Genomic DNA, 57,311 nt, shown 5'->3' with positions numbered 1-57,311 from the left:
GCCCCAGCCCGGTGCCGTGATTGCCCGACAGCTCGCTGCTCTTCTGGCGACGGTAACGGCTGAACAGGTGGGGCATCTCGTCTTCAGCAATTCCTTCGCCTTCGTCGCTCACGGTCAGGCAGGCCTCATGGCCGGCATTGAACACCTGAACCGTGACGGTGGAACCGCGAGGGCTATACTGGACCGCATTGGTTATCAGGTTGATAACTGCCCGTTCCAGCAACTCCGCATTACCTTTCAGCCAGAGATCTTCCTGCCCGTTGAGAACCAGTTGGATCCCTTTCTCAGCAGCCTGTTCGCTGACGCTGTCCCGGGCATTTTCAGCGATGGCCAGAAACTCGCATTCGTAAAACCGCGTCTCGGTAAGTTGCTCCGCCCGGGCCAGCTGCACAAACTCTTCTGCAAGATTATAGCTTCGCCGGGCAAGCATACCGAGCTGGTCGAGTTGGCTTGTTTCAACCTGACCTTGGTTGCGTTTGAGCTGTTCTATCAATGCAAGCTGCGAGACCAGTGGCGAGCGCACATCATGGGAAATGAAGTCGATGGCCTCACGATGCTGACGCTGTTGTTCCCGCAGTTCCGAGATGTCGGACACATTGGCAATGATGCCGCTCTGGTCGCCGCCCGGCAGGGCGAAGGGTGCAAAGTGAATCAGGAAGGCCTTGTTGGCCAGTTGCAGGTCTACCGTCCGGGCCTGGGCTAAGGTCAGGGTCTCTGAAACGGTTTCATGCCAGGGGGTGCTTTCCCTGGGATCGTGGCCGTCAAGCAGGCGCGCCAGTGGCAAGCCGTTGAGGCTGGGCATGGGCTCACCGAACCATTCCTCGATATGTCGGTTGGCAAAGCGGATAACCCCCAGTTCGTCCGTCACGATGATGCCGTCAGGCATGCTTTCAAAGCTGCGGTGAATGAACTGCTGCATCTGGCTCATCTGGGCGGTGGCCTTGCGAACCCTCTCAATGCGGGCGGAGATGTTTTCCCGCGGCGATATGTCTGGTGCTCCTGGACTATTTTCTGCCAGCGGCAGTCGTTGCAGATACCGTTGAATGGCTTCCCGGCTGAGATCGTTGGGTAGTTTCAGGCCTAAGGTGTAGCGAACCGGATGGCGGGTCAGGCGGATCCAACTTTGGTTATTCCGATGAACCCACCTTCCTTCTGTTTCCAATGCCGGTGCGTCTGCAAGACGGAAGCCCTGAGCCTCGATGGTTTCTTCGTCCTGCGCCACCAGCCAGCCTTCCGGCTGAAGGAGTGCACGAAGGTGAGACATAAGCTGGAGAGGGTGTCTGCCAGAGGCGCTGGGCAGCGCCATGGAAGGCCCATGGGCGAGTTCATCGAGTTGGCGGTTCAGGAACCGGTTGGTCATGGCCAGACGTAACCCGCTGGAAACCGGAATGGCGAGCAGGGCAATGATCAGCGCGTGAGCGACTGACAGCCACAGTTCCGCGATGAACAACAGTAGCCCATAGGCTATCACCAGCCCCAGGCCGGCGGATAAACAGAGCCCTAGAGCCCTCGCTGGCCGCATTCGTGGCAGGGCTATCGCCAGCAAAAGCAGAATCGCCCCTGCAAGTGCAAAGGACGCGGCCATCGGTACGCGGCTGATCAACTCGCCTTTACTGAGGGCGGAGTAGGCATTGGCATGAAATTCCACGCCGGACAGTGGCTGACGAAGCCCGGAAAACGGTGTGGGCAGGATGTCGCCAAAACCGGCCGCAGTTGCGCCGACAAAAACGGTCTTGCCTTCAAAGCGGTCAGGGGAAGGCGGCCCGGAAAGTACGTCGGCATAGGAATAGGACGTGATGGTGCCGGAAGCTCCAGCCAGGGGAACCGCCCGAAACAACTGACGGATATTGGTGTAGGGAGCGGCCCGCGCCTGTGATGGTGCGGGCGCTTCCATTTGATGGGTCGCAAGTGCAAGGCTGGGCCAGAGACGGTCGCCAAGGCCGTTGCGAAGGTAAAGTCCGCGTGCGATGCCGTCCTCGTCCAGCTCAACGTGAGCATGCCCGACCGACGCCGCGGCCTGAGCCAGAAGCGGGGCAGGGGGATGGGTGGCCAACAACTGGTTGGTGGACGGTGGCGACAGGTGCAGGGGCAGAACAACCCTGCCGTGGGCCTCCATGGTATTGGCCAGGGAGCGATCCCCCGGGGCAGGTTCGGAAAACAGAATGTCGAAAACAATGGTATCGGCGCCCGCCGCATCAAGCTGCTCGATCAGACGCCCGTGGGTTTCTCTGGGCCAGGGCCACTGGCCCAGCTGGTCCAGGCTCTTCTCGTCAATGGCAACAAGGGCAATGTCTGGCGCAATACTGGAGGGATAAGCGGTGATCAGCGAATCGTACAGCCAGAAATTCAACCGCTGGGGTATGTCGAAGGCGTGGGCGAGCCACAGCATCAGCAGAAGTGGCAGACCCAGCGTCCATGGCGTGGTCCTGATTGGCATCATTCCAGGAAAAGTTCGCGCCCGGGCCCCCATCGGCTTTCCAGCGGGCCGTCAGACAGGGCTTTCACGCGCACAAAGTAGCGCCGTCCGGGAATCAGCCGCAAGGCGGCTGTGGTACCCGGAAGTTCCGCTTCCTTGATGATGTTCCTGAAGCCGGGCTCTTCGGACAGCTGTAGCCGGTACTGTGAGGCGGTATCGACTTTCTCCCAGAAAACACGCACCTGCTCATCCACATAGTTGATGCTGATGATGTTCGCTGGGGGAAGGGTGCCATTGACGACCAGTGAGCGGGTTTCGCTGGTGGCAACGGAATTCCCGCCAGCTTCGGTGACTACCCGCCAGTAATACTGGCCTGGGGACAGAGGGCGTGACGGCAAGGCCTGCTGGTCTGGGGCCCACTCACTGGTTGCAATTACGTTGCTGAAACTCTGGTCTTCGGCAATTTCGATACGCGCCACTTCGTTTTGTCCGCGCAGCTGCCAGCGGAATTCCGGCATGTCATCGTTAACGCCTTCGCCGGGCGCCGGACTGGACAGCTCTGCCGCGCGCGCCTGAAGGTCTACTTCAAAATCCACCATCGCAGGCATGCCGGCAATGCCACGATTGCCCAGTGCCGCCAGCCTTGCCTGGTATCGGCCATTGTCCAACAGCTTGAGATCGTATTCTGTGCCGTCCGTGGTCGAACTCTGCAGCCAGCGGCCGGATTCTGCGTCGAATACGTTCACACGGTATCGGGGTGCGCCGTTTGATTTCCAGCCCAGGGTTTGCGGCAGTGCGGTCAGGCGGGCGGGCAGCGGTTTCAGCTCCGGGGCCGGCGGCAAACGGCGGATACTCAGATCTCTGACATTGGCCATTGAAGTGCTGGCGCTGTAGCCCGCCGGTATCACCCGGGTTTTACCCCGCGGGCCAAAGGCGACTCTGCCTTCGGTGACGCGCAGATCCGAACCGCTGGCATCGGTTTTAAGGCTGAACATGGTTCCGCGAACGGCCGCGACGGCCGAGGGGGTTTCGATCTCAAAACGCGATCCATCCTCTTCAAACGGCTCTACCCGGGTTTCCACCTCTCCGTCATTCAGGCGCAAGCGCGTATCCACCATCCCCGACTTACCGTAGCGGGTCAGTCGGTTAAACGTCAGACGGGAATTCGGGGACAGCCGGAGGCTGGAGCCATCCGCCAGTTCCACAGTGGCACTGCCGGAATGGGAAACGAGTTCGTCGCCGACACGAATCAGCGTACCCGGCGTTAGTGGCCTTTTATTGCCGTCGCGTCCGGACAACACCATGACCTGGCCGGCCACCGAAGCAGCCCTGGCCGGCTCCGGTTGCTGCTGAAGCCAGGATAGAGGAATCCTGAGGGTGTCGCCGTTCTTTAATTGGGACAGGTCCATCAGATTGTTGTGCTGAAGCAGTCTCGAGGAGGGAATGCTCTTCATCAGGAAACGGTTGGCAATGTCCTTAACAGATTCGTCCGCCTGCACCGTATAGGTCCACTCGGGCACACTGGACCCGCCAAAGCCTGATGAACCTGCTTCTGAACCACGACCGATCGACAGCTCCGCCTGGGCCGTAGCGCAGAAAACCAGGCTGGCAGAGATCAGGCAGCGGGCGATCAGAATCCGGATGGTGCTGTTACTCATTTCATCCCTGTCCTGTCGCTGTATTCTCGGTATCAGTATTCGGGGCATTGACGGTTGCCCCCATTGCTTCAAGACGGTAACCGCGCTGATAGATGGTCTTTATGCGGAAGCCGTTCTCGGGGTTCAGGCCAAGGCGGCGGCGCAGGCGGCTCATATGGGTGTCCACCGTCCGGGTATTGATATCATTGGCCATGCCCCAGACGCGTTCGAGTAGCATTTCGCGGGTCAGCAGGCGTCCCTGGTTCTGAAACAGGAACAGGGTAAGGTCGAAATCCTTGTCTGTCAGGGTGAGGGCCTGGCCGTGCAGCTGAATGACGCGTTGCTGGGTGTTGATCTGAAACGGGCCGTAATTCAACACTTCTTTTTCGGTGTCCGGGTTGGTGCGCCTGGCCAGTGCGTTGATGCGGGCCAACAGCTCTGCCTCGCGGGCAGGCTTTGACAGGTAATCGTCAGCCCCGGCGTCCAGCGCCTGCACGATATCGGTCTCGCTATCGCGCTGGGTCAGAAACACCACCGGTATCTGCCAGTTGAGGTGCGCCCGGACCTGTTCCAGCACCTCAATACCGCTGGTGTCGGGAATCTGCCAGTCCAGAATTAACAGGTCGAAGCTGCGGTGCAGCACCGCGCTCAAAAAGGACTGCCCTGACGGAAAATGATCACACTGATGCCCACGCTCAGCCAGCATGGCCTGAATGTGTTGCGCTTGTTCATGCTCATCTTCAAGAAGTGCAATGCGCATTTGGCGTCCTCAACGAAGTTTTCCCAGGAAAACCGCAGTATTACAAAAAATGAAAGTGGCTTCAGTATCGTTATGTAGTATTCGGTAAACGAACCGCCGGACGGCCGTCCACATCATTGACTGTTTGTCGGCAGGCAGGGAAATTACTGCAGCCCCAGAACCAGCCTTTTGCACTTTTTCGCCGGACCAGTGGCGAAAAACAGTGGGGACAGGGTACAGGTCTCTCGCCGCTGCCGTCGCCGGGGCTGGTGTCGTCGATGGGTCGGGTGCCGTTGCAGTCCGGGAAGCGGGTGCAGGCCTGGAAGGCACCGAATTTTCCTTCCCGCTCCCGCATGGGCGCCCGGCATTTGGGGCAGTGCACCCCCGAGCCGGGGCGTTGATCCGTATTGGCCTGGTCGGCTCCTGGTTCGGACACGAGCTGGCGAATCTGGTTCTGAAGCTGCGCCAGAAACTCCCTGGGATCGCCTTCGCCGCTGCGTATCTGCTCCAGCGTGGCCTCCCAGACCGCCGTCATGTCCGGCGTGCTGACAGACTCGGGGAGGGCTTCAATCAGGTCCCGACCCTTCGGGGTAGAGCGGATGTACCGTTTTTCCCGCACCAGGTACTCGCGTCGGAAGAGAGTATCGATGATGGCCGCCCGTGTGGCTTCCGTACCCAGACCATCGGTTTCCCGCAGGGTTTTGCGCAGCTCCGTATCGCTGACAAATCGGGCAATATTCGTCATCGCCGACAGCAGTGTGGCGTCGGTAAAGGGCTGCGGTGGCTGGGTCTTGCGTTCCCGGATGTCGGCGGATTCACACAGTATCGGATCTCTGACGGAAAGCCTCGGCAGGGGGGCCTTTGTTACTTCCTGGCGCTCCTCGCGCTGGCGTATCTCCAACTGCTTCCAGCCGGGCTCGGCAATGGCGGTTTCGGTAGCGCGGAATTCATGCTCGCCGATAGTCAGCTTCAGGCGACCCTCCCGGTGGATGGCGTCGGCGTTGAACTGCATCAGGTAATAGCGGCTGATCAGATCATAGATTTTCTGCTCCGCTTCACTGAGGCGGCCGGACCCGCTCTGGCGGGCGGTGGGGATGATGGCGTGGTGGGCGTCCACTTTTTTATCGTTCCAGGCCGCCGAGCGAAGGGCCAGATCGGCTGAATCGCAGGCCTGATCGAGATCCGATGCGATTTTGCGGATCGCCTGAACCACGGTATGGCGTTGCTCATAGTGGCCCTCCGGGAGATACCGGCAATCCGAGCGCGGATAGGTGATCAGCTGGTGGCGCTCGTAGAGATTCTGCGCGACGTCCAGAACATCCTTGGCACCCATGCGAAACAGCCGGCCGGCTTCGATCTGAAGCGCGGACAGGGATAGCGGCAAGGGAGGAGGCTCGTTTCGGTCGCGAAACCTTGCCTCGGTAATCCTGCCTGGCCGCCCTTTGACCGCCTCGGCTATCTGCTCTGCAACCTCGCGGTCGAGCAGCCGCCCTTCTTCATCGATATGGTCCTGATCTTTTTCAGAAGGTAACCAGCGGGCGACAAAACGGTCCGTGGGTGATTGTTCATCCGTTGCATGACAGGTGGCTTCAATGCGGAAAAAGGGCTTCGGCTCAAAGTTTTCAATGGTGTTGTCACGGGTGACGACCAGTCCCAGTACCGGTGTCTGCACCCGCCCCACGGAAAATACGCCCTCTTGCCCTTGCTGCTGGTAGAACAGGGTGTAAAAACGGGTCAGATTGATTCCGTAGAGCCAGTCGGCGCGCTGGCGGGCCAGGGCCGAGTGGGAAAGACGCCGGAACCGACGGTTGTCCTGGGGCGCGGCTATGGCTCTGGCGACGGCGCTGGGGGTCAGATCGTTAATCAGGATGCGCTCGACCGGGCACTGTACCCCAGCGTAGCGGATCAATTCGTCAACCAACAGCTGGCCTTCTCGGTCCGGGTCGCCGGCGTGAATAATCAGATCGGCCTTGTTCATCAGCGACTGCAATATCTGCAACTGCTGACTGACACTGGGTTTGGGCGCCACCTGCCACTGGCCAGGGAAAAGGGGAAGATCCTCGCGCCGCCATTTTTTCCATCTGGGGTCATACTGGGCCGGCTCGGCGGGTTCCAGCAGGTGGCCGATACACCAGCTTACTGTACAGGCGTCTTCGCCCTGACCACAGCGGATCCAGCCCTGCCCCTTCTGGTGGGGAGTGGGAAGCGCCGCGGCAATGGCACGGCCCAGGCTGGGTTTCTCGGCAATGTACAGACGCATAGGCTTCAGCGGGTTAAAAAGGGCATAGGAAGATGGCGCTTTGCCCCAATCCTGTCAAGCAGACCGGGCCCTTGCTGTAGTAGACTGGGCGCAAACGCACTGGAACAGGAGTGACTCCGGTCATGACGATTCAACACTCGATTGAACAGAAGCTGGAGCCAGCTTTCAACTGCGATATTCTTGCGGTCGAGAATGAAAGCCACAAACACAATGTGCCGCCGAATTCCGAAACCCATTTCAAGGTAACGCTGGTATCTGCCGATTTTGAGGGGCAGGGCAAGGTGAAGCGTCACCAGGCCATCTACGGGATACTCGCGGAGGAGCTGTCCGGTGGTGTTCACGCACTGGCACTTCATCTTTATACGCCGCAGGAATGGGCCGAATCGGGCCAGGCGGCGCCTGACTCGCCCAACTGCCTGGGTGGTTCGAAACACGATCCGGCTTTCACCGCAGGAGGCAAACAGTGAGTCAGTTTTTCCAGATTCATCCGGTAACGCCCCAGAAGCGACTGATCAACCAGGCAGCAGATATTCTGCGCAAAGGTGGGGTGATTGTGTTTCCAACGGATTCCGCCTATGCCATCGGCTGCCAGCTGGACGACAAGCAGGCGGTGGACCGCATCAAACGCATTCGCCGCCTGGACGACAAGCACAACTTCACCCTGATGTGCCGGGATCTTTCCGACGTCGGCGTCTTCGCAAAGGTGGGCAATACCCAATACCGATTGCTAAAGCAGTTCACGCCGGGCGCCTACACCTTCATTCTGGAGGCTACCAGTGAAGTACCGCGTCGATTGCTGCACCCAAAGCGCAAAACCATCGGTATGCGTGTGCCGGACAACCCCATCGTTCAGGAATTGCTGGCGGAACTGGGTGAGCCGATCATGAGCAGTACGCTTATTCTGCCGGGTGAGGAAGACCCGATGACCGATCCGGAGGAAATCCGCGACCGGCTGGAACACGAGCTCGATCTTATTATCGACGGTGGTTTCTGCGGCCTTGAGGCGACGACCGTGGTCAACATGACCGGAGACGTTCCGGAAGTGACCCGTGAGGGTAAGGGCGACCCGAAGCCGTTCCAGCTTTAGAGCCAGGGTACGCGTTCAGGCCAGGGTGTTTAGGCTGAACGCGTAATCTTTGCTGGAGCGGTAAGCCTCGCTGTCGCCAGCGGCCACCGACCGGCGAACGGAATCGTAGCGGTGAACCAGGTCCTGAAGTCCGTTGAATTGCTGGTTCTCGCTGGTGATGGTGTCGAGCAGGGAATTGCTGACGCCGTAGGCTTTATTCAGTTTGAGCGCGTTATCCATGAAGTGGAGCGTCGGCTCGCTGGCGCTCAGCCTGCTGAAAGCCTCCCGAAAGGGCCGGCTGTTGTTCAGGTCCTGCTCGATCCGGGCGCTGCTCTGCGGGGGCAGGTTGCCACTCAGGCGAATGTCGCCATTGTCGTCCCTTGATACTTCCATGCTGCTGGCCGGGCTAAGCTGATATTCGGCAAGTTTGTGCCGCAGTGTTTCCCGGACAAAGGCAAGATCCTGCCCTACGGTCTGCTTGTAATCCGCCATGGCAAGTTTGCGTGCCTTGATCTGAAAGGGGTCGGTGTCGCCGTTGCCCGATGGGGTAAAACGATCATCTGTGGCGGACGTTGCCTGTTCTGCTGAAGCTTTGCCGGCCGCGGCTTTGAGACCAGTGTTGGTGCCGCCGTCGGCGGACACAGACGCCTGGCGTTTCTCCATGGCCTGCTGGAACTGGGCACCGGCCTGGATCAGCGAAGTCAGTAGGGACATGGATGTATCCTCCAATCAACAGGGTAAGCAATTCGTGCTTAATGCTGACTGAAGCAGTTTTCAGGCCAATCCTGCTGGCAGGCCTGAAGTTTGAGCTGGAGGTTCGGGTGAGAAGCTTCTGGCCCAGGCCAGTGCTTGCTCGCGAGGAACGGGACGGGTGTAATAAAACCCCTGTCCAACCTCGCAGCCCATGGCCACCAGACGCTCCTGGACTTCCAGTGTCTCGATGCCCTCGGCAACCACCCGCCTGCCGAAGTTCTGGGACAGGCCAATGATCGCACTCACAATCAGCTCATCGTCGGGCCTGGTCAACATGTCCGACACGAAGGAACGGTCCACCTTGATTTCATCCACATTCAGCCGGCGGAAATAGTCCAGGGAAGAGTAGCCGGTTCCGAAATCATCCAGGGAAATCTGCACGCCCAGCGCCCGGCAGGCTGCCAGGTTTTCGATGACCTTTTCGGTGTTGTCGAGCGTGGTGGTTTCAAGAATTTCCAGCACCAGGCGTGACCGCAGCCGGCTGTCTGTCCCGGCAAGGGCTGATTCCAGGTCGGGGATAAATCGCTCGCTCAGGAAATGGGATGGGCTCAGGTTGATGCTCAGGCAATAGGACAGTCCTTCATCGGACCATTGTTCAAGCATGTCGACCGCATCTGTCAGTACGAACCGACCTACATCGTCGGCAAATTCGGTGTACTCCAGATGTGGCAGAAATGCGCCCGGCGCCAGCAGGCCCTCGGTCGGGTGGTTCCAGCGGATCAGAGCCTCAAAGCCCTCAACGGTCCGGGCCGTCAGATTGATTTTGGGCTGGAGATAGAGTTCAAATTGGCCCTCCTTAAGCGCGTGGGGCGTCTGCTCGAGCACGCGGTCACGTTCCTTCCGCAGTACGTGGGACTGGAGATCGAAATGCCGGTACTGGTTTTTGCCGGATTCTTTTGCCGCGTACATGGCCTGATCAGCATGGCGCAGGAGCAGGTCTGTATCGACCCGGTCATCCGGGTAGACCGTGATTCCCATGCTGCCGGACAGCTCAAATACCTGATCCCCGAAGCCAAGAGGCTGACGAATGGCCTCCAGCATGCGGTCATAGACAGACTCGTTTTCCACATCGCGCAGGATAGCGACAAACTCATCGCCACCAAGTCTCGCGATAACATCATGCTCTCGCAAGGCGCCCTGCAGCCTGCCGGCCACTTCCTTCAGAACAAAATCGCCAGCGGAATGGTCATAGCGATCGTTTATCTCTTTGAAACCGTCAAGATCAATAAAGCATACGGACAACAGTCCGTTGCGTCTGTCAGCCTCAACCAGTTCCTGTTCGAACAGTTCTGTCAGCCGCCGGCGGTTGGGCAGGCCGGTTAACGAATCATAGTTCGCAGCCCGTTCAAGGCTTCGGCTGTGTTCGCTTTTCTCACGGTGCAGACGTTTGCGTTCAATGAACTGGCCGACGGTCTGTAACAGAGGCTCCAGCTCGCCGGCCAGGTTTTCCGAGTAGCCATCCATGCGGTTGGCGAGCCCTACCAAGCCGACTTTTTCACTTCCCGCATAGATCGGAACACCGAAGTAAGAACTGATTGGCGGATGCTTGTCGGGCAGGCCGCCACGTCTCGGGTCTGATGAAAAATCGTTGGCGATGATGAACTGATCCGCCAGCATTGAAGCACCCAGCAGGTTATCGTTTTGTTCAAATATCAGCCCGCGCCGTTTGACCTGCTGATACAGCGCTTCGGTTTCAGGGTTCCAGGCGATGTTGGTAATGGCGCCAATTTTCAGATAAGGGGTTTCGTCAGGGTGGTGAAGAATTTCCCCAATAAAACCGAACTGGCTGGCGGTGAGCGCCAGAAGGTCATTGAGAACAAATTCCAGTGCCGCGCTCAGGCTGTCGTGAGTTAGAAAAATATTCTGGGCACGGTGAATGGAGCGGGTTAAATGGGAGACCTCAACGAAATCATCGCTGTCTCCCGTGAGGAAGGCGCGTTCGATTTCATCTTCCACCAGGCTGGCCACGTTCCGCAGAAGGTCCAGGTCCATTTCCTGAATGTTGCGCGGAGCCCGGTCAATAATACACAGGCTCCCGACTTTGAATCCGCTGGGTTCACGGATGGGCATGCCGGCGTAAAAGCGCACGTGGGGCGGCCCGGTGACCAATGGGTTGTCTTTGAAGCGGGGGTCGAGCGTTGCGTCTTCGACGATGAAAGGCCTGTCTTGACGGATGGTGTAATCGCAGAAGGCATGGGCCCTGGGGGTCTCGTCCACTTCCAGACCCTGCCTGGACTTGAACCATTGGCGGTCGTCATCAATCAGGGAGATCAGGGCGATAGGTACCTGATAGATCCGGCGAACAATACTGGTAAGCCGGTCAAAACGGTGTTCAGGCGGGGTATCCAGTATTCCCAGGCGTTTGAGTGCCGTCAGCCTGCGCTTTTCCATCCAGCTTGCGGTCATAACGGCGTGCCTTTTGACTGTTGTTCTGAGTATGGTCTCCTTTTAGGTGTTCGTCCCTCGCTATACATAATTACCGGGTGCTTTTTGCACCTTTTGCACAATTATCCGTCACGCTAACACAGATGCTGTGATCGGGTCAGTGCTATCGGTGTCTTTTATTGTTGCGATCTGGTAAGCTCCGCGCCCTTAACTGAGCGAAGTTCCAATTTCATCAGACAATACTGAAACCATACCGTGACAATCCTTCCGCCATAGCGCACAAGCAATACCCTCTCTCTGAATTCTGAGCAAGGCTTAACCCCTGTATATCGTGTCGTTCCCGGGCAGGCGAAGCATTGTGTCTCAGCGCGTTATCAGTCTCTGTAATCTCGATCGGACCTACTGACTATGATCAATAGCCTCAAACAAAACTGGCTCTCCAACATACGCGGGGACCTCCTCGCCGGAATTGTGGTAGCCCTCGCCCTGATTCCCGAAGCCATTGCGTTCTCGATTATTGCCGGAGTGGACCCGAAGGTCGGGCTTTATGCCTCTTTCTGCATCGCCGTGGTGATCGCCTTTGTCGGAGGGCGCCCGGGAATGATCTCTGCGGCGACGGGCGCCATGGCGTTGCTGATGGTCACGCTGGTAAAGGAACATGGTCTTGAATATCTGCTGGCTGCGACCCTTTTGACCGGTGCGCTGCAAATTGTGGCCGGCTATCTCAGGCTTGGGTCGCTGATGCGGTTCGTGTCCCGATCGGTGGTGACGGGATTTGTGAACGCCCTGGCCATTCTGATTTTTATGGCCCAGTTGCCGGAGCTGACCAACGTAACCTGGCATGTGTACGCCATGACCGCTGCGGGCCTTGGTATCATCTACCTGTTTCCACTGCTTCCCCTGGTGGGCAAAATCCTGCCCTCGCCGCTGATCTGCATTGTGGCGCTTACGGCGGTCGCCATGGTCTACAACATTGATATTCGTACCGTGGGCGACATGGGTCAGCTGCCGGACACCCTGCCGATTTTTCTCTGGCCGGATGTACCGCTGAATCTGGAAACGCTGATGATTATCCTGCCTTATTCGGTCGGACTGACGGTGGTTGGTTTGCTGGAGTCCATGATGACAGCCACGATTGTGGATGACCTGACCGACACCACCAGTGATCGTAACCGCGAATGCAAAGGGCAGGGCATTGCCAATATCGGCTCGGGACTGCTGGGCGGCATGGCAGGCTGCGCGATGATTGGCCAGTCCATCATTAACGTTAAATCCGGTGGCCGCACCCGGCTCTCGACCCTGACCGCCGGTGTGTTCCTGCTGATGATGGTGCTGGTGCTGGACCAGTGGCTGGTACAGATTCCCATGGCGGCACTGGTGGCCGTAATGATCATGGTGTCCATCGGCACCTTCAGCTGGGCTTCAATCAAGAATCTGAAAGAGCACCCGCTCTCCACCAACATCGTCATGGTGGTTACGGTCATTGTTGTAGTGGCAACCCATAACCTAGCCTTTGGTGTACTGGCGGGCGTATTGCTGGCTGCGCTGTTCTTTGCCAACAAGATTGGCCACTACATGCTTGTGAATTCCGACTATGACGAGGCCACCGACACCCGCACTTACACGGTGATCGGCCAGGTCTTCTTCAGTTCGTCTGAGAAATTCATCGAATCCTTTGATTTTAAAGAAGCAACGGATAATGTGGTGATCGACCTCAGCCGGGCGCACTTCTGGGACATCACCGCTGTCGGCGCTCTGGACAAAGCGGTTGTGAAGTTCCGCCGCGAGGGCGCGGACGTGGAAGTGATCGGCCTGAACGAGGCCAGCGCAACCATTGTGGACCGCTTTGGCGTGCATGATAAACCCGATGCCGTTGAACGCTTGATGGCCCACTGACGGAGATAGAACAATGACCATTGAAAACCGTGAGGACGGGGCTCCGGAATCCTTGCAACCATTGCAGGTTGTCGCTTGCATCGACGGCTCTGAGGCTGCACTTGCCGTGTGTGATTACTCTGCCTGGGCCAGCCAGCGCATGGGTGCCCCGCTGATGCTGCTACATGTACTGGACGAGGAAAAGTATCCTGCCAGAACCGACATGAGCGGCAGCATTGGCCTTGGCAGCCGCGAACAGCTTCAGGAAGAACTGGTCAGCCTGGATCAGGAGCGCAGCAAGCTTGCCCTGAAACACGGGCATGTGTTGCTGGACGAGGCGGAAAAGCGGGTTCTTGCCGACGGCATGGACAAAGCAACCAAACGCCAGCGTCACGATGATCTGGCCAGCTCACTGGTGGAGCTTGAGTCGGATTCCCAGCTATTCGTTATGGGCCTGCACGGTGAAAGCAGCGCCGCGGCGGGCCGGCACGTGGGCAGCCAGCTGGAAACGGTTATCCGCAGTGTTCACCGGCCCATCTTGATGGTGCCGGATGAATACGTTCAGCCCCGCAGTGCCATGCTTGCCTTTGATGGCAGTGCTACGGCGTTCCGTAGCATTGAACTGCTGTCCGCCACACCTGTGTTCCATGGTATGCCACTGCATCTGGTACTGGTGGGCGCCGACACCGCCGAGCATCAGGAACAGCTCAAGCGGGCAGAGCGGTTGCTGTCCGATCAGGGTTCCGAGATTCACCCGGCTATCCGGCAGGGGGATGTGGAGCAGACACTGCACGCCTATCAGGAAGAGCACAACATCGACATTCTGATCATGGGTGCCTATGGTCATTCCCGCATTCGCCAGTTCCTGGTGGGAAGCACCACCACCCGAATGCTGGAAACCGCTAAGAAACCGCTGGTGATACTCCGCTAATGGGCCGGGTTCAGCTGATCAAGATAGCTGAGCCCGGCCTCGTGTCCCTCCTGATATCCATCGTCCAGTAGCTTCGGGTTTCGCGTCAGCCGGCCAACGGCAAAAGCGCTGGTCGGAGCGATAACATGGACGGTGCAGTCTTCGGGCGGGTTCTCGATGAAAGACAGGGTGGCGTTGTAGCGTTCTGCCCGACGCAGAGAGACCTCGGCAAGGGCAGGATAGTCCCGGAACAGACGCTTGGGCACGAAGGGAAACTTCTGTGGTTTTTTACGGTAGCCGGCAGGGCGTGACAGCACCACGGTAATGTCCCGGGCACCGTCCTCGTAGGCCTTTACCACTGGAATGGCATCGGCCAGGCCGCCGTCTGTCATCGGTTCGCCATTGACTTGCGGGTAATCCCGGTAGGCAATGGGGATAGAGCAGGAGGCAGTGACCACTTCATGCAGGTTCTGTTCGTTCACCCGGAAATAACAGGGCTTCCCGGTCACGGCCGATGTGGTGGTCACCCATAGTTCGGTTGTCCCGTTCAGGTAGTTCCCCAGGCTCAGGGGCACATCCTTGAACGACTGCTGCCAGAGCCACCCAACGTCACACAGGTGACCGCCGCGGGCAAAGCGCTTCCAGTCAATAAAATCCGGCTGGCAGGCGTGACCGGTGATGATTTGCCGGCTTCTACCATGATCTCCTGCCAGATACCCCACCAGATTCGTGGCGCCTGCCGAAACACCATAGGCTCTATGGAACGGGTGGTAGTCGCGTTCCAGGAAAGCATCAAGAACGCCCGCCGCAAAAATACCCCGCATGGCGCCACCTTCAACCACCAAAGCTCTGAATCCGTTCTCCATTGACATCCTGGTCGGTTTGCCTCCTTTTTGCGCATCTGATCCCCGAGAGACCGCTTTATAAAAATATCATTATTGCTTATAACGAGCATTGGTTTCGAATCCGTTCAGCGTCACGACCGAGTCAGTTTCGATTGATACCCCCGACGGTCTGATTACATACTGATGCCGTACTGTTTCCCGCGTAAATTAGATGAAAGGAGACAAATCTTATGGCAGACAAACCCGTAATTCTGATAACCGGTGCTTCCTCGGGTATTGGTGCGGAAACCGCACGGGCGGCCGCGAAACAGGGCTATAGGCTGGTGCTGGCGGCGCGTTCGCAGGACAAGCTTGCCGGCCTTCGCGATGAACTCGGTGGTGAGAGCAACGTGCTAACCGTTCAGTGCGATGTGCAAAGTGGAGAGGACCAGCAGAATTTGGTGAGCCAGGCACTGAAAACCTTCGGGCGCATTGACGCAGTATTCGCCAATGCCGGCCGCGGCGGAGAGCCGGGTGGCTTTAGCGCGGCCGATCCGGATGTGTGGAAGGACATGATCCTGACCAATATTCTGGGTGTCGGCCTGACCATCCAGCATTGCCTCCCGGCACTGCGGGAAAGTAGGGGGCACCTGCTGCTGACCGGCTCGGCGGCTGGGCGAACCACCATCCCCGGTTCGATGTACAGCGCCACCAAGTGGGCAGTGTCTGCCATCGGCTATGGCGTTCGCGAAGAGCTTCGGGGGTCAGGTATCCGTGTCACGCTGATTGAGCCAGGCATGGTGGATACGCCCTTCTTTGATTCGCCGCCCGCTCATGCACTTAAACCGGAGGATGTGGCCAACGCCGTCATGTACGCTGTGGTTCAGCCTGCTCACGTGGATGTGAACGAAATTCTTGTGCGGCCAACACCTTTGGTTGAATAGATCTTATGAAGGGGGCGCTTACCAGGCCAGCCAGATAATATGGTAGGCGCCTTTACCGGGGCGCAGGCCACGGACGGTAACGGGCTCTACCGAGAACCCGGCCCCGCGCAGTCTCTCTGTAAAGGAATGCTCTGGCCCGGCGGACCAGTAGGCCAAAACGCCGTCTGGTCGCAGGGCTTTCTGGGCTGCAGCGATACCCGCTGTTGAGTAGATCCAGTTGTTTTCCTTTCTTGTCAGCCCTTCTGGGCCATTGTCGACGTCCAGAAGAATGGCATCCCATTGGCCGTCGCTCTTTTTTAGGATTTCAGCCACATCCCCGATTTGCACAATCGCTCTGGGGTCGTTGAGTGGGTTGCCAGCCGCTGCCCCCAGCGGGCCGCGATTCCAGGTCTCCACCTCAGGAACCAGCTCGGCTACTGTCACCTGAGCGTCTTTGCCCAGCGCCGCCAGTGCCGCAGCCAGCGTAAAGCCCATACCCAGTCCGCCGATCAGAACCCGGGGTGACGGTTGCTCTGCAATACGCTCGCAGGCCAGGGTTGCAAGTGCATCTTCTGACCCATGAACCCGGCTGTTCATCAACTCGCCGGTAGTGCCGGCAATCTTGATGGAAAATTCCTCATTGCGCTGCAACAAACGCAGCTGCGTACCGTTGCCGGGGATCGTTGCAGTGCCGATTTCGGTAAAACGGGCCATTGTTTTTCCAGATCGTTGATGGAGTTCGAATGTTTGCACAGAGGCCATAACGAATGCCATAAGGAGGGTAGGATCAGCGATTCATATTCTTCATCTTTGTTTGTTGATCAGTGAGAAGAGGCCGATCACGCAAGTCAGAGACCTTATGACTTAACGCCCGAATTCCCGGATTCATTGGGGGTGTCAGATGGTACCCCCGGCAGGACTCGAACCTGCTACCTTCCCCTTAGGAGGGGGACGCTCTATCCAGATGAGCTACGGGGGCATTAACGCGAGAAGGGCGGTATGATAGCGGCCGAACGGCTGTGGCTCAAGGTGCGTTGGTTTTTGCGTCCCGGTTGCAGCCACAGGGCCTATGTTTTCTGTAGGGGGCATCTTGCCGCACCGCTTTTCATTGAGTGTGATTATTCCCGTCTGGCGCGAAGCCGGCGCTATCGAGTCAACGCTGTCCGGGTTGCAGGCGCTGCGTGCGCTTGGCCACGAAATCATTGTGGTGGATGGTGGCAGTGACGATGACACGGCGCGGCTGGCTGGTCCGCTTTGCGATCGGGTGGTGGTTTCGGAGCTGGGCCGGGCCGTGCAGATGAATGCCGGAGCTGATGTCGCGCTTGGCGATGTTCTGCTGTTTCTCCACGCGGATACGCGTCTTCCCGCCAGCGCAGTTTCCCGCCTCTCTGAATTCGCCGAATCCGACGCTGCCTGGGGCCGGTTCGATGTGCGCCTTACCGGCCGACGCCGGCTGTTTCGGGTAATTGGCTGGTTCATGAGCCAGCGGTCGCGGCTGACCGGTATCGCCACCGGCGACCAGGCAATCTTTGCGCGCCGGTCGGTGTTCGAGAAAATGGGTGGCTTTGCGCCCGTACCCTTGATGGAAGATGTGGAACTGTCCTCGCGCTTGAAGCAGGTTTCCCGGCCTTTCTGCATTTCCGATCCGGTAATCACGGACAGTCGTCGCTGGCAGAAAAATGGGCCCTGGCGTACGGTCTTTTTGATGTGGCGGATACGCTGGCGATACTGGCGGGGCGCATCCCCGGAGTCGCTGGCAAAACTTTATCGGGCGGATGTACGCAATGCGAAATAAGTCAGCGGAAGCGGCACTGGTTATGCAGTTTGCCAAGTGGCCGGAGCGCGGTCGAGTGAAAACCCGCCTGATGCCGGAATTGGGCGAGCAGGGCGCCCTGGCGGCCCACGTTGCCCTGAGCCTGGCGGTGCTGGAACGGCTTTGCGCCAGTGGTTATGAGGTTCGGTTCCTGTGGGATCGATCGCTGCCCGAAACGCCGCAGCCAGCCGGGCCCATTATTGAACGCATACAGGCCCTTGGCGTTAAGCAGGGCACCCAGCAGGGGGATGTGTTGGGTGAGCGAATGGAGGCGGCGCTAGCACAGGGGCTGGCGGAGTTCCCCAAAGCGCTGATTGTGGGCAGTGACTGCCCTTCCGTGGACCCAGGCTACGTGCAGCAGGCGGTTCAGGCGCTGGAAACCGCTGATGTGGTGCTCGGACCTTCGGACGACGGCGGCTATGTGCTCATTGGCGCGCGCACCCATCGGCCCGGCATGCTGGACAGGATAAGCTGGGGCACCGATCAGGCCCTGGAACAGACCATCGCCCGGCTGGCCGAGGTCGGCCTGTCCTGTGCCCAGCTACCACCGCGATGGGATGTCGATGAGCCCGGGGACTGGCAGCGGTTTGTTGACCAGTTCCCGGGCGACTGCTCTCTTACCTGACGTCAGGGGGCAGGCACGTAAGGGCGCTGGCGCAGCATGTCCATCACCGACTCTGCGCCCGACGCTTCCTTCCGGGTGATTACCCGCAGGGCCTGCTGGCGTTCAACTACCTTGCTCTGGAAAGTTTCCATCAGGTCCGCATGAGACACTTTGCGAATGGCCTCGGCCAGCTGTTGCCGGGAATCGAAGTCTGTTTCTCCCCGGTCAATTTCCTGCCAGTAGCGCTGGGAAATCTCCCCCAGTTGCCGGTCGGCCTCCAGCAGCTTGCTGATCACCGCCTGTTTCTCCCGGGTCAGATCTGAGGGTTTCATATCCGCAAGCGTGTTCATGAACGCTTTCGAAAAGTCCTGTACCGCGGCATTAATGACATCGGGACTGGCGGAAGGCGATTGCACCACAAATCCCAGTGCCGGCGTTTCCAGAATTTCGTAGGGCATGGCATAGACGATGTAGCCAAGCTGCCGGTTTGTGCGAATTTCCTCGTAGAACGGGCTGGCGACAATCTGTGCCAGCAGCCGGTAGGTGGCGCGCTCGGCAACGCCGGTGCTATCACCCTGGGCGTAAAGCGTGTAGCCGGTGTCGGGATGGTCCACTTCGATCGCCACCACTGTCTCGCTTTCCGGCAAAGTCCGCACGTGGCTGCGGGGAACCTCTGTCAGTTCGCTCTGTTGCAACACCGAAGCACTGATCTGCCGGGCGTAATTAAGGGCAGACGCCGGGGTCAGATTGCCGTGGGCGAGCATTACCGGATCAACCTGTGACAGAAACGCTTCTGCGAAGGACTGTAGCTCGTCAAAGGTGACGCTGCGCGCCGCCGCAAGTTTCTCTTCCGTGCTGAAGACGTTCTCGATCAGCGCGGTCTGTATAAATTCCGAAGTCTGCTCGACCGGGCGATCTTTGGCCTTGTTGAGCAGGCCATCGATCATACGCTCCCGGGTAATGTTGAATCGCTGTTGCGTCAGGGTAGGGTCGGCGATCTGGGTCAGCATCCGCATCATCAGGGTGTGCAGTTTATCGTTGTATCCGCCCACGCGGATGGTGATGCCCCGCAGGTGTGAATAGATGCTGTAATCCAGACCCGCAAGTTGCGCCGGGTAGGCCCAGGCATTGAGGTTGGTCTCGATGGCATCAATCAACAGGCCAGACAGCACGTTGCTGCGCGCCGATGCGGTGGTAGCCGGTGTTCTTAGTCCGATAAACACATTGGCTTTAGGGGTATCAAAGCGGACGTCCCGGGCGTACCAGATATTAATGCCATCAACCTTGCCAAGGGACACCGGCTCGCCCATGGTCGGGCCTGAAATCATGGCTAGATCTTCGGGGATGAAAGGGTTGTCCATTGGCAACGCCAGGTTCGCTGCACGACTGGCTGCCGCAGGGTTAATGGACCCCTTTTCCAGCGGTTCGATGGCATATTCGGCATCGTACCACTGGGTTTTGCGGGCGGATTCCAGCTCCGGGTCCGGTGCCTGTATTGCAACCAAGACGTTTTCCGGAGTCAGGCGCTCAAGGATGTCCCGGTACTGGCCAGGAACGTAATTCTCCATCATCCAGGGGGCACGCAACACGTCTTCCGGTGCCACATGGGGCATCTGCATTGAAAGTCGAGTGACGGCACTGATCGGATCCTGATTTTCACGAAAGCGAAAATCAATGTTGGCCAGTTGCTTCATTTCCTCGAACCGGGATCTGGAGATGCCTTTGTTACGGATCTTGTCGATGTAGGCGAAGGTGAGGTCAAGAATGCTGTCGGTTTTCTTGAGGCCCTCTGGCGTCAGCGACATGCTGATTTCCACGGTTTCCTGGGTGCCGGTATCCATGCCGCTGCCAGCGGACAGGCTTTCCACCAGGCCGGCCTGCTTCAGCTGGGTGAACAGGCTGCCTGGTCCCTCATGGCCCAGCAGGCTGGCAATGTAATTGACCGGTTTGTCTCGATAGTGCTTCTGCTGTGACGGAATCGGAAAAGAAAGGGACAGGGTGCGAATGTCTTTCAGGGCATCTACTTCAACCCGGGCGGGCAGGGTGCCCGGCTCATACAATGGCTCCTCAAAGGTTTTGATGTCCAGGTTCCGGTTTTCAATGTCGCCGAAGCGCTCCCGGACCATGGTTTCCAGTTTATGCAGGGACTGCGGGCCATAAACCGCCAGGGTCATCAAGTTGGATGAGTAGTTCGCCTTCCAGAAATCAATCAGGTCCGGCCGCAATGGGTCGGCGTCGGTGTTCTGGAGGGTGGTCAGATTGCCTACCGCAAACTGATGAAAAGGATGTTCCGGATTGCTTATGGCCTTTTTCACGGAATAGAAACGCCGGCCATCCTCTTTCTGTTTGGAGCTGAATTCCGAGTGCACGGCCTGGCGCTCGCGGTCGACCAGTTCGGGCGTAAACAGCGGTGCGGCGAACTGTTCGGCAAAGCGGTCCAGTGCCGCTTCCAGATGTTCGGCCTGTATGTCGAAGAAATAATTGGTATCGCGGAAAGCGGTGAACGCGTTATGGCTGCCACCATGACTTTTGATGAACTGCTGGTACTCGCCCGGGTCCGGATATTTTTCGGTACCCAGAAACAGCATATGTTCAAGAAAGTGGGCCATGCCCTCGCGATCAGCCGGGTCGTTGCCGCTGCCAACGGCTACATTCATGGACGCCGCAGCCTTGTCGGAATCAGGGTCGCTGATCAGAAGCACTCTCAACTCGTTATCGAGGGTAATGTACCGGTAATCGTTGTCATCGTTGGGGCTTTTGATGGGAGCACTCGCCGCCAACGCCTGGCCGGTCATCATTATCAGGGCCAGCAGGGCGAGCCCTGCCGACCGGAGTAGTGTCATCTGATTCATATCGCCCGCCTGTCAGTGAATCTGTGCGTTTCGGGTTGTTTCCGGTTGCTGGTCCAGGGTTTTGCGCGCCAGGCTGGCGGCAGCCTGGGCATCAAGCTGGCCACTGGCTATTCGCTCAAGCACGGTGCTCATCACCGCCACCGCCTGGTGATAATCCGCAAATTCGGCCTTGAAGGCCTTGTCGATTGCCTCGTACACCGCCTGAATTTTCTCTTCTCGGCTACCGGCGTCTGCCGCGGTGTCGTTGATGGCCTTCAGGCAGGCGCGGGCAATGGTGATGTATCGGTCAGCATTCGGATCACTGTTCTGCATAGTACGTATACCAGATCGAAATGGAGTGGAAGACGGAAAAAACGCGCATCTGATTATGTCACTGCTGGCGGCCAGTTTCATTTCAAGGGTGTAATGACGGCGATTTGCGGGCAGCCTGAAAACCATGTGCTAGTCTCAATTTCAGTATGCCTTATGTATGGACAGATCGTATTGCAGCCCCGGGCTGATTTATAGAGTAGAAGCTCTAAATAAAACAATGGCTTAAATGAGTATTTGCTCTAAAAAAGTTCAATACATGAGGAATGCATTTGAGTACAATGCCAACGTTTTCTGCCAAGGGTCGGCTACTGGTTCCGGTCAGAGCGGAAAACAGGGACAGACAACAATTGTTTTATAAGCAGGGTGGATAATCAATGAACTACTTTCTGACGGGTGGCACCGGTTTTATCGGACGTTTCCTCGTTGACAAGCTGCTGGCTCGTGGTGGCACTGTTTACGTTCTGGTTCGGGAACAATCCCAGGGCAAGCTGGATGTGCTGCGGGAGCGATGGGGCGCTGACGAGAACCGAGTCAAGGCGGTGGTTGGTGATCTTACCAGCCCAAACCTGGGCATCGATGCCAAGACCATGAAATCGCTGAAAGGCAACATTGATCATTTCTTCCACCTTGCCGCCGTCTACGATATGGGTGCCGATGAAGAGGCCCAGCAGGCGACAAACATCGAAGGTACCCGCAGCGCGGTAAACGCCGCTGAGGCCATGGGCGCGAAATGCTTCCATCATGTGTCGTCTATTGCTGCCGCCGGCCTGTTCAAGGGCACTTTCCGAGAAGATATGTTCGAGGAAGCGGAGAAGCTTGATCACCCCTACCTGAAGACCAAGCACGAATCCGAAAAGGTGGTTCGCGAGAGCTGCAAGGTGCCTTTCCGCATCTATCGTCCGGGTATGGTGATCGGGCACTCCAAGACCGGTGAGATGGACAAGGTCGACGGCCCCTACTACTTCTTCAAGATGATCCAGAAAATCCGTCACGCACTGCCGCAGTGGGTTCCTACTATCGGTGTCGAAGGCGGATACCTGAATATCGTGCCGGTAGACTTTGTGGTCAACGCGCTTGACCACATTGCTCATCTGGAAGGGGAAGATGGCAACTGTTTCCACCTCGTGGATTCAAGCCCAAACAAGGTTGGCGAAATTCTGAACATCTTCGCCGAAGCGGGCCATGCGCCGCGCATGGCGATGCGTATTGATTCGCGGATGTTCGGTTTCATCCCGCCGTTTATCCGCCAGAGCCTGAAAAACCTGCCGCCGGTGAAGCGCCTCACGTCTGCGGTTCTGGACGATATGGGTATCCCGCCGTCAGTGCTGTCCTTTATCAATTATCCGACCAAGTTCGATGCCCGGGAGACCGAGCGCGTGCTGAAGGGCACGGATATTGAAGTGCCCAGGCTGGAAGATTATGCACCCGTCATCTGGGATTTCTGGGAGCGCAATCTGGATCCCGATCTGTTCAAGGATCGCACCCTGCGTGGCACGGTAGAGGGCAAGGTGTGTGTGGTCACCGGCGGTACCTCGGGCATTGGCCTGGCGACGGCTGAAAAGCTTGCCGATGCAGGCGCAATTCTGGTCATTGGTGCGCGGAAGAAGGAGCGACTGGCAGAAGTGGCAGCGGAACTCGAAGCCCGCGGCGGTAATGTCCATGCCTACCAGTGCGATTTTGCTGAAATGGACGACGCTGATCGTTTCGTGAAGAGCGTTCTGGATAACCACGGCCATGTGGATTTCCTGATCAACAACGCCGGCCGTTCAATCCGTCGTTCACTGGACCTGTCCTTCGACCGCTTCCACGACTTTGAACGCACCATGTCTCTGAACTACTTCGGCTCTGTTCGCCTGATCATGGGCTTTGCACCGAAAATGCTCGAGCGTCGTCGCGGTCACATCGTCAACATTTCGTCTATCGGTGTGCTGACCAACGCGCCGCGTTTCTCGGCCTATGTAGCGTCGAAATCCGCCCTTGATGCGTTCAGCCGTTGTGCAGCGTCAGAATGGTCGGACCGTAATGTCACATTCACCACCATCAGTATGCCGTTGGTGAAGACGCCTATGATTGCACCGACCAAGATCTACGACTCGGTTCCGACCCTGTCACCCGACGAAGCAGCGGATATGGTGGCCAACGCTCTGATTTACCGTCCGAAGCGCATCGCAACCCGTCTGGGCACCTTCGCTCAGGTGCTGCACGCAGTCGCGCCGAAGATGGGTGAGATCGTGATGAACACCGGTTACCGGATGTTCCCCGATTCCCCGGCGGCCGCTGGCAGCAAATCCGGCCAGAGGCCCAAGGTATCGACCGAGCAGGTGGCGTTTGCCTCCATTATGCGCGGTATCTACTGGTAAGCGATTCGGCTTTGAAAAAAACCCCGCTTCGGCGGGGTTTTTTTATGGGGTTTCTTCGTCTGTCTCGGGCGGTGGTGGCGGAAATCCGCCAATCTCGCGCCAGCGGTTCACAATGCCACAGAACAGGTCGGCCGTTTTCTCGGCGTCATAGGCAGCGGAATGGGCTTCCTTGTTGCTGAAGGGAATACCGGCCAGTTTGCAGGCCTGGGCCAATACCGTGTGGCCATAGGCAAGTCCCGCCAGCGTAGCGGTGTCGAACGTGGAGAAAGGGTGGAACGGGTTGCGCCGTATATCGGCGCGCATGGCTGCTGCGAAGACGAAATTGTGGTCGAAGGTGGCGTTATGGCCAACCAGCACCGCACGCTTGCAGTCGTGTGCCTTCACTGCTTTGCGGATGGGACTGAAGATCTCGCTCAGGCCTTCCCGCTCTGGGACGGCTTCCCGTTCTGAACTCCATGGGTCAATCCCGGTGAAGTCCAGCGCGGATTGCTCCAGGTTGGCACCTTCGAATGGATCAATTTGCCGCAGATGAGTTTCAGAGCGTCTGAGCCAACCGTCCTCGTCCATGGTCAGAATCACCGCTGCGATTTCCAGCAGGGCATCGGTTTCCGGATTGAATCCGCCGGTTTCAACATCAACCACGACCGGCAGAAAGCCGCGGAAGCGGCGCGACATGGGGTGCGGCGGTTTGGTTTCTTCAGTCACTGGAACTCCAGAAATTTGTGTTTAGGCGACTTGCCAGAGTAGTTGCTCACCCGCCCTCAGGGGTACGATTTCACCGTCCGCCAGGGGGAGGGTCTGCGGCATCTGCCAGGGTGTCTTTACGAGGGTGACGGTATCCCGGTTTCGCGGCAGGCCGTAGAAGTCCGCTCCGTTGAAACTGGCGAAGGCTTCCAGATTCCCCAGCACCCCGAGTTCTTCGAAAACCTCGGCGTACAGTGGCAGGGCGCTGAAGGCGGAATAACAGCCAGCACAGCCGCAGGCGGTTTCCTTGCGGTCCCGGGAGTGAGGCGCGGAATCGGTTCCCAGGAAGAACCGGTGATCGCCGCTGACCACCGCATCCCGCAGTGCCTGCTGGTGGCGGTTACGCTTTAGAATTGGCAGGCAATAAAGGTGCGGCCGAATGCCGCCCACCAGCAGGTGGTTCCGGTTGTACATCAGATGCTGGGGGGTGATGGTTGCGGCTAGCCGGCCATCCTGGTGTTGCGAGACAAATTCGGCAGAATCCGCGGTGGTGATGTGCTCCAGCACCACTTTCAGGGCCGGGAATGCCTCCAGGGTTGGTGCCAGTACCCGCTCCAGAAATACCTTCTCCCGATCGAAGATATCGATGTCTGCATCGGTAACTTCGCCGTGAACCAGCAGCAGCATGCCACAGTCACTCATTGCCTGAAGTACCGGATAGATCCGGCGGATGTCGGTCACGCCTGATTCTGAATTGGTGGTCGCACCGGCGGGGTAGAGTTTGGCAGCAACAACGCCTGCGCTTTTCGCAACCCGTATGTCGTCCGGGGTGGTTGCCTCGGTCAGGTATAGGGTCATCAGCGGGGTGAAATTCGCGTCACCGGCGGCCGCCATTATTCGCTCCTGATAAGCCAATGCGGCGGCGGCGTCGGTCACTGGCGGCGTCAGGTTCGGCATGATGATGGCGCGGCCAAAATGGCGCGCGGTTGCCGGAACCACATCCTTGAGAATATCGCCGTCGCGGACGTGCAGGTGCCAGTCGTCAGGGCGGGTGATGGTGAGTTGATCGGTCATTTTGCGGTTCCGGCAGGGCTAAAAATTTGGCGGATTATACCAGAACCGACTCTCGATTGTTTCCGTCAGAGGCCTAAAGAATTGCCAACACCTGCCGTAAAGCACCGTAGAGTGAATTCAATTTACGGACCGGCAACATGGCCAGATTGTCAGACGATTCCCGGAGATTTTTGCGCGGCACCAGAGTGAGCGCTGCTGTGGCGTTGATCTTTGCCGCCATCACGCCTGGAATTCAGGCGGCAACCTATGGTGCGGGCATTGAAAACAGCCAGTGGTACCTGTCTCAGTCGGTGTTCGAGTGCACCCTGGTGCATGAGGTGCCGGGTTATGGGCGCGCAGTATTCAAGCACCGGGCCGGTGAGGATCTGTCTTTCTTCCTGGAATCGGAACTGGCCCTTATGCGCCCGGGTAACGGACGCATGGTCGTTGAGGCGCCGGCCTGGCGCCCCGGTATCAAGCCAAGGCCAGTGGGTATGGTATCGGTCTCTGACGGTCGGCGGCAGGTGCAGCTGGACGAGCGCAAGGCGATGATCCTGATCCAGGGGCTGATGGAGGGCATGAGCCCGACAGTCACCCGTGAATCCTGGTTCGACGGGCGTCCCGTGCGGGTTCGAGTCTCCAATATCAATTTTTCCGGGCAGTTTCCCGCCTATCGTTCCTGCACCGCCGGTTTGCTGCCGGTTAACTACGATCAGATCAAGCGCTCGCGGGTGCCGTTCGGTCCCGGCAGCACTAGCTTGTCAAACGCCGACCGAGGTCTTCTCGATAACATCGTGACCTACGTCCTGGCGGACTCCACCGTCGAGCGTGTGTTTGTGGATGGCCACACCGATAGCAGTGGCAGCCGAATTAACAATCGGGTTCTATCTGAGGAGCGGGCCAACGTGGTGGCGGATTATCTGACCAGCCAGGGTGTTCCGGAAGACCTGGTGATTGTGCGGGCCCATGCGGATCAGTATCCGGTGTCCAACCGGCCCGCAGATAACCGGCGGACCACCATTCGCCTTCAGCGGGAAGGCGAGCGTCCAGATTTGCAGCAGGCCCAGGGCTACGAGTCCGGCGCGCCAAACAGCTAGTAGCAGGTCAGTGAATCTGGCTGAGCACTTCCAGGTGGGCATTCACGCTTTCCGCCAGAGCCTTCAGGTGATACCCGCCCTCCAGCGTGGAGATGATCCGGTCGTTGGCGTGGTCACGGGCGACGCTGGCCAGCATTTCCGTCAGCCAGCGGTAGTCGTCCGCTTCCAGGTTCAGTTCCGCCAGCGGGTCCAGCTTGTGGCCGTCAAAACCCGCGGAAATCAGCACCATTTGCGGCCGGAAATCCTGCAGTCTCTTCAGCCACGCCTCTTCAACAATCTTCCGGTAGTTCAGGGCCGATTCGCCGGCTGAAATCGGCGTATTGATGATGTTCTCCGCCTGACGATGCACATGGGAGTGCGGGTAGAAGGGGTGCTGGAAGCTGGAGCACATCAGAATACGCTCATCGCCACCAACAATGTCCACGGTTCCATTGCCCTGATGCACATCAAAATCAATGATGGCGACCCGCTCCAGATGGTGGAAGTTCAGCGCGCGTTTGGCTGCCAGCGCGACGTTGTTGTAGAAACAGAAGCCCATGGATTTGCTGCGTTCGGCGTGATGCCCCGGGGGGCGGGCGCACACGAACGCGTTGGTGAGCTGGCTGCTGAGTACCATGTCCACTGCCTGAATATTGGCGCCGGCAGCAAGGCGGGCGGCCCTGAGGGTGTGGGGCATCATGGCGGTGTCGGGGTCGGTGTAAACGCGGCCCTTGGTGGGTTGCATCAGTTCCAGCTGGTGCAGGTAGCCCTCCGGATGCGCCAGCAGCAGCTGGTCGCGGGTGATTTCTTCCGGCTTTACCCAGTCCAGGGTCTGGTCCAGGCCGGTCTGGCCAAGATAGCTGATGATGGACGTCAGTCGCTCCGGGCACTCCGGGTGATCAGGCGCCATGACATGTCTGGTGTAATCGTCGTGAGAAAAAAATCCGGTTGTCATACGGCTGGCCCCGACACTCTGTTATTACTGTAATCTGGCAAATGTTATCAGGGATAATCGGCGCTTACCTGATTTCTTTGGTCGTAGATCCGCTGGAGCATTTCCCATTAATGCTCAAGCGCCTAAGATAGGAATCGGTCATCGCAGCAGAGTCAGGATTAACACCCACAAGGAGGCCAGCAGCGTGAGCACCCGTTATCTGGAAAGCCTGTTCAACCCCGGCTCGATCGTGGTGGTTGGCGCCTCGGAGCGCGCAGATAATCTCGGCGGCATGGTATTGCGCAACCTGATGGGTGGCGGTTACGAAGGCAAGTTGTGGGTGATTAACCGCAATCACTACGACAACGTTCATGGCGTTCCCTGCGTTCGCAAGGTCTCCCAGTTGCCCCAGCGCACAGATCTGGCGATCGTCTGCACGCCACCGGCAACGGTTCCCAAAATGGTTCGCAAGCTTGGGGAAGCCGGTATCCGCACGGCAATAGTGATGACCGGCGGCATGTCACGCAGTCACAGCAAAACCGGCCAGCCGCTGATGTATTCCGTGCGCAAGGCCGCCAGGGACAGTGGCATACGGGTGCTTGGCCCCAACACCATCGGCCTCATGGTACCCGCCCGCAAACTCAACGCCACCTACGCCCACATGGGTGCCATTCCGGGAAAGGTGGCGTTCATCGGACAGTCCGGCACCATCGCCAGCTCCATCATTGACTGGGCCTTTGCCCGGGGCGTCGGCTTTAGCTATTTCCTGACGCTGGGCGATGGCATGGACATCGACCACGATGACCTGATCGATTACCTGGCCCAGGATACCCAGACCCGGGCGATTCTCCTGCACATCGAAAGTATTCCCAATCCCAGGCGCTTTATGTCAGCAGTGCGCGTCGCTTCCCGTACCAAGCCGGTCATCGCGGTGAAAAGCGGCAGGGTTCCCGAATCAGAATGGATCCCCCACGAATTGCCGGCAGGCCTTACCCAGAGCGATCCTATCTATGACGCCATGTTGCAGCGGGCGGGTGTGCTGAGGGTGGACGGGCTAGGGCAGATGTTTGACGCCCTGGAAACGCTCACCCGGATGCGAGCCTTGCGTAAGGAAAGCCTGGCAATAATGGCGAATGGCGTGGGGCCCGGCGTGCTTGCTGTGGACCGGCTGGCGTCCCTGGATGGCGAACTGGCAAGGCTTTCGGACGATACGCTCAACGAACTGGGGGGGTATCTTCCTCCTTACTGGAGCCGTAAAAACCCTATCGATCTGGGGTATGACGCTTCGCCGGAGCTCTATGCATCTGCAGTAAAGATCCTCGCAAAGGATACCCAGATCACCAACCTCCTGGTGATGTACGCCCCCACGCTGACAGAAGACAGCCTGCAGATTGCCGATGCGGTGGTTCGGGCGGCCAAGGGTACTCGGCTGAATGTGTTCACCTGTTGGCTGGGGCAGAGCACAGTGATGGACGCCCGTGAAGAGTTTTACCGTGCGGGCCTGCCATCTTTCTTCAACCCGGAAAAAGCGGTGACGGCGTTCATGCAGCATGTTCGTCACCAGCGGGTACAGCGGCTGCTCACCGAAACACCGGAATCCTTCACCGATCACCTGGCTGACAGGTCCCAGACCCGACGTGTGGTGACTGAGGCGCTGCGGGACAGACGTTACTGTCTGACCAACAGGGAATCACGTGATGTGGTGCGGGATTACGGCATCAACACGGTCGATACCATCTACTGCGACGATGTAGAGGAGGTACTGGAGGCCTTTGCCGTTGAACGCCGCCCCATTGATATCACCCTGATTCACGAACGATCCTGTGTTCCCTTTGTTTCCATGAGTCCGGGTCAGCGACGCTACAAGGGCACGGTGCAGAAGCTGAACAGCGAAGGCGCGATCATAGACTCCTGCCGGTTTCTGATGGAGGAATACCAGTACCATTACCCGGACAGCGGATTTCTGGGTTATGCGGTGCAGCGTTCCTACCAGCATGTGGGTGGAATCGAATTCAGTGTCGGCATTACTCGCGACCACCTGTTCGGCCCGCTTGTGGTCTGCGGCGCCGCCGGTGCCCAGATCAATGTGATGACCGACCGTCAGATTGCACTGCCGCCGCTGAATATGGTGCTGGCCCGGGAGCTTCTGCGTCGAACCTATATGTACAAACTGCTGAACGAGCACAGTCTGAAGCCGGAAGAAGACATTCGGGCGGTGTCGGAAACCCTGGTCACCCTGTCACAGATCGTCATCGATATACCGGAAATTCGAGGGCTGGAGATCTCGCCACTGCTGTTCAATGATGACGGCGCCGTGGCAGTGAATATCGCCATTGATCTGTCTGAGCGGCCCGGTAAGCCCATTATCCAGGCCTATCCCCGGGAGCTTGAGGAGTGGATTGTGCTGCCCAAATCCGGTCGGCGAGTGATCATCCGCCCGGTACTGGCAGAGGATGAGCCCGCGCATCGGGCGTTTCATGAACTGCAGTCGCCTGAATCCATCCGTTACCGGTTTTTCCAGTACCGAAAGCATTTCTCCCGGGAAGACGTCGCCCAGATGGTACAGATCGATTACGACCGGGAAATGGTGTTCATCGCCAATGCGCCCCGGCAAGACGGCGAGGGTGAGGAAACCCTGGGCACGGTGCGGACCTGGACGGATGCTGATAATTTGCGCTGTGAGTTCGCGGTGATGGTGCAGGACGGCATGAAAGGCGAAGGCCTGGGCGTCGCCCTGATGCAGAAGATGATCGATTACTGCCGGGCCAGGGGCACGGTGGAGATGGTAGGTAATGTGCTGCCGGACAACCGGCCCATGCTGCGGTTGGCAGAACACCTGGGCTTCGAGATCCGTTACAACATGGAAGAGGATGTAATGGATTTGCTGCTGGTACTTAACGAACCCGAGAAAGACTGGCAGCGGGAGCGCCTGGATCAGAGCTCCCACTAGCCAGACCAGGCTGTCTCAGGCCTCTTCGACAATCGCTGAACGGTCTTCGCCGCCCAGGGCTTCCAGCAGCCCGGGGATCAGTCGGGACAGCTCCAGAGTCATCAGGGAGAAGGCTGCGTCAAAACGGGCGGCGGCGTCGTCAGCGTCCACATCATCCAGTTTTTCCTGGAGCGTCTCGCCAAACTTCAGTCGCTTGATGCCCAGTTCTTCATCCAGCACAAAGGACACGTTGTCGTCCCAGGTCAGGGACAGCTTGGTGACGAGCATGCCGGCGTCCAGGTGGGTGCGAATATCGTCACCCTGCAGGTCGAGACCCTTGCAGCGCACCACGCCGCCATCTTCGGACGGGTCTTTCAGTTCACACTCGGTACCCAGTTCAATGGTGGAGGGCAGATCGATAGATTCGCTCAGCCAGCCGGTAAAGGTGAACGAGGGCGCCTGCTCAACCGCCGGCGGGCGCACAGGCAGTGAGCCGATGCTTTTACGCAGGGTAGAGGCCAGATCTTCCGCCTGCTTGGCCGAGCCAGCGTCCACCACCAGTACCCCGTCGGCCGGCGACAGATAGGCGTAGCAGCGCCGGTTCTTGGAGAAGGCCCGGGGCAACATTTCCAGGGTGACTTCTTCTTTCAGCTCGTCTTTTTCCTTGCGGGCCACTTTGCGGCCCTGCTCAATTTCAATGGCTTCCGCTTTCTCGTCTACCAACTCCTTCACCACGGACGAGGGCAACAGCTTTTCCTCTTTGCGCAGGGCAATCAGGTAACAGCCACCAGCGCTGTGAACGAGCATGTCACTGTGCTTGCCCATCGGCGGCACCCAGCCCTGACGAGCGGTTTCCTGGGGACCGCAGGGCTTGAAGGCGTCCGCCTGAAGCTGTTCTTCCAGGGCTTCGGCGGTGATTTCAAATGGTTTGGTAAAACGGAAAATGCGGGCATTACGAAACCACATTGTGCGGGTCCTTTTGGGTGTTGTCGATTCAGAAAGGGGAGCGATGATACATCAAATTTTCATGATTTCGACTAACACTGTCTTAACAATAAATCCGACGACCCCCGCACCGAGGATGGTAAACAAGGCTATGGTGCCGAACCGGCCCGCCTGGGACTTTTTGGCCAGGTCCCAGACGATAAAGCCCATCCACACGATCAGGCCCGTCAGCAGGACCAGCATTGAGATTTGCGCGAAAACCGCTTCGCTCATGGCTCACTCCGAAGGGGTTGTGGCGTTTACTGTTCGTCTCGCAAAAATACCCAGTTATTCTCATCAGACTGCTCGTCACTGAAGCGGTAGCCCTCAAGGTCAAAGCCTTTCAGGTCGTCAGCCTGGGTAATATTGTTCTGGATGGCGTAGCGGCACATCAGGCCGCGTGCTTTCTTGGCGTAGAAGCTGATCATCTTGTACTGGCCGTTTTTCCAGTCCTTGAATTGCGGGGTGATCAGCCGGGCATCCAGCTCTTTTTTGCGGACGCTCTTGAAGTATTCGTTCGAGGCCAGGTTTACCAGCACACCGTCGTCCGCTTTTAGCAGGCGATTCAGCTCGTCGGTGATTTTGCTGCCCCAAAATGCGTAAAGGTCCTTGCCCCGGGTGTTTTCAAAGCGCGTGCCCATCTCCAGCCGGTAGGGCTGCATCAGGTCCAGCGGTTTCAGTACGCCATACAGGCCCGACAGAATGCGCAGGCGCTTTTGGGCAACCTCGAAGTCTTTATCGCTAAAGCTTTCTGCGTTCAGGCCAGTGTAGACGTCGCCCTTGAACGCCAGCACGGCCTGGCGGGCGTTGTCCGGCGTGAAGGGCGTCTGCCAGCTGCGGAATCGCTCGGCGTTGAGCTGCCCCAGCTTGTCACTGACACTCATCAGATTGCTGATGTCGTGGGGCTCCAGGGTTTTTAGCTGGTCTATCAGTTCGCAGGCGTCGTCCAGAAACTCTGGCTGAGTGTGCTTGGTAGTCGCCAGGGGGCTTTCATAATCCAGCGTTTTGGCGGGGGAAATAACCATCAACATGTCGGGTCATCCTCATCGAAGAAAGTTTATTAACTGGTCCCTGGTAAACGGCCAGTCCAGTTCCTCGCCGGTGTCGCTCCGGTGAAGGACCGGAATGCGTGTGCCATAACGCTCCACCAGTTTCTCGGACTGGGCAATGTCGATCGCGTCCACGGGAATCGGCTCGGGCATGGGCGTAGTGACCAGCAGAGCTTCCGCCACTTCACACAAATGGCAATTGGACGTTGTGTAAAAAATCAGTTCCATTACTTGGGCTGCGCGTCGATCTGCTGGCCGGTCACGTCGCGGCTGTCGGCGCCCATCAGGTATAGATAAACGGGCATCAGCTCCTCCGGTGTCGGATTCTGCTTGGGGTTCTCCGCCGGGTAGGCCAGCGACCTCATGCTCGTACGTGTCGCCCCGGGGTTCAGGCTGTTCACCCGAACATTGTTGCGTTCATCATCCAGCTCGTCGGCCATTAACTGGCTGAGGCCTTCAACGGCGAATTTCGACACAGCATACGCTCCCCAATAGGCCTTGGCTTTCCGGCCCACACCGGATGAGGTAAAGATCACCGACGCGTCTGGAGACTTTCGCAACAGGGGAATCATCGCGCGGCTGAGCAGAAAAGGCGCCGTGGCATTTACGTGCATGACCTTGTTCCAGATTTCCGGATCGTACAGCTCAACCGGGGTGCGGCTTCCCAGAATGGCGGCGTTGTGAAGCAGCCCGTCCAGGCGGTCGAAGTTATCTTCGATGGTCATTGCCAGCTCTTCGTAATCCTTCACCGCAGCGCCCTCAAAATTCAGTGGCACAATGGCAGGCTTGGGGTACCCGGCGGCTTCGATTTCATCGTAGATGGATTCGAGTTTGGAAACCGTGCGGCCCACCAGAATTACCGTGGCGCCATGGGCTGCATAGGCCTTCGCCGCAGCTCGACCAATGCCGCTGCCGGCACCTGTTACCATAATGATGCGGTCTTTGAGCAGATCTGCCGGGGCCTGGTAGTCCTTCATGGTGTTTCTCCGTTGGCAAATGGCGCTATTGTAACAGTTTTGCCAGGTCGCTGACCGTATTGACGACCTGATCGGCGTTCCAAAGATCAACGGTTTCCGGCTCTTCGATGTAGCCGTAGCGTACCGCGATGGTTCTCATGCCGGCGTTGCGGCCGGCTTCAATATCCCGCTCGTGGTCGCCCACATAGACCGCTTTTTCAGGCTCCGCTCCTGCCCGCTGGCAGGCCAGCAGAAGGGACTCGGGATGGGGCTTGCGCTCGGCAACATGATCCGGGCAGATCAGGGTGGCGCAGCGCTTATCAAGGCCCAGCGCCTGGATCAGCGGCGCCGCAAAGCGTACCGGCTTGTTGGTGACGATGCCCCAGGGTATGCCGCGGGCCTCCAATGACCTGAGCAGCTCGTCCATGCCCTCAAACAGGGTTGTCTCAACGGCGACACCGGCTTCGTACCGGTCGAGAAAAGCGGTGTGCAGTTCCAGGTAGCCGGGCTGATGCTGCTCGAGCCCGAAGCCGATGCGGATCATTGCCCGGGCACCGTTGGATACCGACCGGCGTATAAACTCGGGGGGGAGCGCCTCCAGGCTATGGAACGCACGGAGCTCGTTAAGACACCGGATAAAATCCGGAGCGGTATCGATCAGTGTGCCGTCCAGGTCAAACAGAACTGCAGAAGGTTGACGGGTCACGACGATGTTTCTTCCCCGCGTGTGTCGATGGCGTGCATCAGGTAATTCACATCCACGTCCCGGCCAAGCCGGTAGACCTTGGTAATTGGGTTATAGGTCATACCGGTCAGGTCGCTGACTTCAAGGCCAGCGTGGCGCAGATGGTTCGACATTTCCGAGGGACGGATGAATTTCTGCCATTCGTGAGTCCCCCGGGGTAGCAGCCGCAGCACGTACTCTGCACCGACAATGGCGAACAGAAAGGACTTGGGGTTACGGTTGATGGTCGACACAAAAAGGTGTCCGCCGGGCTTCAGCAATGCCGCGCAGGCTTTTACCACAGAGGCCGGGTCAGGGACGTGTTCCAGCATTTCCAGGCAGGCCACCAGATCGTATTGGCCTGCGTGCTCCGGATCCCTGGCAAGTTCTTCCACCGTCACCTGGCGATAATCGACGCTGACGCCGCTTTCCATACCGTGCAGCTTGGCCACCGAAAGCGGCGCCTCGCCCATATCGATACCGGTTACGTGGGCGCCCCGCTGGGCCATGCCTTCAGATAACAGGCCGCCGCCACAACCCACATCCAGCGCCCGCTTTCCCGCCAGCGGGCAGCGTTCCTCGATGTAGTTGAGCCGCAGTGGGTTGATGTCGTGCAGTGGTTTGAATTCGCTGGTGGGGTCCCACCAGCGGCTGGCCAGGGCATTGAATTTGGCGATTTCGCCCTGGTCTACATTCTGACGTTGGTCTGCGTTCTGGTCGCTCATGGCAATCTGCTCAATCCTGAAAATGGCGTGTCAGCGGGACTGCTGCTCGCGGATTTTATCGGCCCAATTCTGCACTCTCAGCATCAGGTCCGGTACATCGATACGTGTAAGGTGCCCATTCTGGACCTGAGGCACGCCACCAATCCAGCTGTGGCTGACCTGCCGACCGTGGCGGCTGTAGACAAGATGGGAGGCAGGATCATACACCGGCTGCAGGAAGGGGTCGCTGAGGTCGACGGCGATCACGTCCGCCAGCTTTCCCGCCTCCAGCGAGCCCAGTTCGTCTTCCCGGCCAATGGCCCTTGCACCGGCGATGGTGGCCATGGCTAGTGCCTCGTGGGCCGACAGGGCAGAGGCATCTTCGGCCACCGCCTTGGCCAGCATGGCGGCGGTGCCCAGCTCTCCGAACAGGTCCAGGTCGTTATTGCTCGCGGCACCATCGGTGCCGATGGCCACATTGACACCGGCTTTGCGCATGCGCTGGACCGGGCTCAGGCCACTGGCCAGCTTGAGGTTGGATTCGGGGCAGTGAATAACATGGGCTCCGCTGCTTTGCAGTAGCCCCAGGTCAGCTTCGTCTATCTGTGTCATGTGAACGCACTGGGTGTTGGGTCCCAGCAGACCGAGCTCGGCCATTCGCGCCATGGGTCGCTTGCCGGTCTTTTCCATGGCGTCCGCCACTTCAAAGGCGGTTTCATGAAGATGAATCTGGATGGCAGCACCGGTCTCCTTTGAAAGCGCTACGGCTTCCGTCAGCGGGCCGTCGGATACTGTGTAGGGCGCATGAGGGCCAATCGCCGGTGAAATGAAGGCGTTGTCCTGCCACTGCTCGATAAACGCCCGGCCCTTGACCAGATATTCTTCAGGGCCCGAGCCCCAGGGTGTGGGGAAGTCCAGCAGCGGAAAACACACCTGGGCGCGCATTCCTGCATCGTGGGCAAGCTGGGCGACAATCTCTGGAAAGAAATACATATCCGAGAAGGTGGTTGTGCCAGTGCGAAGCATCTCTGCCATCGCCAGTTGGGTGCCATCGGCAATGAATTCCTCGCTGATAAAGGCGCCTTCCGCGGGCCAGATGTGGTCATTGAGCCAGGTCATCAGGGGCAGGTCGTCCGCCATCCCCCGGAACAGCGACATCGCGGCATGGCCATGGGTGTTGATCAGGCCGGGCAGCAGGACGTGATGGGGCAGGTCGATCACTTCCTTGGCGCGATAGCGCCTGTCGGCCTCTTCCTGGGTAACAATCGCAGCAATGCGGTCACCCTGTATCAGAACGGCCTGATGGTCCAGCACGGTATTGGCTGGCTGAACCGGAATCAGCCAGCGGGCGTTAATGCGGATATCTGCTGCGATTATGGTCTCTGCCGTCATTTATCCTGCCTTGTTGTAGCCGTGAGGGCCGGGTGTTTCCGACCTGTCACGGAGAAATAAACCAGTCGGGAAGTATAGCGAGCGACCCGCCCGAGAACTACCCGCGGGGGAGGGTTAAACGGTACAATCAACCCATTCAATGCTGTGCGGAGTTTTCTATGAATCAGGCCATCACCCAGCCCGCCAACCGGCAGATCGGCACCGTTGCCATGCGCTGGCACGGCAGTAGCCTTGAGCTGTTGGATCAGCGTCTATTGCCGGACCAGGAGGCCTGGTTGCGGCTCGATACCGCTGAGGGCGTTGCCCGGGCGATCCGGGACATGGTGGTTCGAGGTGCGCCGGCCATTGGTATCAGCGCGGCTTACGGTGTGGCGTTGGCGGCCCGGGGCGCTTCCGGGGACCACTGGAAGGACCAGATTCAGCAGTCGATAGAGCTATTGGCTGCATCCCGGCCGACGGCCGTGAACCTGTTCTGGGCACTGAAACTGATGAGCGAAAAGCTGCAGCATTGTGGCACTGCAGCAGACGCCGCGGAGCAGCTTGCGGCGGCAGCCATTGAGATTCATCAGGACGATCTGGCGGCCAATCTGGCCATGGCGGATCATGCCCTGGCTCACATCAACACGGATCGGCCGGTGTCGGTGCTGACCCATTGCAATACCGGGGCCCTGGCAACCGGTGGCTACGGTACGGCTCTGGGGGTGATCAGGCGCCTGCACGAGACCGGTTTGCTGGTCAACGCTTACGCCGATGAAACCCGTCCCTGGCTGCAGGGCAGCCGGCTGACCGCCTGGGAACTTGCCCGTGACGGTATACCGGTCACTCTGAACGCCGACAGCGCGGCAGGAGCCATTATGGCTTCAGGAAAAGTCAGCTGGGTTATTGTCGGCGCTGACCGCATTACGGCGAACGGAGATGTGGCCAACAAGATCGGCACCTACAGCCTGGCGGTGCTGGCGCGTTACCACGGGATTGGATTCATGGTGGTTGCGCCTGCAAGCACGGTGGATATGGCACTTGCTTGCGGTGATGACATTACGATTGAAGAGCGGGAAGGGTCAGAGTTGCGACAGATTCGCCACCTGCCCATGGCGCCGGAATCGGTTGAGGTATTCAATCCGGTTTTTGACGTGACACCTGCAGATCTGATTGATGCCATCGTGACAGAGAGAGGCGTGGTTGAGCGTCCGGACAGCGAGCGGATGAAAACGCTATTCCTCTGAGCGGCCCGCAGCTTTTATTTCCGCCAGCTCTTTTTCCTGTTCTTCAATAAAATGCAGTGACATTTCAAAGCTTTGCCGGGTAAATTGCAGCACTTTTTCAAAGCCTTCATCGGATAGGGTGCGGGCGTCGTCGTGGCTGCGGAAGATGTTGATGAACTGGCGTTCCCGCTCGAACTGCAGTGGCAGCCGCGAAACGCCCCAGTCGTCGAGAATGCGCCACACTTCCGGGTTGTAGTTGCGGGTAGTGCGCAGTATGAACGGAATCGGGTCATTCCTTGCTACCAGGGCGGCCAGGCGAAGGATCAGTTCAAAGGACAGGGTGGTGGTGCCATTTTCAATGGCTTCGAGAACCGATTTGTCCTTGAGATTCAGGGCTTCGCTCATCTCCGATAGCGTCAGCCCAGCCACTTCACGGATATCCCGCAGCGAATTCCCTGCCGCAAGCATCATTCGAAGCTGGTCCTGGGAATTCATCAGGGCACGGCCCACCCGGATTGATCTGTCTGTGGATTTGGCCGCAAAACGCAGGGCCGAACCGGTGAACCCGGCGATCCGTTCTACCAGGGTTTCCGGACCCTGGTCGTCAACAGGCTCAACCTCATCCATTGAACGCATGGCGTGCATGGCGTCCATGAGCATGCTTTCCAGTTGCCTCGCCTGCTTCCGATCGCTCTCGTTGCCGGCGTCATTGGTTTTGGTGGTCATTGGACCTGTCCGTCCCTGGCGTTGCCCTATGTCTGGTTTTTAGCGGGTTGGTGCCTGGGCTGCAATCTGCTTGGGTCCCAGTATCGAAGCCATGCTCTGATTCAGCGCAAGCATATCCGCCATGATCTTGCCGCCTTCCCGGATAATGAAGTCCATCTGGTCATCCGTTGTGTCCAGATCCGCCGATTGCTGGTCCTGCCAGTCGTCAAGCTGCTCCAGGGTTTCGAAGGGCTTTTCGCCACGGATTTCGCGACGGGCGTTGGCAATCGTCAGGCGGGTTTTCTCAACCTGCGTCTGGTACTGGTCCCGCTCTTCCGGATTCAGGCTGACGTAGGTTTTTTCCCGCTGTTCTTTCAGGAAGTCGATTTCCCTTTGTAGCAGGCCGAATTCCGGGCTTTCCGAGAAGCGCTCTGCATGGCGTTTGCGCAGTTCATCAATAATGCCGCTGAAGTCGAAGTAGCGGTCATGGGGAACGGCCTCGATCTGATCCCAGGGCAGGGCGTTGTCCAGCGCATCCTCTCCGATCTGGGTTTTGTCATAGCGGGACGGGATTTCAATGTCCGGAATCACGCCTTTGTGCTGGGTCGACCCACCTGAAACGCGGTAGAACTTGCTCTGGGTGATTTTCAGCTGACCGTGGTTCAGCGGACGGATAGCCTGCACGGTACCCTTACCGAAAGTCTGTGAGCCCACAACCAGCCCGCGCCCGTAGTCCTGAATGGCGCCTGCAAAAATCTCGGATGCCGACGCACTCATGCGGTTCACCAGCACAACCAGGGGTCCGTCGTAAGTGACGGACGGATCCTGATCAGCCAGCACCTTGACGTCGTTGTTGGAGTTGCGGATCTGCACCGTGGGGCCGTCTTCGATGAACAGGCCAACCAGATCGTTAGCTTCCTGAAGGGCGCCGCCACCGTTATTGCGCAGGTCCATGACAATGCCGTCGATGCCTTCTGCCTTGAGATCGTCGATCAGTTTGCGGACGTCTCTCGTGGTGCTCTTGTAATCGGGTTCGTTGTTCATCATCGCCTTGAAGTCTGCGTAGAAGGTCGGGATGGTGATCACGCCGATGCGGAAAGTGCCGCCATCATTGTCAATCTCGATCACGTCGCTGCTGGCGCTCTGTTCTTCCAGCTTTACCTCGTCCCGCTTGATGGAGATGGTTTCGGTAACCGTTTCGTCGGCGGCATCGGCGGGAATGACCTCAAGCGTCACCACGGAGTTGCGCGGGCCGCGGATCAGGTCGACCACTTCGTCCAGGCGCCAACCAATTACGTTGACGACCTTGTCTTCATCACCCTGGCTGACCGATACAATGCGGTCGGCGGGCTCAAGCTGCCCCTGTTTGGCTGCTGGGCCACCCGGGACCAGACGCACCACTTTTGTGTACTGGTTGTCCGACTGCAATACCGCGCCGATACCTTCCAGCGACAAGCTCATGTTGATATTGAAGTTTTCCGACGTCCGCGGCGAAAAATAGGACGTATGCGGGTCCCACATCCCTGCGAAGGCGTTCATGTAGGCCTGGAACGCATCTTCACTGCGGGCCTGAAGGGTGCGTTGAAGCTGGCCTTCGTAGCGGCGTAGCAGGGATTTTTCGATTTCTTCATTGCTCTTGCCGTTCAGGCGCTGGGCCAGCACCGCATTCTTGATACGTTTGACCCAAAGCTCATCCATTGCGGCCTGGTCAGGTTCCCATTGGGCTTCGGACCGGTCCAGCAGCATTTGCTCGTTGCCCTCGAAGCTCAGTTTGTCGATACCCTTTTCAACAACACCGATGGCAAATCTCATGCGCTCGATGATTCGTTTCTGGACCAGATTGTAGATGTCGAAACCCGGTTGCAGCTGGCCGGTTTTAAGGGCCGACCCAAGGCCTTCCCTGACAGCGCTGAACTGGTTGATGTCCTTTTGGGTCAGGTAGACGCGCTGGCCGTCCAGGTAACTCAGATAGGCATCGAAAACGTCCCCGGACAGCGCGTCGTTGATACCCATATCGCGAAAATGGGTGAACTGCAGCTGGCGGGCGATCAGAATATTGGCCCTGGCCTGATCGACGGTGGGAGATACGGGTTCATAGGTTGCGTCAACGGAGACGGCGGCGACCTGCAGCGGTAACGCCAGCATCAGACCGATAGATACTGCCCTTAACAGGCGACGCACCGGGCGATCCGGTTGGCCGTAACGGGTCAAAATGCGTTCCGAGATGCTCATAGAGTGGCTACCTGACGATGTGGGGCATTACGGGCAGGAAAAGCGAACGATATCGCTCGGCCCGGTAGGAGTAACGCTTGATGTTTCGCAATGCCGGATTGACTCATTAATTTTCATTGTAGGCAAGGCCAGAGGGCGTTGCTAGAGGTTGGGCGTGTCGCTTCGTGACAATCTGTCCATGAAATTGTCAGGTTTGTATCCGTTCGTGGGCGCGGGAGCAAAAACGGGAGAAGCCGGGCTGCTGTGCGCAGCCCGGAGGGTATCGCTGGCGGTCAGGCAAACGGCGTTCCGGTTTCGGCCTTTTCCAGTAGCAGGGCCGGTGGGTTGAAGCGGTCACCGAAACGCTGGGCAAGATCTTTCGCTCTTTCGCTGAACGCCCTTACACCATACTGGTTGATAAACTGGATGGCGCCGCCGGTCCAGGGCGCGAAACCAATGCCGAAAATGCTGCCGATATTGGCATCTTCAATGGTTCTCAGAACGCCTTCTTCAAGGCAGCGGACGGTTTCGATGGCCTGGATAAACAGTATCCGGTCTTTAAGGTCCTGAAGGTTGGTCGACCGTGCCTTCTGCTGATCCACGTAAAGGGAAGTCAGCTCCGGCCAGAGGTATTTCTTGCCGTTCTCCGGGTACTCGTAAAAGCCGGCGCCTGCGGCCTTACCCTTGCGGTTATGGGTACCGACCATCTGGTCGATCACCGCTTCGGCCGGGTGTGCATTCCAGGTTTTGCCCGCCGCTTCCGTGTCTTTTCTGCTCTGGTCACGGATATGTTGCATCAGCGTCATGCTGACTTCATCGGAGATCGCCAGCGGCCCCACCGGCATGCCGGAAAGCAGCCCCGCATTTTCGATGCTGGAGGGGTGAATGCCCTCGCCAAGCATGGCGATACCTTCGTTCACAAAGGTGCCGAATACGCGGGAGGTAAAGAAGCCGCGGCTGTCGTTCACCACGATAGGAATCTTGCCGATCTGCTGAACGTAATCAAACGCCCGGGCCAGGGTGTCATCGGAGGTTTTTTCACCCACAATGATTTCCACCAGTTGCATCTTGTCCACCGGCGAGAAAAAGTGCAGGCCGATAAAGTTTTCCGGTTTTGCCGAGGCCTCTGCCAGTTGAGTGATGGGGATGGTGGAGGTATTGGAGGCAAAGATGCCATTGCTCACCAGCTTCGCTTCCGCTTCCTGTGTCACCTTCGCCTTGAGCTCGCTGTCCTCGAAGACCGCTTCGATCACCAGATCACACCCCTCCAGGTCTTCTGCAGAACCGGTTGCGGTGATGCGATTCAGAACCTCGGTTTTCTGCTCCTCGGTCATCCGGCCACGGCTGACCTTCTTGGCCAGCAGTTTCTCGGAGTAGGCTTTACCTTTTTCCGCATTTTCCGTGGAAACGTCCTTGAGTACGACGTCCAGGCCGCGGGTTGCCGTGGAATAGGCGATACCGGCGCCCATCATGCCAGCACCCAGTACGCCCACCTTGCGGAAGGTTTCCTTTTCCACACCTTTGGGACGGCTTTCACCGGCGTTCACGGCATTAAGCTGGAACCAGAAAGTGCCGGTCATGTTCTTGGCGACCTGACCAATGGCCAGCTCGGCGAAATATCGGGTTTCGATCAGGCTGCCGTTGTCGAAGTCTACTTGTGCGCCTTCAACTGCGGCCGAAAGGATGCGTTCGGGGGCCGGGTAGCAGCCTCGGGTTTTCTGTTTCAGCATGGCCGGCGCAATGGCCAGTTTCTGGGCCATGGCGGGATGGTGCGGTGCACCGCCGGGGATTTTGAAGCCTTTCTGGTCCCAGGGCTGCTGGCACTTGGGGTTGGCTTCGATAAAGGCCCGGGCTTTGGACAGCATGTCCTCTCTGGAACTGGCCAGTTCGTCCACAATGCCCGCCTTCAGGGCGGCTTTCGGATTCACTTTCTTGCCTTCCATCAGGTAGGGAAAGGCCGCTTCCAGGCCGATCATCCGGGGTAGCCGCTGGGTACCGCCACCGCCGGGCAGCAGGCCCAGGGTCACTTCCGGCAGGCCCAGCTGAATCTTGTCGTCGTCCATCACAATGCGGTGGTGGCAGGCCAGGCAGATCTCCAGGCCGCCGCCCAGGGCCGAGCCATTAATGGCCGCGACCACCGGTTTGCCGCTGGTTTCCAGTGCACGCATTTCCGCTTTCAGACCATTGACCATGGCTTCGAAAGCTTCGGCGTCGTCACGGGTGACCCGGTAAAGTTCTTTCAGGTCACCGCCGGCAAAAAAGGTCTTTTTGGCGGAGGTAATAATGATGCCGGCGATACCGTCCAGATCAGTTTTCACCTTGCTGACGGTTTCGGTAAGGGCGCTACGGAACTCCGCGTTCATGGTATTGGCGGACTGGCCGGGCATATCGATGGTGAGGGTCAGAATCTTGTCTGATCCCAGGTCGTACTGAATGGCACTCATGTTCGATGTCTCCTCGAAATCTGTCGTCGGCTCAGATGCGCTCGATAATGGTGGCAATGCCCATACCGCCACCCACACAGAGGGTGGCCAGGCCGTAGCGCTGTTCTCTCCGCTCCAGTTCGTCCAGCAGGGTGCCCAGAATCATCGCCCCGGTGGCCCCCAGGGGATGACCCATGGCGATGGCGCCGCCGTTTACGTTGACCTTTTCATCGGGTACGGACAGTTCGCGCTGAAAACGCATCACCACCGAGGCGAAGGCTTCATTCACTTCGAAAAGGTCAATCTGGTCTGCGGTCATTCCGGCTTTTTCCAGCGCCTTTCGGGCGGCAGGGGCAGGGCCGGTCAGCATGATGGTGGGGTCGGTGCTGGTAACCGCTGTTGCCAGAATGCGGGCGCGTGGGGTCAGACCCAGGGCCTTGCCCTTGGCCTCACTGCCAATCAGCATCGCGGTGGCGCCGTCGACGATCCCGGAAGAGTTGCCGGCGTGGTGTACGTGGTTGATTTTCTCGACGTAATGGTACTTTTCCCGCGCCACACCATCGAAGCCCATCTCGCCCATCATCTGGAAGGAGGGTTTCAGCCCGGACAGGGATTCAAGAGACGTTGTGCCGCGCACGTGTTCGTCCCGGTCCAGAATAATCACGCCATTCTGATCGGTCACCGGAATGATGGATTTGGCGAAATAGCCCTTTTCCCAGGCGTTGGCCGCTTTTTGCTGGGATTTTACGGCAAATCCGTCCACGTCTTCCCGGCTGAAGCCTTCCAGAGTGGCGATCAGGTCGGCGCCTATGCCCTGGGGCATGAAGCCGGTGTGCAGGTTGGTGGCCGGATCAGTGGCCCAGGCGCCGCCGTCCGATCCCATGGGAACCCGGGACATGGCTTCCACACCACCGGCAACCACCAGGTCTTCCCAGCCGGAGCGTACCTTCATGGCCGCCAGGTTCACCGCTTCGAGCCCCGACGCGCAGAACCGGTTGAGCGTGACACCGGCGACGACCTCGTCCCAGTCCGCGGCCAGGGCGGCGGTTTTCGCAATATCCGCGCCCTGATCGCCCACGGCGGTAACGCACCCAAGCACGATGTCGTCCACCTGTGAGGTGTCCAGGCTGTTGCGCTGCTGAAGCGCGTTAAGAATCTGGGTCATCAGGGTGATGGGCTTGACGCTGTGCAGGGAGCCGTCTTTTTTGCCGCGCCCTCTGGGCGTGCGGACCGCGTCGAAGATATAGGCTTCGGTGGTCATTTCCTGTCCTCTGTGGGCTGGTAAAAGTTGATCGGGTATAACCATAGCGGCTGGAGGGAGGAAGAGGTAATGGCGCGCAGTGCCAATTGCATTGGCGAAACTGCTCAGAGGCGTGATGCCACTCATGACTTTTAATGCAGCGGCATCTATGGTGTAGGAAGGATAACCCGCAAAGGCAGGAGCAAAGCCATGTCTCTGAGAGACGCCATTGATAATCTGTATGAAAAGCTGGTCGCTGACGCCATTGATGAAACCCACCACCCGGATGACGACGAGGATTTTCTGACCGACGTAATGTGCGTGGCGCTCAACCGGTTGCCGTCAAAGTACTACCGGCACAGTGTTGATATGGTGTTTTACATGGCGGAAGGGGAGATGGATGCCATGAAGAAGAATTCCCTGACCGCCGTGAAGGAAGCCAGGGAATTCGTGCGGGGTCATAGGAGAGAGCTGTAATCAGGCTGGCTGACTGACCGCTGCTTCCAGTGCGGCGATCAGCCGATCAGCACGCTCCTGGTTGAGCGACTCGTCTTCCGGCAGCTGGCACCAACAGGCGACTAGGCTTTCCATCTGGGCCAGTCTGCTCTGATCGTTTCCATTGCCACCCATGCCATCGGCCAGCCGTTGAACCTGGATTTCCATGCGTTTGGACTGTTCGTCCGCCGGTGAGGCGGTTTCTGCCAGTATCTCGGCGCGGATAACCAGCTCTGCCGCATCTGCGATTTCAAGACTCTCGGCCAGTTTTGGCCAGTGCCCGGGCAGATCGGATGCGTTCAGTGAACCTGCCACCCGCGACTGAACATGGCTCTTCCAGGCGTTCAGTTTCTCCTGGCTGCGCAAGGATTCAATCAGTGATCTCAATCGCGTCTGTTCCTGTCTGACCTGATTCTGAGCGGAGCCTGAAAGCGGCTCATGGTTCAGTGCATCCAGCTCTCCCAGGCATGAGGCCAGGTCTGGGAGTGGGTGGCTTTCGTCCAGCTGATGGGATTTTTCCAATACGGGGCCGGCTTGTTCATCGGCCGCCTGAGCTTGCGCCTGTTGCTCATTCTTCGCGGCATCCCGGCGGGCGAAAATCTGGTCGCAGGCCTTCCTGAAAGCCTGCCAAAGTCTGCGGTCTTCCCGATGGCGGGTAATGCCCACCTGCTGCCATTCGCTCTGCAGCGCTTTTGCCTGGTTCATTGCCTCTGAAAGCGGCTCGTGGTCAGTCAGGGCTTCAGCGCGCTCGACAATGTCCTGCTTGAGTGCTTCGTTTTTTCTGCGCTCTTCGTTCAACGGCTCTTCCAGCCGCTTGAGCAGCGCATCGAAGTCTTTCTGAACCGGACGGTTATCCCGGAATTCAATGGGCCAGGCGGCCTTCCATTCTTCCCGGGCTTTCTGATGGATCTGTTCCGCTGCTTTCCAGTCGATGGATTGCCAGTCAGCGTTGTCGATAAAGGTTTGCAACTGTTCAACAATCGTTTTTCGGGCTTCCAGATTGGCGTCTTTCAGGCCGGATTTTGCCGCAAAATAGGCTTTGCAGGGCTCGTAGGCCAGGTCGGATGCCTGTTTGAACCTTGCCCAGAGTTCCCTGTCGGATGAGCCACCGAGCCCCCGCCACTCATTCTGCAGTTCCTTGATCCGCTCGGCCTTGGCTTCAGGCTCGATGGGTTGCTCTGCCAGGTATTCCATCTGCTCGCACAGGGCGATCTGCTTTGGCCGGGTGGCGAAGCCCTGCCAGTCTGTGAGTTCACGAAGCTGGCCGCCCAGAAGCTGGATTCGGGCCTGCAGGGGCTGGCTGTACTTACGGTCGAGCTGTTTGAACTGCTGTTGCGCCGCTTTGAATAACTGCCGGGACTCTTTGAGCTGGCGCGCTTCCAGAGCCTGCTCCAGTTGCGAGAGCGTTTGGGTCAGCGTATCCGCAAGGGCTTTCTGTTCTGCTGAATCCTTGGTTGCACTCTGGTTTTCCAGGTTTTTGCGGGGGGTCTCGCCGGCTTTATTGGCCAGTTGCTGAAGCAGGGGTGGCAGCGGAAAACCCTCTGGCCAGTCAATGGTGTCGAGCAGTTCTTTGACGGCGGTCGGGTCGCTCTCCGGTTCGTTCAAGTGGGTCTGGATCGCATCACGGTTCTGGCCCAGGCGTCTGAGTGCCGTAATGTAGGAGCGCAGGGGCAGCATGAGCGCTTCATAGCTTTTCTGCTCCTGCTTTTCAACGGTGGTTTCGCGAGTGGCTTCCAGCCAACGGTTTTCCTGGGTTTTCTGTAAGGCATCCAGGGAGGCGAGGGCCGGCTCGGCGTCTTCCGACGGGTGTTTGAGTTCGTCGATAGTCTGCTCCAGCAGCGTCAGGGTTTCAGTGCGCTGGTTTTTCTGCTCCCTGGCCCGGGTTTGCTGGTCTTTCTCGGCGTTAATCTCGTCCAGGCGGCTGCGGCATTGATGAACGGCCTGGAGAAACTCGCTGGTCTGCGTTTCGGTGGCATGGCTTTCCAGGTCCGACCAGCGCTTTAGCAGGGCTTCCAGGCGTGGCTCAAACAGCTTGGTGTCATCGCTTTTGGCCTGATCCTGGGCGTTGCGGATCAGGCCGATGATGGCCTCTTGCCGGTGTTGGGCCTCTTCTTCGTCTGCTTTTATGGACTGAAGGGCCTGGCGAACGATCTGGTAGACGCCTTTGTCTTTCCCCTTGGCGTGTTTCTGGACACGTTGCAGGGCCTGTTTATCACTCAGGCCTTTCACCGCAGAGAGCCGGATCTCCGCGGTGACACCTGCGGTGGCCAGCGATTCCAGTTCAGCCTGTGATGGTGATGCGGCTAGTTGTGAAAGCTGCTGCTGGCGCAATTCATCCTGGCGGTCCGCTTTTTCCTGCTGGTTTACGGTGGGTTCGGCAGGTTCGGTCTGTTTCGGAGCGGGTGCTTTTTTGCGGCCAAAGAGTTTCTGGATGAGCGCAGCCATAAAGGTATCCTTCTGAAAATATGGGCGCTAGTCTAGCGCTTTGAAGGCAAGGGCGGGAAGACTTGGAATGGCAAAACAGGAAGATCCGGAAGATAAGGCCAGGGCGGCGGCAATGAGGTTACTGGCCCGGCGCGAACACAGCCGGCTTGAGCTGGATCTCAAGTTGCGTCAGCGCAAGGTGGAAGCGGTTACGATCCAAAAAGTGCTGGACGAGTTCGAGGCCAACAATTGGCTCAGCGACGAGCGTTTTGCCGATGTCTTCTCCCGTCAGAGATTCGATCTTGGCTATGGCCCGGTGAAGATCATTGCCGAACTTCAGCAACGGGGTATCCGGACGCCGCCTGAGTGGCTGTCATCAACGACCGACCGAGAGTGGATCGAAGCGGCTATCCGGGTTCGGGACCGGCGGTTTGGTTTGGCGGACATTCGTGGGGACTGGGATGAAAAAGGCCGGCAAGGGCGGTTTCTGGCCCGCCGCGGTTACGCCAGCGACCATATTGAATCCGCTCTGGAAGCGGTTTCAACCGAGTAGCGGTAAGACAGAACCCTCATCGGGAGTCGACTGCAAATTTGAATCAGAGTGTTGGCGGCAGATAGCTCAGCTCTTCCGGCACTTTATGCCCGCTGCCTTTCTTGATCACTCGCGGACCGGGTGCAACGGTTGGCTGGGCTGCCTCCAGTTCGTTCAGCCAGGTTTCCTTGTCGGCATCGGCCACCTGCGTGGGTTCATACATCCAGGCCAGAAAGTCGTAGTAACGTCGAATATTCTGTACGTACATAACCGGCTCGTTGCCGCGGGCGTATCCGAAACGGGTTTTCGTGTACCACTCTTTCTGGCTTAGGAGGGGAAGGAATTCCTTGACGTCCATCCACCGATCCGGGTCTTTGCCGGCACCTTCTGTCAGGCGACGGGCGTCCTCAACATGGCCCCAGCCGACGTTGTAGGAAGCCAGTGCAAACCAGGTTTTGTCCGGCTCGGGAATGCGTTCCGGCACCTTGCGGCGAACGATGGTGAGATATTTCGCACCGCCACGTATGCTTTCCTCCACGTCCAGCCTGTTGCTGATTCCGATATGGCTGGCGGTGCTGCGAGTCAACATCATCAGGCCGCGTACACCGGTGGGCGAAACCGCATTCGGACGCCAGTGCGATTCCTGGTAGCCCACCGCTGCCAGCAGACGCCAGTCGAGATCGTACTCTTTGGCATATTGCTTAAACAGAGTGTCGTACTTGGGTAGCCGGTTTCTGACGTGATGAAGGAACGTGCGTGCGCCGACATAGTTCAAGCGGTCAAGGTGGCCATAGAATCTTTCGTTCAGTTGCGCCAGCGTGCCGTCTGCTTCCACCTTTGCAAAAAATTTCCTGGCGGCCTTCACCAGGCTCTGATCCTGCTCGGCGGGAAACAGCCAAAGAACGTCGGCCGGATCATTCAGGCTGAATCCCCGTTTGACCTCGGGAAAGAACACGTGGTTCAGGTTCAATTCGTTGGAGGCAACCACGGCGTATGAAAACTCGCCGGACTGAACTCGGGCCAGCAGGCCAGCAGCATCAAGGCCCGGATGCTCCTGCCACTGAACATCGTCGATGACTTCCTCCGATGATTGGAGCTGCCGGCGATGGTTGCTGTTCGCAAGCAGATGCAGAGTTTTGCCGTCCAGGTCCTTCAAGGACTCCGGGCTTTCCGCCTCACGGTTATAAACAATGACGGATCTGGCTTTGGTGCCATTGGCGATGGCCTGGAACCGCGAATCGTATCCGGCCCGTGCAGAGACACCTGCCATTCCTATGTGGGCGTAATTCTGATCGAGCACGGAAAGAATTTCGGTGTTGTCATCCGCAACCCGGAGCCGGAGCTCGACCCCCAGATCCTCAGCGAACATCTTGGCAAGCTGATAGTCGTATCCGGTTTTGCCGTCGCGACCCTCGTAATAAATCGAAGGGGCTGTTTTTGTAATGACGTGAAGCACGCCTTCCGCTTGTATTTCCTGGAGGGTACTGGGCCGGGAACAGCCGGCCATGACAAACAGCGCGCCGAAAATGAGGGCCCGCCTTAATGACGCCATCAGCGGTTGCTGACCATTGGATATCAAGAGATCTAGCAAAGTTACGAACTCCCTCATTCCGTTACGATGGGTTCTACGGCGCGCCTGCAGTTTCGATCACCAGCGCCTTAAAGCCCATTCCAAAGCCTCCCTGGCTCACATCATGATCTATGGTCTGGATGATGCGGTCAAATTAATTGCTCAATATCTGTGCAAAATGATGTAAATTTATCCAGGTGCCAGAGGCGGTAGAACGCTGTATCCCGGTCCAGCTTTCGAGTATCATTGCGGCCTTTCAGTTGGCCGGCTATTGGCCATTTCCCCGACGAACCCGTTTCGCACACAGGTTTAGATATGCTCGAACTTCGCGGCGCTCCGGCGCTCTCGCCTTTCCGTTCTCGCAAGCTGCAATCACGTATTCAGGACCTAGTGCCCGATGTGGAGCATGTTTACGCCGAGTTCATGCATTTCACCGACCTGGAGTCCGAGCTGACCGACTGCGACCAGGCGGTATTGGACCGGTTGCTGACCTACGGCCCCAGCGTACCGGTTGAAGAGCCGGAAGGGGTGCTTTTTCTAGTTGTTCCACGGCCGGGCACGCTCTCGCCCTGGTCAAGTAAGGCGACGGAAATTGCCCGCAATTGCGGCCTGCGTCAGATCCGTCGTATCGAGCGGGGTACCGCTTTTTACGTAAAGTGCGCCCGCAAACTCAGCCTTGAACAGCGGGAAAAGATTGCCGGTCTTCTGCATGATCGCATGACCCAGAAAGTTTTCCACGAAATGGGCGGTGCCGAACTGCTGTTCCACACTGAAGAGCCCAGGCTACTTGCACGGGTGCCGGTTCTTTCCGGTGGGCGCCGGGCACTGGTCGAGGCCAACCAGTCACTGGGACTCGCGCTTGCCGAGGACGAGATCGATTATCTGGTCAAGTCGTTCACCCACCTGGAGCGTGATCCGACCGATGTCGAGCTGATGATGTTTGCCCAGGCGAACTCGGAGCACTGTCGCCACAAGATTTTCAATGCGTCCTGGGATATTGACGGCGAGGGTCAGGAAAAGTCGTTGTTCGCGATGATCCGGAATACCCATGAGATGAGCAGTGATGGCGTGCTATCCGCCTACAAGGATAACGCGTCGGTGATCCGTGGTAGTAAGGGCGGCCGCTTCTTTCCGGAACCGGAAAGCGGAACCTACCGTTACCATGAGGAAGATATTCATATCCTCATGAAGGTGGAAACCCACAACCACCCGACCGCTATCGCTCCAGCGGCCGGGGCGGCGACGGGGTCTGGCGGCGAGATCCGGGATGAGGGTGCCACCGGACGGGGCTCTAAGCCGAAAGCCGGGCTCACCGGTTTTACGGTCTCCAACCTGAATATTCCCGACGACGGCCAGCCCTGGGAAATCGGTTATGGCAAGCCGGAGCGCATTGCTTCCGCGCTGGATATCATGATCGAGGCGCCTATTGGTGGCGCGGCGTTTAATAACGAATTCGGCCGGCCCAACTTGGCTGGGTATTTCCGCACGTTTGAAACCCTTGTGCCCGGCGCAAACGGCGAGGAAGTCCGCGGTTACCATAAACCGATCATGATTGCCGGCGGTCTGGGTAACATTCGCGCCGATCATGTTGAGAAAGGCCATATCCCCGTTGGCGCCAAGCTGATTGTATTGGGCGGACCGTCCATGCTGATTGGTCTGGGTGGTGGCGCTGCGTCTTCCATGGACTCGGGTTCCAGCAACGAGAACCTCGATTTTGCCTCGGTTCAGCGAGACAACCCGGAAATGGAGCGCCGTTGCCAGGAAGTGATCGACCGCTGCTGGCAAATGGGTGACGAAAACCCCATCTGCTTTATTCACGACGTTGGCGCGGGCGGGCTTTCCAACGCGATGCCGGAACTGGTGAAAGACGGTGGCCGCGGTGGCCGTTTTGAACTGAGGGATATCCCCAGTGACGAGCCGGGCATGTCACCCCTGGAGATCTGGTGTAACGAATCCCAGGAACGTTACGTAATGGCCGTTGCCCCGGAAAACCTCGAACTCTTCGACGCACTCTGCCGTCGCGAGCGTTGCCCTTACGCGGTGGTTGGTGATGCGACCGAGGAGCATCATCTTCAGTTGTCGGATTCCTATTTTGATGACCGGCCTGTGGATCTGCCAATGGATGTATTGTTTGGCAAGCCGCCGCGCATGCATCGCAGCGTGACTCGTTCATCCTTTACCAAGCCGATCTTCGATTCTGGCAAGATCGACGTTAACGACGCCGTCGATCGCCTGTTGCGACTGCCGACTGTCGGATCGAAGAGCTTTCTGATCACCATCGGTGATCGCACAATTACCGGGCTGGTTGCCCGCGACCAGATGGTCGGACCCTGGCAGGTGCCGGTGAGCGATGTTGCCGTAACCTCTACCTCTTTCGATGTTCGGTCCGGTGAGGCTATGGCCATGGGCGAACGCACGCCTGTTGCCGTCATCGACGCGCCGGCCTCAGGGCGGATGGCGGTGGGTGAAGTGATCACCAATATTGCCGCTGCCCCGATTGCAGCCCTGTCTGATATCCGTCTGTCCGCCAACTGGATGGCCGCAGCGGGCCACCCCGGTGAGGACGAAAATCTTTACGAGACGGTAAAAGCGGTTGGCATGGAGCTGTGCCCGGAGTTGGGAATTGCGATTCCCGTGGGCAAGGATTCCATGTCCATGAAAACGGTCTGGGAAGAAGATGGCGGTGAACAGAAAAGCGTGACTTCACCGCTGTCACTGATTGTCAGTGGTTTTGCACCGGTAGTGGATGTGGACCGGACGTTGACACCGCAGCTGATTACCAATGCGGGCGAGACTGACCTGATTCTGGTGGACCTCGCGGCGGGCCAGAATCGTCTTGGGGGCTCGTGTCTGGCACAGGTTTACCAGAGGGTCGGAGCAGTGGCGCCGGATCTGGATGACCCTGAAGACATCAAGGCGTTTTTTGCCGTGATCCAGGGGCTGAACGGTGACGGTAAACTACTGGCCTACCACGACCGTTCCGACGGCGGGCTGTTTGTCACCCTGGCCGAAATGGCGTTTGCCGGGCATACCGGCATCGATATCAAGCTGGATGGCCTGGCAGAGGACGTGTCCCAGTTTCCGCGCGAACTGTTCAACGAAGAACTCGGGGCGGTCATCCAGGTGCGTCGAGAGGACACCTCTTTTGTGCTGCAGCAGTTCTCGGCAGCCGGCCTTGATGACCACACCTCAGTCGTGGGGACCCTGAACAGTGATCATCAGGTGAGGTTCTCCTTCGGCGGCGAAGATGTTATCTGCCGTTCCCGGGCAGAGCTTCATCAGCTGTGGGCCCAGACCAGTTACCGTATCCAGTCTCTCCGTGATAACGCCGACTGCGCCCAGCAGGAATTCGATAATCTGAAGGATGACGGTGACCCCGGTCTGCAGGCAGAACTGACATTTGATCTGGATGACGATATTGCGGCCCCGTTTATCAATACCGGCGCACGCCCGAAAGTCGCGGTGCTCCGTGAGCAGGGTGTGAACGGCCAGGTGGAGATGGCAGCCGCGTTTGATCGGGCAGGTTTCGAGTCTGTCGACGTGCACATGAGTGATCTGCTCTCCGGGCGGGTTTCCCTTGAAGGATTCAAGTCGATGGTGGCTTGTGGCGGCTTCTCATTCGGTGATGTACTGGGTGCCGGTGAGGGGTGGGCAAAATCCATCCTGTTTAACGATCGTGTCAGGGACCAGTTTGCGGCCTTTTTTAACCGTCAGGACACATTAACCCTGGGAGTGTGTAATGGCTGCCAGATGCTGTCGAATCTTCACGAGCTGATCCCGGGCAGCCAGGGGTGGCCACGATTTGTGAGGAATCAGTCAGAACAGTTCGAAGCGCGTCTGGTCATGGCCGAGGTTCCGTCATCACCGTCAGCATTCCTCGACGGCATGGCCGGTTCACGTATGCCGATCGCCGTGGCCCATGGCGAAGGTCGCGTCGAGTTTTCTGGCAATGACAGCCCCGTGAATCTGACGGAGAGCGAATTGGTAGCGCTTCGATACGTGGACAATCGGGGGCAGGTTACCGAGCGATACCCATACAACCCAAATGGTTCCGCCGAGGGAATTACCGGCGTCACCACGCGGGACGGGCGGGTTACCATCATGATGCCCCATCCGGAACGGGTTTTCCGGACGTCCCAGCATTCCTGGCATCCGGAGCACTGGAATGAAGATGCGCCGTGGATACGGATATTCCGTAACGCACGGCGCTGGTACGGATAAAAAATCCCGTATTCTGGAGACCGGTCTGAATGCATCTGAAAATGATGAAATTCAGGCCGGTTTTTTTCGTTAAATTGGCGGATACGGACTTGACGTTTGAGTTTTATGCACATTTTTGGGGCCGGGCTGGTTACTGCGTGAGCAAAGCATTGGGTCCCGATTCATTTTTTGCTAGACAATACTAACTAATTGATAAATAAACATTTATTGTGATCGGGTAATTTGTCGCCAATTTGACGGAAGTGCAGTATTCGCAGGGCGTAGACGAGGGTTCCCAAAAACTTTCCCCAGAGTTATCCACAGATTCTGTGGGTAAGTGCATAACTGCTTAATCTGTCCTGGATATTGGGTTTGGCCACACAATCGGGAGGTGTTGCTGATGTACAAACTTTGCTATTTCGTTCCTGAAAGTCATCTGGAAGAAACCAAGAATGCACTTTTCACAGCTGGCGCAGGTCGGATCGGTGACTATGACTGCTGTGCTTGGCAGTGCCTGGGTCAGGGGCAATTCCGACCGCTTGATGGCAGTCAGCCCTTCCTGGGTCAGTCAGGCGAGCTCGAGACGGTGACCGAGTATCGGGTGGAGTTGGTGTGTGAGGACGGTGCAATAAGGGCGGCGGTTGCAGCTCTCAAGCTGGCGCACCCTTATGAAGAGCCTGCCTATGAGGTTTTTCGGATGGAAGACCTGTAACGGGCGTCATGTTATTTGCGCATCTGGTAGCGGATGTCCTCAACATGTACCGGATACTGGTCTTTTTCATAATCTGCCAGAAACAGTTCGAGTGTTCGGCGAACCGTTGGGAAGGAAAGCTCGTCCCAGGGAATTTCCGCCAGGGGGAATAGCCGGGTTTCCAGTGACTCTTCGCCAGCGCCGAAATCCCGGTTGTTCAGTGTGGCCCGGTAAAACATATGGACCTGATCAATGTGGGGCACGTGAATGACCGTGTAAAGGTCATTCATGGTGACGTCGGCAAGTGCTTCCTCCACGGTTTCCCGAGCGGCCGCCTCCAATGTGGTTTCCGAGTTTTCCATGAAGCCGGCGGGTAGGGTCCAGTAGCCATACCGAGGCTCGATTGCCCGGCGGCAGAGAAGTACCTGGCCATCCAGAACGGGCACGGTACCGGCGACAATTCGCGGATTCTGGTAATGTATGGTTTCGCAATTAACACACACATAACGATGGCGATTGTCGCCTTCAGGAATTTTTTGTTCGACCTGCGCGCCGCAGGTACTGCAGTATTTCATTCGGTTCACCGTAAACTGGACGAGTGTGTGATTGTGAACGTAACTATCCGTGCTGCGGGTGTCTCATTCAAGAGTCAGATGTAAAAACGGAGCCAGATTTTGCGCGACCTACTTCACGAACGCCTTTCGGGTTATGTACCCAGATTATTGACGCTGGATTATCCCGAGGCGGGGGTTCTGGTCCCGGTTACTGAGAATCGTGACAATCCCGAGATTGTTTTTACGCTCAGATCGTCAAATCTGAGCACTCATCGGGGGCAGGTTTCTTTCCCGGGTGGACGGCGTGACCGTGAAGATGAGTCCCTTGCGCAAACCGCCCTTCGTGAAACCCACGAGGAAATCGGTCTGCCACCGGAGAAGGTGGAGCTCATAGGGCCCCTCAGTCAGGTGATGTCATTGCACCAGATTCTGGTGACGCCTTACGTCGGTGTGATTCCCGGCGATCACCCGCTAACGGCGAACCCTGCCGAGATCGAGAGCATTTTCAGGGTGCCGGTGAGTTTCTTTCTGGAAGACCGCCGGGAACGTACCGACGCTCTCAGCTTTATGAACAACACGTTCTACGTGCCCTGTTACCGCTGGGACCGATTCCAAATCTGGGGTCTTTCGGCGGTTGTGTTGGTGGATTTTCTGAACGCAGTTTACGACGCTGGCATCGATCTTCTCGAGCCGGCGAGGAAAGGTTGAAAGGAGACTGTTATGTTTTTTGAACTTGGTGATCGCAAGCCGGAACTTCATGGGCAGGGGCAGTTCGTTGCGGACAATGCCTCGGTGATTGGAAGTGTCAGGCTAATGGAGCGTTCGAGTGTCTGGTTTAACGTGGTGATCCGAGGTGATAACGAGTGGATTACCATCGGCCCGGAAACCAACGTTCAGGACGGTTCCGTACTTCATACGGACCCGGGTCTTACCCTCAATCTCGGTCGTGGAGTCACGGTTGGCCACAAAGTGATGCTGCACGGCTGTGAAATAGGGGACTACTCGCTCATCGGTATTAATGCGGTTGTTCTTAACGGCGCCAAAATTGGTAAGCATTGCCTGATCGGGGCAAACACACTGATTCCGGAAGGTATGGAAGTGCCTGATGGATCGATGGTGGTCGGCTCGCCCGGCAAGATCAAGCGGGAACTGACCGACAACGAGAAGAAAATGCTGGAAATGAGCGCCGCTCATTACGTCAAGAATGCAGAGAACTATAGCCAGTGTCTCAAGCCCTGCGAACCGTCGGAAGTGGAGGACTGAGATGCGCCGACAGGATCGGGTGCAGTCGCCCTGTGTCAGTATCTGCGCGCTGGATGAAAATAATGTCTGTATCGGCTGCCATCGTACCAGTAATGAGATAATGAATTGGCCGCGGTTTGACGACGAAGAGCGCCGTAAAGTGCTCGAAAACGTCGCGCGGCGGGAAGAGCAGGTCAGTCTCTGAGTCCATCAACCACCAGAAAGGAAACCATTGCCATGTCCGAAACCGCCCCGCCAGATTCCGTGACGCTCGGGACCCCACTGAAAGATAACGCCTTCCGCGTTCTGTTCTGTGGTTCTGGCGAGCTTGGAAAGGAAGTGGTCATTGAGTTGCAGCGCCTTGGCGTGGAAGTGATTGCGGTCGATCGCTACGCCAACGCGCCCGCCATGCAGGTAGCCCATCGCAGCCATGTAATCGATATGCTCGACGGAGATGCGCTGCGATACGTCATCGAATCCGAAAAGCCTCATCTTATTGTTCCCGAAATTGAAGCGATTGCCACTCCGGAGCTGGTCAAGCTGGAACAGGAGGGGTACCGCGTCATACCCACGGCCAGGGCCGTGAACCTCACGATGAATCGGGAGGGTATCCGTCGGCTGGCGGCAGAAGAGCTGGGGCTGGCCACGTCTCCTTATCGCTTTGCGGAAACCAGAGACGATTATCTGGCCGCAGTTGACGAGATCGGACTGCCGCTGGTTGTGAAGCCAGTGATGAGTTCCTCTGGCAAAGGCCAGAGTACCGTGAATAGTAAAGAGGACATTGAGGCTGCGTGGGAATACGCCCAGTCGGGTGGTCGAGCGGGAAAAGGCAGGGTGATTGTTGAAGGTTTTGTGGACTTTGATTATGAGATCACGCTGTTGACGGTGCGGCACCGTGACGGGATTTCGTTCTGTGATCCTATTGGCCATCGCCAGGAGGATGGGGACTATCGGGAATCCTGGCAGCCGCAACCCATGAGTAACGCAGCACTCGGTCGTTCCCGCGAGGTTGCCGAATCCGTCGTTGATAATCTGGGTGGTTACGGCATCTACGGCGTCGAGCTTTTTGTGAAGGGCGACCAGGTCTGGTTTTCCGAAGTCTCGCCACGGCCCCATGATACCGGTCTGGTAACCCTGGTTTCCCAGGATCTGTCAGAGTTTGCGCTTCACGCCAGGGCGATACTCGGGTTACCGGTACCCGTCATCCGGCAGCTCGGTCCCAGCGCTTCCGCAGTTATTCTGCCTGAAGGGGATTCGTCGGACGTGGCGTACACCGGTTTAGAGAAAGCTCTGGCTGAACCCGAGGTATATCTGCGACTTTTCGGCAAGCCAGAGCTCAAGGGTAAAAGGCGGATGGGCGTCACCCTGGCCAAAGGCAGCACTATTGAAGAGGCGAGAGAAAAGGCCATGAGGTCTGCCGGCCTGGTAAAAGCGGTTTTTTGACGGTATTTCGCCGCCTTTGGCAAAAACTTGCTTACGAACCGTTGACACCTAGCCGCTGGGCTGTAGAATACGCATCTCTTTCGAGGGGCACGCCGGTCAGGCGGGCCAGAAATCGAAAGACAACCGTTTGAAAACATTAGAGATTCCGGTTATTGAATTTCTTCT

Annotated in this window: 47 protein-coding genes and 1 tRNA gene (1 of these 48 running past the window's edge); 19 read left to right on the top strand and 29 right to left on the bottom strand. The window is 57.9% G+C overall.

The window, feature by feature from the left end:
* The 4 genes from FPL19_RS00240 to FPL19_RS00225 form a co-directional block, all read right to left on the bottom strand.
* Window positions 1–2,440 carry the 5' portion of a CHASE2 domain-containing protein gene (locus tag FPL19_RS00240; protein ID WP_150909493.1) on the bottom strand. 116 nt of this gene lie to the left of the window's left edge, so the window shows 2,440 of its 2,556 coding nt (coding positions 1–2,440); it begins with the start codon at window positions 2,438–2,440; its stop codon lies off the left edge, out of view.
* Entirely contained in the window at window positions 2,437–4,074 is a 1,638-nt protein-coding gene (locus FPL19_RS00235) for a FecR domain-containing protein (protein ID WP_150909491.1), read from the bottom strand. Before FPL19_RS00235 ends, FPL19_RS00240 begins: the two co-directional genes overlap by 4 nt.
* A gap of 1 nt (window position 4,075) precedes the next feature.
* A complete protein-coding gene (locus tag FPL19_RS00230; RefSeq protein ID WP_150909489.1) occupies window positions 4,076–4,813 on the bottom strand; it encodes a response regulator transcription factor in 738 nt (245 codons plus the stop codon).
* 70 nt (window positions 4,814–4,883) lie between these two features.
* Window positions 4,884–7,052, bottom strand: coding sequence for a DNA topoisomerase III (locus tag FPL19_RS00225; protein ID WP_150909487.1), 2,169 nt, complete (start codon window positions 7,050–7,052; stop codon window positions 4,884–4,886).
* A gap of 122 nt (window positions 7,053–7,174) precedes the next feature.
* Between FPL19_RS00225 and FPL19_RS00220 the strand changes: the two genes are divergently transcribed.
* Both FPL19_RS00220 and FPL19_RS00215 read left to right on the top strand, forming a co-directional pair.
* A complete protein-coding gene (locus tag FPL19_RS00220) occupies window positions 7,175–7,519 on the top strand; it encodes a BolA family protein (RefSeq protein WP_150909485.1) in 345 nt (114 codons plus the stop codon).
* Entirely contained in the window at window positions 7,516–8,139 is a 624-nt protein-coding gene (locus FPL19_RS00215; protein WP_150909483.1) for an L-threonylcarbamoyladenylate synthase, read from the top strand. Before FPL19_RS00220 ends, FPL19_RS00215 begins: the two co-directional genes overlap by 4 nt.
* A 15-nt stretch (window positions 8,140–8,154) precedes the next feature.
* Here FPL19_RS00215 and FPL19_RS00210 read toward each other — a convergent pair whose 3' ends face one another.
* Both FPL19_RS00210 and FPL19_RS00205 read right to left on the bottom strand, forming a co-directional pair.
* Complete coding sequence (locus FPL19_RS00210) at window positions 8,155–8,832, bottom strand: hypothetical protein (RefSeq protein ID WP_150909481.1); 678 nt, start codon at window positions 8,830–8,832, stop codon at window positions 8,155–8,157.
* Between the two features lie 60 nt (window positions 8,833–8,892).
* On the bottom strand, window positions 8,893–11,277 hold the full coding sequence (locus FPL19_RS00205; RefSeq protein ID WP_150909479.1) for a sensor domain-containing phosphodiesterase: 2,385 nt from the start codon (window positions 11,275–11,277) through the stop codon (window positions 8,893–8,895).
* A gap of 387 nt (window positions 11,278–11,664) precedes the next feature.
* On the opposite strand from FPL19_RS00205, the gene FPL19_RS00200 reads away from it, so the two are divergent.
* On the top strand, window positions 11,665–13,152 hold the full coding sequence (locus tag FPL19_RS00200; protein ID WP_150909477.1) for a SulP family inorganic anion transporter: 1,488 nt from the start codon (window positions 11,665–11,667) through the stop codon (window positions 13,150–13,152).
* Between the two features lie 13 nt (window positions 13,153–13,165).
* On the top strand, window positions 13,166–14,062 hold the full coding sequence (locus FPL19_RS00195; RefSeq protein WP_150909475.1) for a universal stress protein: 897 nt from the start codon (window positions 13,166–13,168) through the stop codon (window positions 14,060–14,062).
* Here FPL19_RS00195 and FPL19_RS00190 read toward each other — a convergent pair.
* A complete protein-coding gene (locus FPL19_RS00190) occupies window positions 14,059–14,907 on the bottom strand; it encodes a patatin-like phospholipase family protein (protein WP_263656779.1) in 849 nt (282 codons plus the stop codon). The two genes, FPL19_RS00195 and FPL19_RS00190, sit on opposite strands and share 4 nt — an antisense overlap.
* Before the next feature lie 209 nt (window positions 14,908–15,116).
* On the opposite strand from FPL19_RS00190, the gene FPL19_RS00185 reads away from it, so the two are divergent.
* Window positions 15,117–15,809 carry an SDR family oxidoreductase gene (locus tag FPL19_RS00185; protein ID WP_150909471.1) on the top strand — a complete coding sequence of 231 codons (693 nt, stop codon included), beginning with the start codon at window positions 15,117–15,119 and terminating at the stop codon, window positions 15,807–15,809.
* 18 nt (window positions 15,810–15,827) lie between these two features.
* On the opposite strand, the gene FPL19_RS00180 is transcribed toward FPL19_RS00185, so the two are convergent.
* Both FPL19_RS00180 and FPL19_RS00175 read right to left on the bottom strand, forming a co-directional pair.
* On the bottom strand, window positions 15,828–16,502 hold the full coding sequence (locus FPL19_RS00180) for a spermine/spermidine synthase domain-containing protein (protein ID WP_150909469.1): 675 nt from the start codon (window positions 16,500–16,502) through the stop codon (window positions 15,828–15,830).
* Window positions 16,503–16,690: 188 nt separating this feature from the next.
* Window positions 16,691–16,767 (bottom strand) — tRNA-Arg (locus FPL19_RS00175).
* 111 nt (window positions 16,768–16,878) lie between these two features.
* On the opposite strand from FPL19_RS00175, the gene FPL19_RS00170 reads away from it, so the two are divergent.
* Complete coding sequence (locus FPL19_RS00170) at window positions 16,879–17,583, top strand: TIGR04283 family arsenosugar biosynthesis glycosyltransferase (RefSeq protein ID WP_225314234.1); 705 nt, start codon at window positions 16,879–16,881, stop codon at window positions 17,581–17,583.
* Complete coding sequence (locus tag FPL19_RS00165) at window positions 17,573–18,226, top strand: TIGR04282 family arsenosugar biosynthesis glycosyltransferase (protein WP_150909465.1); 654 nt, start codon at window positions 17,573–17,575, stop codon at window positions 18,224–18,226. The genes FPL19_RS00170 and FPL19_RS00165 overlap by 11 nt, the downstream gene beginning before the upstream one ends.
* 2 nt (window positions 18,227–18,228) lie before the next feature.
* Here FPL19_RS00165 and FPL19_RS00160 read toward each other — a convergent pair whose 3' ends face one another.
* Both FPL19_RS00160 and FPL19_RS00155 read right to left on the bottom strand, forming a co-directional pair.
* Window positions 18,229–21,057: an insulinase family protein gene (locus tag FPL19_RS00160; RefSeq protein WP_404802785.1), complete on the bottom strand. Its 2,829-nt coding sequence runs from the start codon at window positions 21,055–21,057 to the stop codon at window positions 18,229–18,231.
* Window positions 21,058–21,069: 12 nt separating this feature from the next.
* Window positions 21,070–21,369 (bottom strand): hypothetical protein, encoded by a 300-nt coding sequence (locus FPL19_RS00155; protein WP_150909462.1) that lies wholly within the window; start codon window positions 21,367–21,369, stop codon window positions 21,070–21,072.
* Between the two features lie 374 nt (window positions 21,370–21,743).
* On the opposite strand from FPL19_RS00155, the gene FPL19_RS00150 reads away from it, so the two are divergent.
* Entirely contained in the window at window positions 21,744–23,729 is a 1,986-nt protein-coding gene (locus tag FPL19_RS00150) for an SDR family oxidoreductase (RefSeq protein WP_150909460.1), read from the top strand.
* Window positions 23,730–23,771: 42 nt separating this feature from the next.
* Here the strand turns inward: FPL19_RS00150 and rnt are convergent, their stop codons facing one another.
* Both rnt and pyrC read right to left on the bottom strand, forming a co-directional pair.
* Window positions 23,772–24,404 (bottom strand): ribonuclease T, encoded by a 633-nt coding sequence (rnt, locus tag FPL19_RS00145; RefSeq protein WP_150912329.1) that lies wholly within the window; start codon window positions 24,402–24,404, stop codon window positions 23,772–23,774.
* Window positions 24,405–24,455: 51 nt separating this feature from the next.
* On the bottom strand, window positions 24,456–25,487 hold the full coding sequence (gene pyrC, locus FPL19_RS00140; protein ID WP_150909458.1) for a dihydroorotase: 1,032 nt from the start codon (window positions 25,485–25,487) through the stop codon (window positions 24,456–24,458).
* A gap of 137 nt (window positions 25,488–25,624) precedes the next feature.
* Between pyrC and FPL19_RS00135 the strand changes: the two genes are divergently transcribed.
* Window positions 25,625–26,563, top strand: a complete 939-nt coding sequence (locus FPL19_RS00135) for a flagellar protein MotY (RefSeq protein WP_150909456.1) — start codon at window positions 25,625–25,627, stop codon at window positions 26,561–26,563.
* Window positions 26,564–26,570: 7 nt separating this feature from the next.
* Here FPL19_RS00135 and FPL19_RS00130 read toward each other — a convergent pair whose 3' ends face one another.
* Complete coding sequence (locus tag FPL19_RS00130; RefSeq protein ID WP_150909454.1) at window positions 26,571–27,497, bottom strand: histone deacetylase family protein; 927 nt, start codon at window positions 27,495–27,497, stop codon at window positions 26,571–26,573.
* A 184-nt stretch (window positions 27,498–27,681) separates the two neighbouring features.
* Here FPL19_RS00130 and FPL19_RS00125 point away from each other — a divergent pair, with 184 nt between their 5' ends.
* Complete coding sequence (locus tag FPL19_RS00125) at window positions 27,682–30,426, top strand: bifunctional acetate--CoA ligase family protein/GNAT family N-acetyltransferase (protein ID WP_150909452.1); 2,745 nt, start codon at window positions 27,682–27,684, stop codon at window positions 30,424–30,426.
* A gap of 15 nt (window positions 30,427–30,441) precedes the next feature.
* Here FPL19_RS00125 and rdgC read toward each other — a convergent pair whose 3' ends face one another.
* From rdgC to FPL19_RS00085, 8 genes are read right to left on the bottom strand one after another with little or no spacing between them, the layout of a single operon-like run.
* Window positions 30,442–31,371: a recombination-associated protein RdgC gene (rdgC, locus tag FPL19_RS00120; protein ID WP_150909450.1), complete on the bottom strand. Its 930-nt coding sequence runs from the start codon at window positions 31,369–31,371 to the stop codon at window positions 30,442–30,444.
* A 51-nt stretch (window positions 31,372–31,422) separates the two neighbouring features.
* Window positions 31,423–31,623 carry a DUF2788 domain-containing protein gene (locus tag FPL19_RS00115; protein ID WP_150909448.1) on the bottom strand — a complete coding sequence of 67 codons (201 nt, stop codon included), beginning with the start codon at window positions 31,621–31,623 and terminating at the stop codon, window positions 31,423–31,425.
* A 26-nt stretch (window positions 31,624–31,649) separates the two neighbouring features.
* On the bottom strand, window positions 31,650–32,420 hold the full coding sequence (gene yaaA, locus FPL19_RS00110; RefSeq protein WP_150909446.1) for a peroxide stress protein YaaA: 771 nt from the start codon (window positions 32,418–32,420) through the stop codon (window positions 31,650–31,652).
* Window positions 32,421–32,432: 12 nt separating this feature from the next.
* The gene (locus tag FPL19_RS00105; RefSeq protein ID WP_150909445.1) at window positions 32,433–32,666 is read right to left on the bottom strand and encodes a glutaredoxin family protein; all 234 of its coding nucleotides are present in this window, start codon (window positions 32,664–32,666) and stop codon (window positions 32,433–32,435) included.
* Complete coding sequence (locus FPL19_RS00100; RefSeq protein WP_150909443.1) at window positions 32,666–33,415, bottom strand: YciK family oxidoreductase; 750 nt, start codon at window positions 33,413–33,415, stop codon at window positions 32,666–32,668. Before FPL19_RS00100 ends, FPL19_RS00105 begins: the two co-directional genes overlap by 1 nt.
* A gap of 25 nt (window positions 33,416–33,440) precedes the next feature.
* Window positions 33,441–34,100, bottom strand: a complete 660-nt coding sequence (locus FPL19_RS00095) for an HAD family hydrolase (RefSeq protein ID WP_404802784.1) — start codon at window positions 34,098–34,100, stop codon at window positions 33,441–33,443.
* Window positions 34,097–34,843, bottom strand: coding sequence for a bifunctional 2-polyprenyl-6-hydroxyphenol methylase/3-demethylubiquinol 3-O-methyltransferase UbiG (gene ubiG, locus FPL19_RS00090; RefSeq protein ID WP_150909439.1), 747 nt, complete (start codon window positions 34,841–34,843; stop codon window positions 34,097–34,099). Before ubiG ends, FPL19_RS00095 begins: the two co-directional genes overlap by 4 nt.
* 30 nt (window positions 34,844–34,873) lie before the next feature.
* Window positions 34,874–36,214: a TRZ/ATZ family hydrolase gene (locus FPL19_RS00085; RefSeq protein ID WP_150909437.1), complete on the bottom strand. Its 1,341-nt coding sequence runs from the start codon at window positions 36,212–36,214 to the stop codon at window positions 34,874–34,876.
* 158 nt (window positions 36,215–36,372) lie between these two features.
* Between FPL19_RS00085 and mtnA the strand changes: the two genes are divergently transcribed.
* On the top strand, window positions 36,373–37,437 hold the full coding sequence (gene mtnA, locus FPL19_RS00080) for an S-methyl-5-thioribose-1-phosphate isomerase (protein WP_225314233.1): 1,065 nt from the start codon (window positions 36,373–36,375) through the stop codon (window positions 37,435–37,437).
* Here the strand turns inward: mtnA and FPL19_RS00075 are convergent.
* From FPL19_RS00075 to FPL19_RS00060, 4 genes are all read right to left on the bottom strand, one after another.
* A complete protein-coding gene (locus tag FPL19_RS00075; RefSeq protein WP_150909435.1) occupies window positions 37,426–38,142 on the bottom strand; it encodes a helix-turn-helix domain-containing protein in 717 nt (238 codons plus the stop codon). The genes mtnA and FPL19_RS00075 overlap by 12 nt on opposite strands.
* A 39-nt stretch (window positions 38,143–38,181) precedes the next feature.
* Window positions 38,182–40,353 carry a carboxy terminal-processing peptidase gene (locus FPL19_RS00070; RefSeq protein WP_150909433.1) on the bottom strand — a complete coding sequence of 724 codons (2,172 nt, stop codon included), beginning with the start codon at window positions 40,351–40,353 and terminating at the stop codon, window positions 38,182–38,184.
* 272 nt (window positions 40,354–40,625) lie between these two features.
* Window positions 40,626–42,776, bottom strand: coding sequence for a 3-hydroxyacyl-CoA dehydrogenase NAD-binding domain-containing protein (locus FPL19_RS00065; protein WP_150909431.1), 2,151 nt, complete (start codon window positions 42,774–42,776; stop codon window positions 40,626–40,628).
* A gap of 31 nt (window positions 42,777–42,807) precedes the next feature.
* A complete protein-coding gene (locus FPL19_RS00060) occupies window positions 42,808–44,016 on the bottom strand; it encodes an acetyl-CoA C-acetyltransferase (protein ID WP_150909429.1) in 1,209 nt (402 codons plus the stop codon).
* Between the two features lie 189 nt (window positions 44,017–44,205).
* Between FPL19_RS00060 and FPL19_RS00055 the strand changes: the two genes are divergently transcribed.
* A complete protein-coding gene (locus tag FPL19_RS00055; protein ID WP_150909427.1) occupies window positions 44,206–44,472 on the top strand; it encodes a late competence development ComFB family protein in 267 nt (88 codons plus the stop codon).
* Here the strand turns inward: FPL19_RS00055 and FPL19_RS00050 are convergent, their stop codons facing one another.
* Window positions 44,473–46,935, bottom strand: a complete 2,463-nt coding sequence (locus FPL19_RS00050) for a DUF349 domain-containing protein (RefSeq protein WP_150909425.1) — start codon at window positions 46,933–46,935, stop codon at window positions 44,473–44,475.
* Between the two features lie 67 nt (window positions 46,936–47,002).
* Here FPL19_RS00050 and FPL19_RS00045 point away from each other — a divergent pair, with 67 nt between their 5' ends.
* Complete coding sequence (locus FPL19_RS00045) at window positions 47,003–47,467, top strand: regulatory protein RecX (RefSeq protein ID WP_150909423.1); 465 nt, start codon at window positions 47,003–47,005, stop codon at window positions 47,465–47,467.
* Window positions 47,468–47,510: 43 nt separating this feature from the next.
* Here the strand turns inward: FPL19_RS00045 and mltF are convergent, their stop codons facing one another.
* A complete protein-coding gene (mltF, locus tag FPL19_RS00040) occupies window positions 47,511–48,998 on the bottom strand; it encodes a membrane-bound lytic murein transglycosylase MltF (RefSeq protein ID WP_150909421.1) in 1,488 nt (495 codons plus the stop codon).
* Window positions 48,999–49,331: 333 nt separating this feature from the next.
* On the opposite strand from mltF, the gene purL reads away from it, so the two are divergent.
* Together purL and FPL19_RS00030 are read left to right on the top strand one after the other, a co-directional pair.
* Window positions 49,332–53,237 carry a phosphoribosylformylglycinamidine synthase gene (gene purL / locus FPL19_RS00035; protein WP_150909419.1) on the top strand — a complete coding sequence of 1,302 codons (3,906 nt, stop codon included), beginning with the start codon at window positions 49,332–49,334 and terminating at the stop codon, window positions 53,235–53,237.
* A gap of 379 nt (window positions 53,238–53,616) precedes the next feature.
* Window positions 53,617–53,928: a Nif3-like dinuclear metal center hexameric protein gene (locus FPL19_RS00030; protein WP_150909417.1), complete on the top strand. Its 312-nt coding sequence runs from the start codon at window positions 53,617–53,619 to the stop codon at window positions 53,926–53,928.
* Between the two features lie 11 nt (window positions 53,929–53,939).
* Here the strand turns inward: FPL19_RS00030 and FPL19_RS00025 are convergent, their stop codons facing one another.
* Window positions 53,940–54,482 (bottom strand): NUDIX hydrolase, encoded by a 543-nt coding sequence (locus FPL19_RS00025; RefSeq protein WP_150909416.1) that lies wholly within the window; start codon window positions 54,480–54,482, stop codon window positions 53,940–53,942.
* A 96-nt stretch (window positions 54,483–54,578) separates the two neighbouring features.
* Here FPL19_RS00025 and FPL19_RS00020 point away from each other — a divergent pair, with 96 nt between their 5' ends.
* From FPL19_RS00020 to purT, 4 genes are read left to right on the top strand one after another with little or no spacing between them, the layout of a single operon-like run.
* A complete protein-coding gene (locus FPL19_RS00020) occupies window positions 54,579–55,169 on the top strand; it encodes an NUDIX hydrolase (RefSeq protein ID WP_263656792.1) in 591 nt (196 codons plus the stop codon).
* Window positions 55,170–55,181: 12 nt separating this feature from the next.
* Window positions 55,182–55,724, top strand: coding sequence for a gamma carbonic anhydrase family protein (locus FPL19_RS00015; protein ID WP_150909412.1), 543 nt, complete (start codon window positions 55,182–55,184; stop codon window positions 55,722–55,724).
* A gap of 1 nt (window position 55,725) precedes the next feature.
* Entirely contained in the window at window positions 55,726–55,908 is a 183-nt protein-coding gene (locus FPL19_RS00010) for a DUF1289 domain-containing protein (protein ID WP_150909410.1), read from the top strand.
* A gap of 32 nt (window positions 55,909–55,940) precedes the next feature.
* A complete protein-coding gene (purT, locus tag FPL19_RS00005) occupies window positions 55,941–57,146 on the top strand; it encodes a formate-dependent phosphoribosylglycinamide formyltransferase (protein ID WP_150909408.1) in 1,206 nt (401 codons plus the stop codon).
* The last annotated feature ends 165 nt before the right edge of the window (window positions 57,147–57,311 follow it).

Origin of the sequence: Marinobacter halotolerans, assembly GCF_008795985.1 — a bacterium.
GTDB lineage: Bacteria > Pseudomonadota > Gammaproteobacteria > Pseudomonadales > Oleiphilaceae > Marinobacter > Marinobacter halotolerans.
Note: the sequence above shows the minus strand (reverse complement) of the source record. Positions and strands in the feature narration are given on the sequence as shown.

What these genes read in the sequence shown, in the direction of transcription:
- FPL19_RS00235 (WP_150909491.1), bottom strand. Translation starts at nt 4,074, where the DNA reads ATGAGTAACAGCACCATCCGGATTCTGATCGCCCGCTGCCTGATCTCT.
- FPL19_RS00230 (WP_150909489.1), bottom strand. Translation starts at nt 4,813, where the DNA reads ATGCGCATTGCACTTCTTGAAGATGAGCATGAACAAGCGCAACACATT.
- FPL19_RS00225 (WP_150909487.1), bottom strand. Translation starts at nt 7,052, where the DNA reads ATGCGTCTGTACATTGCCGAGAAACCCAGCCTGGGCCGTGCCATTGCC.
- FPL19_RS00220 (WP_150909485.1), top strand. Translation starts at nt 7,175, where the DNA reads ATGACGATTCAACACTCGATTGAACAGAAGCTGGAGCCAGCTTTCAAC.
- FPL19_RS00210 (WP_150909481.1), bottom strand. Translation starts at nt 8,832, where the DNA reads ATGTCCCTACTGACTTCGCTGATCCAGGCCGGTGCCCAGTTCCAGCAG.
- FPL19_RS00205 (WP_150909479.1), bottom strand. Translation starts at nt 11,277, where the DNA reads ATGACCGCAAGCTGGATGGAAAAGCGCAGGCTGACGGCACTCAAACGC.
- FPL19_RS00200 (WP_150909477.1), top strand. Translation starts at nt 11,665, where the DNA reads ATGATCAATAGCCTCAAACAAAACTGGCTCTCCAACATACGCGGGGAC.
- FPL19_RS00195 (WP_150909475.1), top strand. Translation starts at nt 13,166, where the DNA reads ATGACCATTGAAAACCGTGAGGACGGGGCTCCGGAATCCTTGCAACCA.
- FPL19_RS00190 (WP_263656779.1), bottom strand. Translation starts at nt 14,907, where the DNA reads ATGGAGAACGGATTCAGAGCTTTGGTGGTTGAAGGTGGCGCCATGCGG.
- FPL19_RS00185 (WP_150909471.1), top strand. Translation starts at nt 15,117, where the DNA reads ATGGCAGACAAACCCGTAATTCTGATAACCGGTGCTTCCTCGGGTATT.
- FPL19_RS00180 (WP_150909469.1), bottom strand. Translation starts at nt 16,502, where the DNA reads ATGGCCCGTTTTACCGAAATCGGCACTGCAACGATCCCCGGCAACGGT.
- FPL19_RS00165 (WP_150909465.1), top strand. Translation starts at nt 17,573, where the DNA reads ATGCGAAATAAGTCAGCGGAAGCGGCACTGGTTATGCAGTTTGCCAAG.
- FPL19_RS00160 (WP_404802785.1), bottom strand. Translation starts at nt 21,057, where the DNA reads ATGAATCAGATGACACTACTCCGGTCGGCAGGGCTCGCCCTGCTGGCC.
- FPL19_RS00155 (WP_150909462.1), bottom strand. Translation starts at nt 21,369, where the DNA reads ATGCAGAACAGTGATCCGAATGCTGACCGATACATCACCATTGCCCGC.
- FPL19_RS00150 (WP_150909460.1), top strand. Translation starts at nt 21,744, where the DNA reads ATGAACTACTTTCTGACGGGTGGCACCGGTTTTATCGGACGTTTCCTC.
- rnt (WP_150912329.1), bottom strand. Translation starts at nt 24,404, where the DNA reads ATGTCGCGCCGCTTCCGCGGCTTTCTGCCGGTCGTGGTTGATGTTGAA.
- pyrC (WP_150909458.1), bottom strand. Translation starts at nt 25,487, where the DNA reads ATGACCGATCAACTCACCATCACCCGCCCTGACGACTGGCACCTGCAC.
- FPL19_RS00135 (WP_150909456.1), top strand. Translation starts at nt 25,625, where the DNA reads ATGGCCAGATTGTCAGACGATTCCCGGAGATTTTTGCGCGGCACCAGA.
- FPL19_RS00130 (WP_150909454.1), bottom strand. Translation starts at nt 27,497, where the DNA reads ATGACAACCGGATTTTTTTCTCACGACGATTACACCAGACATGTCATG.
- rdgC (WP_150909450.1), bottom strand. Translation starts at nt 31,371, where the DNA reads ATGTGGTTTCGTAATGCCCGCATTTTCCGTTTTACCAAACCATTTGAA.
- FPL19_RS00115 (WP_150909448.1), bottom strand. Translation starts at nt 31,623, where the DNA reads ATGAGCGAAGCGGTTTTCGCGCAAATCTCAATGCTGGTCCTGCTGACG.
- yaaA (WP_150909446.1), bottom strand. Translation starts at nt 32,420, where the DNA reads ATGTTGATGGTTATTTCCCCCGCCAAAACGCTGGATTATGAAAGCCCC.
- FPL19_RS00105 (WP_150909445.1), bottom strand. Translation starts at nt 32,666, where the DNA reads ATGGAACTGATTTTTTACACAACGTCCAATTGCCATTTGTGTGAAGTG.
- FPL19_RS00100 (WP_150909443.1), bottom strand. Translation starts at nt 33,415, where the DNA reads ATGAAGGACTACCAGGCCCCGGCAGATCTGCTCAAAGACCGCATCATT.
- ubiG (WP_150909439.1), bottom strand. Translation starts at nt 34,843, where the DNA reads ATGAGCGACCAGAACGCAGACCAACGTCAGAATGTAGACCAGGGCGAA.
- FPL19_RS00085 (WP_150909437.1), bottom strand. Translation starts at nt 36,214, where the DNA reads ATGACGGCAGAGACCATAATCGCAGCAGATATCCGCATTAACGCCCGC.
- mtnA (WP_225314233.1), top strand. Translation starts at nt 36,373, where the DNA reads ATGAATCAGGCCATCACCCAGCCCGCCAACCGGCAGATCGGCACCGTT.
- FPL19_RS00075 (WP_150909435.1), bottom strand. Translation starts at nt 38,142, where the DNA reads ATGACCACCAAAACCAATGACGCCGGCAACGAGAGCGATCGGAAGCAG.
- FPL19_RS00070 (WP_150909433.1), bottom strand. Translation starts at nt 40,353, where the DNA reads ATGAGCATCTCGGAACGCATTTTGACCCGTTACGGCCAACCGGATCGC.
- FPL19_RS00065 (WP_150909431.1), bottom strand. Translation starts at nt 42,776, where the DNA reads ATGAGTGCCATTCAGTACGACCTGGGATCAGACAAGATTCTGACCCTC.
- FPL19_RS00060 (WP_150909429.1), bottom strand. Translation starts at nt 44,016, where the DNA reads ATGACCACCGAAGCCTATATCTTCGACGCGGTCCGCACGCCCAGAGGG.
- FPL19_RS00055 (WP_150909427.1), top strand. Translation starts at nt 44,206, where the DNA reads ATGTCTCTGAGAGACGCCATTGATAATCTGTATGAAAAGCTGGTCGCT.
- FPL19_RS00050 (WP_150909425.1), bottom strand. Translation starts at nt 46,935, where the DNA reads ATGGCTGCGCTCATCCAGAAACTCTTTGGCCGCAAAAAAGCACCCGCT.
- FPL19_RS00045 (WP_150909423.1), top strand. Translation starts at nt 47,003, where the DNA reads ATGGCAAAACAGGAAGATCCGGAAGATAAGGCCAGGGCGGCGGCAATG.
- mltF (WP_150909421.1), bottom strand. Translation starts at nt 48,998, where the DNA reads ATGGCGTCATTAAGGCGGGCCCTCATTTTCGGCGCGCTGTTTGTCATG.
- purL (WP_150909419.1), top strand. Translation starts at nt 49,332, where the DNA reads ATGCTCGAACTTCGCGGCGCTCCGGCGCTCTCGCCTTTCCGTTCTCGC.
- FPL19_RS00030 (WP_150909417.1), top strand. Translation starts at nt 53,617, where the DNA reads ATGTACAAACTTTGCTATTTCGTTCCTGAAAGTCATCTGGAAGAAACC.
- FPL19_RS00025 (WP_150909416.1), bottom strand. Translation starts at nt 54,482, where the DNA reads ATGAAATACTGCAGTACCTGCGGCGCGCAGGTCGAACAAAAAATTCCT.
- FPL19_RS00015 (WP_150909412.1), top strand. Translation starts at nt 55,182, where the DNA reads ATGTTTTTTGAACTTGGTGATCGCAAGCCGGAACTTCATGGGCAGGGG.
- FPL19_RS00010 (WP_150909410.1), top strand. Translation starts at nt 55,726, where the DNA reads ATGCGCCGACAGGATCGGGTGCAGTCGCCCTGTGTCAGTATCTGCGCG.
- purT (WP_150909408.1), top strand. Translation starts at nt 55,941, where the DNA reads ATGTCCGAAACCGCCCCGCCAGATTCCGTGACGCTCGGGACCCCACTG.